The organism is Aquimarina sp. MMG015 (genome assembly GCF_018100855.1).
Classification (GTDB): Bacteria; Bacteroidota; Bacteroidia; order Flavobacteriales; family Flavobacteriaceae; genus Aquimarina; species Aquimarina latercula.
On record NZ_JAGJEB010000007.1, the window covers coordinates 288,358 to 346,028 of the forward strand.

General features: G+C 31.9%; 50 protein-coding genes (2 of these 50 only partly in view). 31 read left to right on the forward strand and 19 right to left on the reverse strand.

The window, feature by feature from the left end; translation table 11 throughout:
* The 6 genes from J8L88_RS15395 to J8L88_RS15420 form a co-directional block, all read left to right on the forward strand.
* Positions 1-119, forward strand: partial view of a hypothetical protein gene (locus J8L88_RS15395; protein ID WP_027392184.1) — the 3' end only. Its footprint begins 769 nt before the window's first position; only the last 119 of its 888 coding nucleotides appear in the window; the start codon falls outside the window, past its left edge; its stop codon occupies positions 117-119.
* Position 120: 1 nt separating this feature from the next.
* Positions 121-879, forward strand: coding sequence for a DUF4129 domain-containing protein (locus J8L88_RS15400; RefSeq protein WP_118385454.1), 759 nt, complete (start codon positions 121-123; stop codon positions 877-879).
* A 1-nt stretch (position 880) separates the two neighbouring features.
* Positions 881-2,095, forward strand: coding sequence for a DUF4350 domain-containing protein (locus tag J8L88_RS15405; protein WP_027392186.1), 1,215 nt, complete (start codon positions 881-883; stop codon positions 2,093-2,095).
* Between the two features lie 48 nt (positions 2,096-2,143).
* Entirely contained in the window at positions 2,144-3,220 is a 1,077-nt protein-coding gene (locus tag J8L88_RS15410) for a MoxR family ATPase (RefSeq protein ID WP_118385453.1), read from the forward strand.
* Positions 3,221-3,225: 5 nt separating this feature from the next.
* Positions 3,226-4,557, forward strand: a complete 1,332-nt coding sequence (locus tag J8L88_RS15415) for a DUF58 domain-containing protein (RefSeq protein ID WP_211061221.1) — start codon at positions 3,226-3,228, stop codon at positions 4,555-4,557.
* Positions 4,558-4,692: 135 nt separating this feature from the next.
* Positions 4,693-5,112: a DUF2141 domain-containing protein gene (locus J8L88_RS15420; RefSeq protein WP_027392189.1), complete on the forward strand. Its 420-nt coding sequence runs from the start codon at positions 4,693-4,695 to the stop codon at positions 5,110-5,112.
* Between the two features lie 86 nt (positions 5,113-5,198).
* Here the strand turns inward: J8L88_RS15420 and J8L88_RS15425 are convergent, their stop codons facing one another.
* A complete protein-coding gene (locus J8L88_RS15425) occupies positions 5,199-5,498 on the reverse strand; it encodes a hypothetical protein (RefSeq protein ID WP_091408518.1) in 300 nt (99 codons plus the stop codon).
* A gap of 163 nt (positions 5,499-5,661) precedes the next feature.
* Between J8L88_RS15425 and J8L88_RS15430 the strand changes: the two genes are divergently transcribed.
* Positions 5,662-6,612 carry a LysR family transcriptional regulator gene (locus tag J8L88_RS15430; RefSeq protein ID WP_027392191.1) on the forward strand — a complete coding sequence of 317 codons (951 nt, stop codon included), beginning with the start codon at positions 5,662-5,664 and terminating at the stop codon, positions 6,610-6,612.
* Between the two features lie 18 nt (positions 6,613-6,630).
* Here J8L88_RS15430 and J8L88_RS15435 read toward each other — a convergent pair whose 3' ends face one another.
* The 3 genes from J8L88_RS15435 to J8L88_RS15445 form a co-directional block, all read right to left on the reverse strand.
* The gene (locus tag J8L88_RS15435) at positions 6,631-6,828 is read right to left on the reverse strand and encodes a hypothetical protein (protein ID WP_027392192.1); all 198 of its coding nucleotides are present in this window, start codon (positions 6,826-6,828) and stop codon (positions 6,631-6,633) included.
* Positions 6,829-6,960: 132 nt separating this feature from the next.
* Positions 6,961-7,761, reverse strand: coding sequence for a TIGR00266 family protein (locus J8L88_RS15440; RefSeq protein ID WP_211061181.1), 801 nt, complete (start codon positions 7,759-7,761; stop codon positions 6,961-6,963).
* Positions 7,762-7,881: 120 nt separating this feature from the next.
* Entirely contained in the window at positions 7,882-8,340 is a 459-nt protein-coding gene (locus J8L88_RS15445) for a DUF4442 domain-containing protein (protein ID WP_211061222.1), read from the reverse strand.
* 155 nt (positions 8,341-8,495) lie between these two features.
* Here J8L88_RS15445 and J8L88_RS15450 point away from each other — a divergent pair, with 155 nt between their 5' ends.
* The 8 genes from J8L88_RS15450 (at position 8,496) to J8L88_RS15485 (ending at position 14,988) form a co-directional block, all read left to right on the forward strand.
* Positions 8,496-8,948 carry a DUF4870 domain-containing protein gene (locus J8L88_RS15450; protein ID WP_027392195.1) on the forward strand — a complete coding sequence of 151 codons (453 nt, stop codon included), beginning with the start codon at positions 8,496-8,498 and terminating at the stop codon, positions 8,946-8,948.
* A gap of 7 nt (positions 8,949-8,955) precedes the next feature.
* Positions 8,956-9,489 (forward strand): hypothetical protein, encoded by a 534-nt coding sequence (locus J8L88_RS15455; protein WP_027392196.1) that lies wholly within the window; start codon positions 8,956-8,958, stop codon positions 9,487-9,489.
* Between the two features lie 60 nt (positions 9,490-9,549).
* The gene (locus J8L88_RS15460) at positions 9,550-9,891 is read left to right on the forward strand and encodes a PadR family transcriptional regulator (RefSeq protein WP_027392197.1); all 342 of its coding nucleotides are present in this window, start codon (positions 9,550-9,552) and stop codon (positions 9,889-9,891) included.
* Positions 9,888-11,648: a PspC domain-containing protein gene (locus J8L88_RS15465; protein WP_027392198.1), complete on the forward strand. Its 1,761-nt coding sequence runs from the start codon at positions 9,888-9,890 to the stop codon at positions 11,646-11,648. The genes J8L88_RS15460 and J8L88_RS15465 overlap by 4 nt, the downstream gene beginning before the upstream one ends.
* Positions 11,649-11,694: 46 nt before the next feature.
* A complete protein-coding gene (locus J8L88_RS15470) occupies positions 11,695-12,414 on the forward strand; it encodes a head GIN domain-containing protein (RefSeq protein ID WP_118385448.1) in 720 nt (239 codons plus the stop codon).
* Positions 12,415-12,567: 153 nt separating this feature from the next.
* Positions 12,568-13,116: a hypothetical protein gene (locus J8L88_RS15475; protein WP_118385447.1), complete on the forward strand. Its 549-nt coding sequence runs from the start codon at positions 12,568-12,570 to the stop codon at positions 13,114-13,116.
* A gap of 20 nt (positions 13,117-13,136) precedes the next feature.
* Complete coding sequence (locus J8L88_RS15480) at positions 13,137-13,913, forward strand: DUF4440 domain-containing protein (RefSeq protein WP_158594422.1); 777 nt, start codon at positions 13,137-13,139, stop codon at positions 13,911-13,913.
* A gap of 217 nt (positions 13,914-14,130) precedes the next feature.
* Complete coding sequence (locus tag J8L88_RS15485) at positions 14,131-14,988, forward strand: GIN domain-containing protein (protein WP_162897313.1); 858 nt, start codon at positions 14,131-14,133, stop codon at positions 14,986-14,988.
* Positions 14,989-15,054: 66 nt separating this feature from the next.
* Here the strand turns inward: J8L88_RS15485 and trxB are convergent, their stop codons facing one another.
* Complete coding sequence (gene trxB, locus J8L88_RS15490; RefSeq protein WP_118385444.1) at positions 15,055-16,023, reverse strand: thioredoxin-disulfide reductase; 969 nt, start codon at positions 16,021-16,023, stop codon at positions 15,055-15,057.
* 171 nt (positions 16,024-16,194) lie between these two features.
* Between trxB and J8L88_RS15495 the strand changes: the two genes are divergently transcribed.
* From J8L88_RS15495 to J8L88_RS15550, 12 genes are all read left to right on the forward strand, one after another.
* Positions 16,195-16,815, forward strand: coding sequence for a trimeric intracellular cation channel family protein (locus tag J8L88_RS15495; RefSeq protein ID WP_211061182.1), 621 nt, complete (start codon positions 16,195-16,197; stop codon positions 16,813-16,815).
* An 11-nt stretch (positions 16,816-16,826) separates the two neighbouring features.
* Positions 16,827-17,135: a hypothetical protein gene (locus J8L88_RS15500; protein ID WP_233557527.1), complete on the forward strand. Its 309-nt coding sequence runs from the start codon at positions 16,827-16,829 to the stop codon at positions 17,133-17,135.
* A 274-nt stretch (positions 17,136-17,409) separates the two neighbouring features.
* Positions 17,410-18,603 (forward strand): enoyl-ACP reductase FabV, encoded by a 1,194-nt coding sequence (gene fabV, locus J8L88_RS15505; RefSeq protein ID WP_118385442.1) that lies wholly within the window; start codon positions 17,410-17,412, stop codon positions 18,601-18,603.
* A 278-nt stretch (positions 18,604-18,881) separates the two neighbouring features.
* Positions 18,882-20,771, forward strand: a complete 1,890-nt coding sequence (locus tag J8L88_RS15510) for an OstA-like protein (protein ID WP_247666491.1) — start codon at positions 18,882-18,884, stop codon at positions 20,769-20,771.
* Between the two features lie 83 nt (positions 20,772-20,854).
* Positions 20,855-22,063 carry an aspartate aminotransferase family protein gene (locus J8L88_RS15515; RefSeq protein ID WP_211061184.1) on the forward strand — a complete coding sequence of 403 codons (1,209 nt, stop codon included), beginning with the start codon at positions 20,855-20,857 and terminating at the stop codon, positions 22,061-22,063.
* 311 nt (positions 22,064-22,374) lie between these two features.
* Positions 22,375-23,772 (forward strand): tetratricopeptide repeat protein, encoded by a 1,398-nt coding sequence (locus J8L88_RS15520; RefSeq protein WP_118389803.1) that lies wholly within the window; start codon positions 22,375-22,377, stop codon positions 23,770-23,772.
* Positions 23,773-23,896: 124 nt separating this feature from the next.
* On the forward strand, positions 23,897-24,862 hold the full coding sequence (locus tag J8L88_RS15525; RefSeq protein WP_211061185.1) for a DUF368 domain-containing protein: 966 nt from the start codon (positions 23,897-23,899) through the stop codon (positions 24,860-24,862).
* A 5-nt stretch (positions 24,863-24,867) separates the two neighbouring features.
* Complete coding sequence (locus J8L88_RS15530) at positions 24,868-25,896, forward strand: DUF368 domain-containing protein (protein ID WP_027392209.1); 1,029 nt, start codon at positions 24,868-24,870, stop codon at positions 25,894-25,896.
* Positions 25,893-26,621: a shikimate dehydrogenase gene (locus tag J8L88_RS15535; protein WP_211061186.1), complete on the forward strand. Its 729-nt coding sequence runs from the start codon at positions 25,893-25,895 to the stop codon at positions 26,619-26,621. The genes J8L88_RS15530 and J8L88_RS15535 overlap by 4 nt, the downstream gene beginning before the upstream one ends.
* Before the next feature lie 139 nt (positions 26,622-26,760).
* On the forward strand, positions 26,761-28,791 hold the full coding sequence (locus J8L88_RS15540; RefSeq protein ID WP_211061187.1) for a DUF349 domain-containing protein: 2,031 nt from the start codon (positions 26,761-26,763) through the stop codon (positions 28,789-28,791).
* A gap of 3 nt (positions 28,792-28,794) precedes the next feature.
* Complete coding sequence (locus tag J8L88_RS15545; RefSeq protein ID WP_247666492.1) at positions 28,795-29,421, forward strand: class I SAM-dependent methyltransferase; 627 nt, start codon at positions 28,795-28,797, stop codon at positions 29,419-29,421.
* Positions 29,422-29,687: 266 nt separating this feature from the next.
* The gene (locus J8L88_RS15550; RefSeq protein ID WP_211061188.1) at positions 29,688-33,134 is read left to right on the forward strand and encodes a starch-binding protein; all 3,447 of its coding nucleotides are present in this window, start codon (positions 29,688-29,690) and stop codon (positions 33,132-33,134) included.
* A gap of 838 nt (positions 33,135-33,972) precedes the next feature.
* Here the strand turns inward: J8L88_RS15550 and J8L88_RS15555 are convergent.
* The 5 genes from J8L88_RS15555 to mazG all read right to left on the reverse strand — a co-directional run bounded on the left by J8L88_RS15555 (position 33,973) and on the right by mazG (position 43,045).
* Positions 33,973-34,866 carry a hypothetical protein gene (locus tag J8L88_RS15555; RefSeq protein WP_108803624.1) on the reverse strand — a complete coding sequence of 298 codons (894 nt, stop codon included), beginning with the start codon at positions 34,864-34,866 and terminating at the stop codon, positions 33,973-33,975.
* Positions 34,867-34,941: 75 nt separating this feature from the next.
* Positions 34,942-36,630 (reverse strand): SusD/RagB family nutrient-binding outer membrane lipoprotein, encoded by a 1,689-nt coding sequence (locus J8L88_RS15560; RefSeq protein ID WP_211061189.1) that lies wholly within the window; start codon positions 36,628-36,630, stop codon positions 34,942-34,944.
* A gap of 11 nt (positions 36,631-36,641) precedes the next feature.
* Entirely contained in the window at positions 36,642-39,788 is a 3,147-nt protein-coding gene (locus J8L88_RS15565; RefSeq protein ID WP_211061190.1) for a SusC/RagA family TonB-linked outer membrane protein, read from the reverse strand.
* Positions 39,789-40,533: 745 nt separating this feature from the next.
* Positions 40,534-42,045, reverse strand: coding sequence for a helix-turn-helix transcriptional regulator (locus tag J8L88_RS23785; RefSeq protein WP_211061191.1), 1,512 nt, complete (start codon positions 42,043-42,045; stop codon positions 40,534-40,536).
* 226 nt (positions 42,046-42,271) lie between these two features.
* A complete protein-coding gene (gene mazG, locus J8L88_RS15575; protein ID WP_211061192.1) occupies positions 42,272-43,045 on the reverse strand; it encodes a nucleoside triphosphate pyrophosphohydrolase in 774 nt (257 codons plus the stop codon).
* Positions 43,046-43,163: 118 nt separating this feature from the next.
* Here mazG and J8L88_RS15580 point away from each other — a divergent pair, with 118 nt between their 5' ends.
* Entirely contained in the window at positions 43,164-44,462 is a 1,299-nt protein-coding gene (locus J8L88_RS15580) for a glycosyltransferase (RefSeq protein ID WP_211061193.1), read from the forward strand.
* Here the strand turns inward: J8L88_RS15580 and J8L88_RS15585 are convergent, their stop codons facing one another.
* The 4 genes from J8L88_RS15585 to J8L88_RS15600 all read right to left on the reverse strand — a co-directional run bounded on the left by J8L88_RS15585 (position 44,463) and on the right by J8L88_RS15600 (position 49,073).
* Positions 44,463-45,407 carry a nitronate monooxygenase family protein gene (locus J8L88_RS15585; RefSeq protein ID WP_211061194.1) on the reverse strand — a complete coding sequence of 315 codons (945 nt, stop codon included), beginning with the start codon at positions 45,405-45,407 and terminating at the stop codon, positions 44,463-44,465. It abuts the gene before it with no gap.
* On the reverse strand, positions 45,407-47,026 hold the full coding sequence (locus J8L88_RS15590; protein WP_211061195.1) for a S8 family serine peptidase: 1,620 nt from the start codon (positions 47,024-47,026) through the stop codon (positions 45,407-45,409). Before J8L88_RS15590 ends, J8L88_RS15585 begins: the two co-directional genes overlap by 1 nt.
* Before the next feature lie 28 nt (positions 47,027-47,054).
* Entirely contained in the window at positions 47,055-48,242 is a 1,188-nt protein-coding gene (gene mnmA, locus J8L88_RS15595; RefSeq protein ID WP_211061196.1) for a tRNA 2-thiouridine(34) synthase MnmA, read from the reverse strand.
* Positions 48,243-48,386: 144 nt separating this feature from the next.
* On the reverse strand, positions 48,387-49,073 hold the full coding sequence (locus J8L88_RS15600) for a toxin-antitoxin system YwqK family antitoxin (RefSeq protein ID WP_211061197.1): 687 nt from the start codon (positions 49,071-49,073) through the stop codon (positions 48,387-48,389).
* Between the two features lie 256 nt (positions 49,074-49,329).
* Between J8L88_RS15600 and J8L88_RS15605 the strand changes: the two genes are divergently transcribed.
* On the forward strand, positions 49,330-50,322 hold the full coding sequence (locus J8L88_RS15605; protein WP_211061198.1) for a fasciclin domain-containing protein: 993 nt from the start codon (positions 49,330-49,332) through the stop codon (positions 50,320-50,322).
* A gap of 77 nt (positions 50,323-50,399) precedes the next feature.
* On the opposite strand, the gene yidC is transcribed toward J8L88_RS15605, so the two are convergent.
* The 5 genes from yidC to ruvX form a co-directional block, all read right to left on the reverse strand.
* Complete coding sequence (yidC, locus tag J8L88_RS15610) at positions 50,400-52,280, reverse strand: membrane protein insertase YidC (protein ID WP_211061199.1); 1,881 nt, start codon at positions 52,278-52,280, stop codon at positions 50,400-50,402.
* Between the two features lie 101 nt (positions 52,281-52,381).
* Positions 52,382-54,016, reverse strand: coding sequence for a CTP synthase (locus tag J8L88_RS15615; protein ID WP_027392225.1), 1,635 nt, complete (start codon positions 54,014-54,016; stop codon positions 52,382-52,384).
* 205 nt (positions 54,017-54,221) lie between these two features.
* Positions 54,222-54,641: a DUF5606 domain-containing protein gene (locus J8L88_RS15620; protein ID WP_027392226.1), complete on the reverse strand. Its 420-nt coding sequence runs from the start codon at positions 54,639-54,641 to the stop codon at positions 54,222-54,224.
* Between the two features lie 103 nt (positions 54,642-54,744).
* Positions 54,745-55,335 (reverse strand): peptide deformylase, encoded by a 591-nt coding sequence (def, locus tag J8L88_RS15625; protein ID WP_211061200.1) that lies wholly within the window; start codon positions 55,333-55,335, stop codon positions 54,745-54,747.
* A gap of 45 nt (positions 55,336-55,380) precedes the next feature.
* Entirely contained in the window at positions 55,381-55,791 is a 411-nt protein-coding gene (gene ruvX / locus J8L88_RS15630; RefSeq protein WP_027392228.1) for a Holliday junction resolvase RuvX, read from the reverse strand.
* Positions 55,792-55,916: 125 nt separating this feature from the next.
* Between ruvX and J8L88_RS15635 the strand changes: the two genes are divergently transcribed.
* Entirely contained in the window at positions 55,917-56,732 is an 816-nt protein-coding gene (locus J8L88_RS15635; protein ID WP_027392229.1) for a 2,3,4,5-tetrahydropyridine-2,6-dicarboxylate N-succinyltransferase, read from the forward strand.
* A 72-nt stretch (positions 56,733-56,804) separates the two neighbouring features.
* Positions 56,805-57,671, forward strand: partial view of a glycosyltransferase family 9 protein gene (locus J8L88_RS15640; RefSeq protein ID WP_211061201.1) — the 5' portion only. 198 nt of this gene lie beyond the right edge of the window; only the first 867 of its 1,065 coding nucleotides appear in the window; the start codon lies at positions 56,805-56,807; the stop codon falls past the right edge of the window.

Here is a 57,671-nt window from a genome sequence, read left to right on the forward strand (position 1 = left end):
ATATTATTATCTATCTCTTTACAGCAATTTCCACTGCTTTCATTTACTTTAATCTAAATGAAAGAAAACATCACACGGGAACATTAGAACAAATTGATTCTTTAGGTAAAACCGAATAATTTGAAACAACTAAGCTACTTTCTTCTTTTAATTTTAATTATACCTTTTTCTATTTCTGCTAAGATTCAGGACAGTATATCTGTAAAACAATCTGAAGAAATCGTATACGATTTAGACTCTAGTAAAGAAATTAGAGAGTTTAGTTCCGATAAAATTAAAGAGTATCGCAATGAAGAAGATTTTAACTACACCGAGTATGAAGAACCCGATAATATTTGGACACAATTTAAACGATGGGTTGGACAATTATGGGGTAAATTTCTTCAGTGGATATTTGGAGTAGGAGAAGTAACTGGTTTCTGGGCTGTTTTATTCAAACTTTTACCTTATTTAGTCATAATAGGTGTATTGTTTTTATTAGGATGGCTATTTATGAGAGTAAACCCAAGAGATATGCTTTTTGAAAAACAAGAGGCACCTCAAATCATACTTACAGAGGATGAAGATATCATCCAAAACCAAAATATAGAACAATTAATCCAACAAGCTTTGAAAGCTAATAACTATAGATTGGCTATCCGGTATTATTATTTATCTGTACTTAAACAATTATCCGAAAACGAATTCATAAACTGGGAGTCTCAAAAAACGAATACTGATTATTTAAAGGAACTAACTGATAATTCATTAAAAAATAAATTTCAGAATATCACAAGACTATATGACTTTATTTGGTACGGAAGTTTTGATATTAACCAAACATCGTTTGAACAAGCAGAACAAAAATTTAAATCGATTACTAATAGTATAAGATCCTAATTTGCTAACTAAAAAGACTAAAATATTCATTATTGTAATTATTGCCTTAATAGGTCTTCTTACCTTTTTAGAAGCAAGTGAACCAGAACCCATTAATTGGTTTCCTAGCTATGCTAAAACAGATAAAATTCCGCTAGGCACCTTCGTTTCTTACAATATGATTAAAGAAACTTTTGATAAGAGTACATTAAAAGATATTAATAAACCGCCTTATGAATTCTTATTAGACAATGATACGATTAGTGGAACATACTTTTTTGTAAATGGTTCTATAGATTTTGATAGCGCTGAATTGGATCGAATACTAAACTGGGTAGAAAAAGGAAATACGCTATTTGTATCTTCAAAATCTATTAGTAGTAAATTATTAGATACACTATCTATTGAATTAGATAACCTAGTATCCTTAGATGATATTTCTACGCAACCGATGGTCGAACTAGTAAATAAGAACTTAAAAGTAGAAAAACCATATCATTATGATCGCGACACCTACAATCCATATTTTAGTGAGATAGATACTACAAGCACTACGGTTCTTGGACTTACTCAATTATACAATGACACATTACAAATTAAAAACCCTAAGCTGAACTATATTAAGCAACCTTTTGGTCAAGGTGAGATACTACTACACTCTTTTCCAGAAGCTTTCGGAAACTACTTTATGTTAACTGATAACAATTATGAATATACCCAAAATTTATTGAGCTATATTGACTTTAAAAAAAATATTCTTTGGGACAATCATTACAAATCAGGAAAAACATTCTATAGCTCTCCTTTGTTTTTCTTATTACAAAATAGATACTTAAAATGGGCTTATTACATCTTACTGATTGGAGTGTTACTTTTTGTGATTTTTGAAGGAAAAAGAAAACAAAGAAGTATCCCGATTATAACACCTCTAAAAAATCAAACATTAGCTTTTACTAGAACGATTAGTGCAATGTATTTTGAGAAGGAAAAGCATAAAGAAATTGTAGAAAAACAAAATCTTCTTTTCTTAGATTATGTTCATCATGATTTAAGAATACCTACAAATACTTTGGATGAAAAAACTTTGTTAGACATTTCTGCAAGAAGTAATAATGATTTTGAAGATACCAAAGCATTGTTTACATACTTTGAGGAACTTAGTAGAAAAAGAATAATAACTAAAGAAGAATTAATTCGACTATATAATATGATTAGCGAATTTAAAAACAAATCATAACGGAAACGATATAAAACATACTCTTAAAAAGAGAAAAAACGAAATCATATGGAAAACGAAGAGTTACAAAATGATGCTCAAAAAGCTCCCGATAACACTACTCCTTCTGAGGCTACTCAAGAAAGTATTATTCCAACAGAAAAAACTTCAGAAAATATAAATTTTGAGAATCGTATTGATCTTAGCGAATTACAACAAGCAGTAGAAAGACTAAAATCAGAACTAGCTAAAGTTATTATCGGACAGCAGGATTTTATTGAATTACTAATTGTATCTCTATTATCCAATGGACATGTTCTTATAGAAGGGGTCCCTGGAATTGCCAAAACAGTAACCGCTAAGTTGTTTGCAAAAACCTTAGAAACCAACTTTAATAGAATTCAATTTACTCCAGATTTAATGCCAAGTGATGTATTAGGGACTTCTGTTTTAAACATGAAAACTAGTGATTTTGAATTCAAAAAAGGGCCAATATTTTCTAACATGGTTTTAATTGATGAGATCAACCGTGCTCCTGCAAAAACTCAGGCCGCTCTATTTGAAGTAATGGAAGAACGACAAGTTACTATAGATGGTATTAGGTATATAATGGAACCACCTTTTATGGTACTAGCAACACAGAATCCAATCGAGCAAGAAGGAACATATGCTTTACCAGAGGCGCAACTAGATCGTTTTTTGTTTAAAATCAAAGTGGATTATCCGTCGTTAGAAGAAGAAGTAAATATTCTAAAAACGCATCACGAAAGAAAGACATTAAAACCATTAGAACTAGTAAATTCTGTAATGACTCCTGAAAAACTTGCAGAATACAAGAAAAAAACACAAGAAGTTATTATCGAAGAAAAAATCATAGGATATATAGCAGAAATTGTTACTAAAACTAGAACACATCCTCATCTATACCTTGGAGGATCGCCACGTGCTTCTATTGCAGTAATGAATGCTTCCAAAGCTTTTGCTGCAATTAATGGTAGAGATTTTGTAACTCCAGAGGATATTAAAAAATCCTTGTACCCAGTTTTACGACACCGTATTATATTATCACCAGAACGTGAAATGGAGGGAATGACTACAGAAGATGTTATTGAAATGATTATCCAATCAGTAGAAATACCTCGTTAACTGTGATCAAATTTTACAAATCCTTATATCTAAGTTCACGAGTATTTTATATACTCGCTATACTATCGGTGCTTTTTTTAACATCTTATTGGTTCAATGTATTGTATCCAATAGCTTGGTTATTATTATGGGGATTAGTAGTTACCTTTTTATTTGATATTGTTATTTTATTTAATACAAAAAAAGGTATTGAAGCAAGTAGGTTGTTGCCTGAAAAATTTTCTAATAGTGATCTTAATGCAATACCTGTGCGAGTTAAAAGTAACTATGCGTTTACAACATTTACAGAAATAATAGATGAGATCCCTATCCAATTTCAAAAAAGAGACTTTCTAAAGACTGGAGTAATACCTCCAAAGTCAACTTTAGATTTTGAGTATTCATTAAGACCGGTTAAAAGAGGTGAATATGTTTTTGGCCATCTACATGTCTACACTATGACCAAAATCAATTTGGTCAAAAAAAGATATAGCTTTGACAAATCAGCTATGGTAAAGGTGTATCCATCCTTTATACAAATGAAGAAGTATGATTTTTTAGCTATTGACAACAAATTAACTCAATTTGGGCTTAAAAAAATAAGACGTATTGGCCACACAATGGAGTTTGAACAGATTAAAGAATATGTAATTGGCGATGATGTACGAACAATAAACTGGAAAGCAACTGCCAAGCATGGAAACCTAATGATCAATCAATTTCAGGATGAAAAATCACAACCAATATATTCTATAATTGATGAGAGTCGAGTAATGAAAATGCCTTTTAAAGAGTTAAGTTTATTAGATTATGCTGTAAATAGCACACTAGCTTTTTCTAATATCGCTCTCAAAAAGAATGATAAAGTAGGAATGCTTACTTTCTCTAATTCTGTCAATAATTTTTTACCTGCCAGCAGAAAGAAAACCTACATAAATAATGTGTCAGAAACATTATACAACGTTAAAACCCAGTTTTTAGATTCGGATTTTGGATTGTTATACACCCATGTAAAAAGACAAATTAATCATCGTAGCTTACTTTTATTATACACTAACTTTGAACATATTTCGGCATTAAAAAGACAACTCCCTTACTTACAAGCATTAGCAAAAAAACACTTATTGGTAGTTATTTTCTTTGAAAATACGGAATTACATCAATTGATACACCAGAATGCAGAAGATATCCAAGCTATCTATGATCAAACTATCGCACAACAATTTGCCTACGATAAAAAAATCATGGTAAAAGAACTACAAAGGCATGGCATCCAAACAGTTTTGACATCACCAGAAGACTTAACTGTAAACACCATTAATAAATATTTAGAGATCAAAGCTAGAGGGCTTTTATAATTCCTCAATCAAACACTATTTACATTTCATCCATTAAATTCTACAATTGGGTGATATACTTTATAAGAGTATTCAAGATTTATAGACTTTTGAATCATCAAAACGAAATAATAAAAATCAAAAAACTAAACTCTTATGAAAACTCTAGTATTATTTTTAGCAATGACTGCCATACACTTTGTAACTAATGCACAAGACACCAAAGGGATTACTATCACAGTAACAGTACCTAATGTATCGAGTTCTGATGGCGCCGTACTTTTTGGATTATATGATGAAGCTACTTTTATGAAAGCTGCTCCGATAAAATCAACAAAAGGCGAAATAAAAAATGGTGTAGCCACAATAACTTTTACAGATATTCCTACTGGAGAGTATGGTATCTCTTGTGTGCACGATGCCAATAATAATGAAAGAATGGATTTTGAAGAAAACGGAATGCCAAAAGAAAGTTATGGAGTATCTAACAACAATATGAGCTATGGACCACCAATGTGGAGTGATGCAAAATTTGAAGTAGGTAACGAAGATCTAGAATTAGAAATTAGGTTCTAATATAGATTAACATATTCATCAATCAAGAAAAAAGGGTTTTACTTTATAATATAAGTAAAACCCTTTTATATAACAACTACTAAATATTAATCTTCACAATTCGTTTCACTAGCATCCCTTAGTGCTTCTTCCAAATCAGCATCTTCAATAAGTGGACAATCGTCCAATGCACTCAAATATGCTATAGATGCAGCTTTTAAAGATTCACAATTTTCTACACTAGGGTCATTTCCATATCGCTCTAGTGCAGCACTATAATTTTCAATTGCATTAATGGCGATACAACCTCCTGTAAGATCTTCTAAAATTTCCTCTTCTGAACAAGAAGTTAATAACGCACCAATACTTAATCCCAATATCACTAAAGATTTACTTACTATTTTCATTTGTTAAATTTTTAATTATTATAAGTTTTATTGTTTAGTATGGTTAAATAGAGAGAGGTCAACATTTTCTTGAAAAAATTTCAATAGAAAAAACAAATTTTTAGTATATCATTAATAAGTTTTATCAATAGCTTTCCTATTTTTGTCATCCAAAATTAACAACATGACCATTACACAGCTACGATATGTATTAGCAGTTGCTGAACATCAAAATTTCACAAAAGCAGCAGAAAAAACGTTTGTTACTCAACCTACATTGAGTATGCAAATTCAAAAATTAGAAGAAGAACTAGCTATCCTAATATTTGACCGAAGTAAAAAGCCAATTGAGCTTACAGAAGTGGGTAAAAAACTAGTACAACAGGCTAGGAATATAGTTAATGAAAGTGAACGAATACAAGATATAGTTGATCAACAAAAAGGGTTTATTGGAGGAGAATTTAAATTAGGAGTTATACCAACGGTAATGCCTACTTTATTACCTATGTTCTTACATAATTTCATAAAAAAATATCCAAAAGTAAAACTAAAAATTGAGGAGCTAACAACTGAGGCTATTATGGAACGTTTGCAAGACGGACATCTTGATGCTGCAATTGCTGCAACTCCTTTACAGAATGAAAGTATTAAGGAGCGTGTGTTATACTATGAGCCTTTTGTTGGCTATATACCTCCTAGTCATCGATTAAATAAAAAGAATAAAATAGACATATCTGATCTAGATATAGACGACATGTTATTGTTAGAAGATGGGCATTGCTTTAGAGATGGAATTGTAAACTTATGCAAAACCCAAAAGAGCTATGACGAAGATCATTTTCAGTTAGAAAGCGGAAGTTTCGAAACATTGGTTAAACTATCTAATGAAGGATTAGGAATGACACTATTACCTTACCTACATACATTGGATATCAATGATAAGGAAAAAGGAAATCTACATTTTTTTAACGAACCTTCTCCAGCTCGAGAAGTAAGCCTTATTTTTCACAAAAGTGAGTTAAAAATGCAAATTATAGAAGCACTACACAGTACAATCGCTGGTGTAGTAAAAGGAGCAATTACTTTTCAGAATGTTCAGATTATAAGCCCTATATCAAAAATAAAAAGCGACTAAAAAGTCGCTTTTATAATTTTATGATTTTAAATAAATTAAACAAGGTTCTAACTCTGGTTTGTTAAGTGCCAAAGATTGAATCCAAAGTTTTAATTCTTCAATCTCGTGCGGTAGTAATCTGTTTAGTGCTTTAATTACTTCCTTTGTAAATAGATTTACATCAAAACTAACCTTTTTCAGTACAGTCTTGGTATAATCAAACATTGCTCTCGCCATAAATTAATAGGGGTTTAAATGTTAGGTTTAATACAAGTAATTGTAGGATAATACTTACAGTTTTTAAAGTTGTTACAACTAATATAGTCAAATAAAACTAAAAAACCGTCTTTTAACCCTTATTTAACTTTACTAAAAATTGTTATCGCCATCTAAAAGATCACCTAAACCACCTAAAATACTACCTTCTCCTCTACTTTTGCCTCCTCCTCTAGGAGCTAATGCTAGCACTCTATTTGCTAACCTACTAAATGGTAAAGATTGTATATAAACCACTCCTGGACCTGTTAAGTTTGCAAAAAACAATCCTTCGCCTCCAAAAATTGTATTCTTAATCCCCTTTACCATTTCTATATCATAGTTAACGCCTTTAGAAAAACCTATAATACAGCCAGTATCTATTTTCAATGTTTCTCCTACTTGTAATTCTTTTCGAGCAGTAGTGCCGCCTGCATGCACAAAAGCCATTCCATCTCCTTCTAGCTTTTGCATAATAAACCCTTCTCCTCCAAATAAGCCTCTTCCTAATTTTCTTGAAAACTCGATCCCAACAGAAACTCCCTTAGCTGCACAAAGAAATGCATCTTTCTGACAAACAAACTTACCACCATATTCTGTAAGATCTATAGGAATAATTTTTCCTGGATACGGAGAAGCAAAACTCACTTTCTTCTTCCCCACAACTTCATTATAAAAAGCAGTCATAAAAAGACTTTCGCCAGTAAGTAAGCGTTTTCCTGCTCCAAAAATCTTTCCCATAAACCCTTCATTTTTCTGGGAACCATCTCCAAAAATAGTATCCATCTTGATACCATCTTCCATCATCATAAAACTACCTGCCTCTGCAATCACTCCTTCTTGAGGATCTAGTTCTATTTCCACATATTGCATTTCTTCTCCATAGATGGCGTAGTCAATTTCGTGTGCTGTCATATTTAATTATTTATTTTATTGATTAATGAATAGTCTCAATATATAAGTTACAGATTAACACAAAGTGTTACAGAATTTAGTATCTAATAAATAAAAATTAATAACCTTTTACACTTAAACCTACTTGGTTTTTAATCTAATTGTCCATTCAAAATTAAATGTAGAGACTTCAATACCCTGTTTATTTGTCCCTATAGATTTCATCCATACAGTTTGTCCTTCTCCGGTTTCTATTGTTTTCTGAATCGCCTCTTTAATCAAATGCCCATCACTACATATAAATGTGATTCTACCAGTAGCTTTTTTTGTAAAAGTAGCATTATTATTTGCTACTAACATCGATATTTTTTTGCCGCTTTCCTTAATCTGACCAGAAACCATAGCACCTGTACTCATCTCTGCAGCCATACCCTGTACTGCCCAAAACATAGAATTAAAAGGGTTTTGATTCATCCATCTATGCTTAACGCTAACGGTACAACTAGACTCACTAATTTGTTTTACACGAACACCACAGAGCCAAGCAGAGGGTAACTTAAACATTGTGAAGGTGTTAATTTTTCCTGGTGTAATCTTCATAATAGGATATTTAATTGCTCTAAAATATTGAAAAAGAATGGACATACAAAATTGCTTTAAATCATAAAATTATGTTAAAATATGGTACTATGTTTTGCATAATACCTTCTTTTAACCATATATTTGTATAAGAAACTATTATATACTTTAAAAAAATGTCAACTAACAACCATAATAACATCGCAACATTTATGCACTTAGGGGTGTTCACTAAGTACTTTATTCCATTCGGAAATTTTATTGTTCCCATACTTCTATGGACTACCAATAAAGAAAAATCCGATTTTATAGATGAACACGGAAAAGAAGCAATCAATTTTCAGTTAAGTATTTTATTATACACTGTTATTTTAGGAATGATATCCTTTCCATTTTTTATGTTCAACATACTTGGAGATGCTTCTTTGTTCGATATTTTTAATCATAATGGATTAGATCTTCACTTTTCTAGTGATGGTGGATTTAGAACATTAATAGGCGCTTCTTTTGTAGGAGTTATTGCTTTAATTGGTTTCTTTTTAGAAATCATTTTTATCATCTCTGCTGCGATTAAAGGAAATAAAGGTGAGCGATATAAATATCCATTAACAATACGCTTTATAAAGTAATTTTAACATGAACTCATCAATCAATATAAAATATGTTTTAATTACAGCTATAGCTGTGGTATCCTCCTTCTTTTTTCATGAGTTGGCCCACTTCATCACTGGGAAACTTTTAGGATATGAAATGGGAATGACACTTAACTCTGCATTCCTGAAGGAAGGAGAATATCAATATAGTTGGCATCAACAATTAGTAAGTGCTGCAGGTCCATTATTTACAATAATTCAGGCTTTTGTCATTTTCTATTTTATAAAAAAAACAAATAATGAGTATTGGTATCCATTTTTATTCTTTGCTTTTTACTCTAGAGTATTAGCTATGATAATATCTATTTTTAATCCTAATGATGAAGCTAGAATTAGTGCTTGGTTAGGTCTAGGATATTGGATTTTACCATTATTAGTAAGTTTTACATTACTCATATTAGTAATTAAAACATCAAAAGAGCAGAGATACAATTTAAAATTTAACTTAATCAATTATCTTTTATCAACTGTATTTATTGCAGGGGTTGTATTCTCTGATCAATATTTATTTAAATAATAATCATCAATCAATTATTAATCAAAAAATGAACAGTTTAACTTTTTAAAAATCAGTTTTATGAAGATCGAAAACACAAAAGCGCAAATGCGCAAAGGTGTTCTGGAATATTGCATACTTTCAATTCTTAAGGACGATGATGCTTATGTGGCAGAGATTTTAGAGACCCTTAAAGATGCAAAGATGTTAGTTGTAGAAGGCACAATATATCCCCTACTAACCAGACTTAAAAATGCAGGCTTACTAAGCTATCGCTGGGAGGAGTCAACATCAGGACCACCACGTAAATATTATGGACTTACAGAAACAGGAAAACTTTTTCTTAAAGAATTAAACACTACTTGGGACGAATTACAAAATGCAGTAACCATAGTTACTAAACAAAAAAAGAAACAAAAATGAACAAGACAGTCAATATAAATTTAGCAGGCATATTTTTTCATATCGATGAAGACGCTTACTTAAAGCTGCAGCGCTATATTCAGGCGATAAAACGTTCGTTTACCGACTCTCAAGGTAGAGATGAAATTATCGCTGATATCGAAGCTAGAATAGCAGAACTTTTCAGTGAAAAAATAAAAGATGAAAGACAAGTAATAGGCATCAAAGAAGTTGATGAAGTAATCGAAGTAATGGGGCAACCCGAAGATTATAGATTGGATGAAGAAATTTTTGAAGATGAACCAAAATCATCATATCAAAGAACTACCAAGTCTAAACAATTATTCAGAGATACTTCTAACTCGTATGTAGGAGGTGTAAGTTCCGGGTTAAGTCATTACCTAGGTATAGATCCTATTTGGTTAAGAATCGCATGGATATTATTTACTGTATTCTCTAGTGGTGCATTTATTCTTATATATATAGCATTTTGGATTTTTGTACCAGAAGCAAAAAGTACTGCAGATTACCTAGCTATGAAAGGTGAGGCAGTAAATATCAGTAACATTGAAAAAAAAATCAAGGAAGGATTTAATGATGTTGCAGATAAAGTTAAAGACGTAGATTATCAAAAATATAGTGATAAAGTAAAAAGTGGATCTACTAGTTTCTTTGACGCCCTTGGAGATGTACTATTAGTAGTATTAAAAATATTCGTAAAATTTATAGGTGTATTACTTATAATAGTTGCAGGTATTACTTTAATAAGTCTTTTTATTAGCTTATTTACTGTTGGTACTTTTGGATTTATAGAAACACCATTTACTGAATATATTGATGTTGTCAATCATCCTAATATTCCTTTATGGTTGGTATCATTACTTACATTATTTGCAGTAGGTATTCCATTTTTCTTTTTATTCATTTTAGGATTAAAAATTGTAATCAATAATCTAAAATCAATAGGTACACCAGCCAAGTTAGCTCTTTTAGCTGTTTGGATTCTATCTGTAATAGGATTAACCGTAGTAGGGATTCGTCAAGCTACTCAAGAAGCTTATGATGCTGAAGTAATCGAAGATTCGAGAAACTTAAACATACAATCAAACGACACTTTAACTATAAAAATGGTTGGAAACAACAGATATGTAAGAGGTTTATATCACAGAAATGATTTTAAAATAAAAAGAGATGAAAATGATAATAAGGTGATTGTAATTCAGGATGTAGAAGTTTTGATTAAAGAAAACAGAGAGGATTCAACACCAAAATTAATTATTAGAAAAAATGCAGAAGGAAGTAGTTATGATGGAGCAAAAGAAAGAGCTGCTGCAATCAAGTATAATTATGACATAAAAGGGAACACCTTATTATTAGACGGGTATGCTATCACTGATTACACAAATAAGTACAATGATCAAGAAGTTGAAATCATAATTTCTATACCCGAAGGGATGACAATATATGCAGATGATAATACCTCTGGTTTTAATAACTCTTGGAAATATAACGATTATCTAACTATTGATGGTAAAGAAGGTAAATATCTAAAACTAATAGATGGAAAACTTAGTTGTCTAGACTGTCCAAAGGATGAATGGGAATACAATGAATGGGAAGAAGATGATAAGGATTCTGATGACGGAGTAAAAATTAATATCAACTCTGATGATGACAATGCAAATCTTAAGATTGACGAAGATGGAGTACAAATCAAAAGTGAAGAAGTAGATATAAAAATTGACGAGAACGGAATAAAAATCAAAACCGATAATTAGTAACAATCAAAAAACGAACAGTTTAACAAATTAAATCACTTAAATTATGACAACACTAGCTAAAATAATAGTAACCATATGCTTATCTGCATTATGTTGTTCTTGTAACATAGCCTTTAATGGAGTTAGAGGTCAGGGAGATGTAATTAAAAAAGAAAAGACCATTAACGAAAACTTTGATACTATCAAATCAAGTCGAGGTTTAGATGTAGTTTTAACGAATAAAAAAGATAGAAAAGTAATCATTGAAGCTAATGAAAATTTACATCAGCATATAGAGGTATATGTAGAAGGCGAGACACTATATATCACTTCTGACAAAAACATTTATCAAGCAGACGAGAAAACAGTATATGTATCATATGATAAACTAGGAAAAATATCTGCTACTAGTGGTTCTAAAGTAACATCTCAAGGAGCAGTTGTACAAAAAGACCTTGCAATTAGTGCAACAAGTGGTGCAGATATTGAACTAAAAGTAAAAGCGGAAACGCTTACTACATCTGTAACCAGTGGAGCAATGATGGATCTATCCGGAAAAGTAAACAACCATAATGCAAGCGCAACTAGTGGTGCTGATATTAGAGCTAGTGAATTATTAAGTTTAGTATCAGAAGCAAAAGCTACTAGTGGTGCAATGATTAGAATCCATGCTAAAGATCAATTTACAGGAAAAGCAACTAGTGGTGCTAATATTAATTACTATGGAGAACCTGGAAAAGTTGATGAAGTAGAAAATTCTGGAGGAAACGTAAAAAGAAATTAAACAAATATATAACCAATAAATTCAACCACAGACCAACCACCAACCAACCAAAAATCGAACCACCTGAAAAGCTTCCATTGTTGACAGACAAGTTATTTAGATATTTATGCTTTTTGGGTGGTTTTTTCTTTTCATCATTTTAAAAATCAAAAAATGATCACACAAAAAGTAATTCAGAACAAATTACCATTCATTATTCTTGTTACATCATTAGTTGGGCTTCATATCTTTTGGGAATATCATTATAATAATGGGGTAACGACACATCATCTATTAGCCCGAGAAGATTTACCTGGAATATCAAATTGGTGGGGATTATTATCAATCCCCTTACTAAGTTGGATTTTGATTTCCTTAAGTAAGTGGCTACATAATAAAAACTCAATTACCTACAGCTTATCAAAAATCGCAAAGGGTTTTATTGGAGGATTAGTTTTCGGAATATTAATAGCTTTATTATGGGAATTAAGGTTAGAAAACATTTTACAATATGCTATTTGGACGCCAATTATTCTAGCTTTTTTCATTCCAATATATCTTCCAGGAAATTTACTGGGTTTTATACTTGGACTTACCTATACTTTTGGAGGGATCTTACCAATAGGTATCGGTTTAGTTCTCATAATAATATCATTTATGATATGGACCATTTTTAGAAAATGGATCCCAATTATACTCCAAAAAATCAATCAAAAAAATTAATCAATCAAAAACGAACTATCATGTTAAAAACAATTTTAAGTAAAACTCATAAACTTTTATTTATAGCGTTAATTCCTTCACTTCTAACCGCACAAAATAATTCTTCATTAGAAGAAACAATTCTAGAGCTAGATAAAAAATTCTGGAAATCATATAACACTTGTGACATTACTACATTTAAAACTTTTTTTGTAGAAGATTTTGAGTTTTATCACGATAAAGGAGGGCTTACTTCTGGACTTACTAAAATGATGTCCAGTGTAGAAAATGGATTATGCAATCCAGAAAACCCAAGAGTTCGCAGAGAAGTTGTAGAAGGTAGTGTACAGGTATATCCTCTAAATAATTATGGTGCAATTATTACTGGAGAACACGTTTTTTATGTTTCAGAAAAAGATAAAAAAGAAAAACTTGTTGAAATAGCTAAATTCACTCACGTTTGGCAACATAAAAATGAACAATGGAAAATGACTAGAGTTCTTAGTTACGATCACCAACCAGCGCCACAAAATACAGACAAAAAAGAAATTTCCTTATCAGATAATATCTTAAATAAATATATAGGAACCTACCAAGCGCCACAAACGGGAACAGTAATTATTACCAAAGAAGAGCAACATTTAGAAGTAAATGCTGGCAAAATGAACGCAATAGTATACCCGCAAACAGAAAATTTATTTTTTCATAAACAAAGCCCTCTCACCTTTGAGTTTATACAAGACAAGAACAGTGTAGTCTCAAAAATGATTGTACGCGAAAATGGTAAAATAGTAGAAGAAGCGAAAAAAGTAAAATAATACCTTAAATAACATTGCCTTGTTAAACTTTTTTTTGCATTTGGTAGAAAAAAAAAGCCTCTAATCCCATAGAGGTTATTTTTTTGGTACGCCTTTTGGAATATGTCCATTTGTAAAATTATCTTTATAGTACAAATATGATTTGCACGGATAATTTTAGCAAATTAATTATACTGAAATGAAAAAATTAAAGTTTAAAAATAAAAACTTTCACACTATGAGAACTTGGATGCTTATTGCATTATTTATTATTAGCTTAGGAAATATACATGCTCAGAAAGAAAAAATAAAAGGGAACAAAATTGTTGTTACGGAGCAAAAATCGGTAGATGCCTTTCATACCATACAACTCAATGATAATTTTGAAGTAACATTACAAGAAGACAGTGATAATATAATATCTATTGAGGCAGATAGTAATTTACAGGAAGTAATCAATATAACTGTACAAGATAGCATCTTAAATATTAAGTCTGATAAAAGGATCAAACGCTCAAAAGCACTTAATATTAAAATCAGTTATGCTCAAGATTTAAAAAAGATAGTATCTTTTAATAAAGTACAACTTAAATCTACTTCTTTAATAAAAGCTTCAAACATAAGAATCGAAAGTAATGATGATTCTGAGATGTTTCTAAGTATTGAAGCTGATAAAACAAGTAGTATTACAAATGGCAAATCTAATGTTGATTTACATATAAATGCAAATGAAGCTTTTTATCAAGTAAATGATGACTCTGAACTTAAAGGTATCGTAGAAGCAGATAGCCTAAAAATAGACTTATATCAAAAAGGATATGCAAAATTAGAAGGGAAAGTAACTTCGATGCTATTAAGAGCCGATGGAAATACTGATTTCTATGGTGAAAAATTAATCACAGAAAAAACTTCAATAATTGCTGAAGGTTCTACCGATTGTTATTTAATAGCCAATGAAGAAATTACTATTGAAGCCAAGGATGATTCAGAGATTTACCTTCTTGGAGAACCAAAAATCAATATCCCTGTATTTACTAATGAAGCTATATTGTACAAGAAAAAAATAGATTATAGTCCTGGTTTACTAAAACTATAATAAAAAAACACCTGATATGTATTAAATACATATCAGGTGTTTTTTATCGTATCGATATACTATTATTTACGCAGAAACTTCTTCACTAGTTTCTATTGTAGCAAGATACCTTTCTGCATCCAATGCTGCCATACAACCAGTACCTGCAGCAGTAACCGCTTGTCTATATTCTTTATCCTGAACATCTCCAGAAGCAAATACTCCAGGAATATTCGTTTTTGTAGACTTACCTTCTGTAATAATATATCCAGTATCATCCATATCAATCTGATCTTTAAAAATATCAGTATTAGGTTTATGACCAATAGCTATAAACAATCCTGTTATTGAAATTTCAGACTTATCTCCAGTTTGATTGTTTACCATACGCAGACCATCTACTACCTGATCTCCTATCACCTCATCAACTTCTGTATTATAAAGCACTTTAAGATTTGGAGTATTATTTACACGATGTTGCATAGCTTTCGAAGCTCTCATATAATCTTTACGCACAAGCATCGTAACACTAGAGCAAATATTAGCCAAATAAGTAGCCTCTTCTGCTGCAGTATCACCAGCTCCTACAATAGCAACATCTTGTCCTTTATAAAAGAATCCATCACAAACTGCACAGGCAGAAACTCCACCTCCACGTAATTTCTGTTCGCTAGGCAAACCTAAATATTTAGCAGTGGCACCAGTAGATATTATTACAGCTTCTGCTTCGATCTCTTTCGTATTATCAACTGTAACTTTATGAATACCTCCTACTTCTTTACTAAATTCGACAGAAGTAACCATCCCTATTCGGACTTCAGTTCCAAAACGCTCGGCTTGTTGCTGTAATTGCACCATCATTGTAGGTCCATCGATTCCCTCAGGATATCCCGGAAAATTATCTACCTCAGTCGTAGTAGTTAACTGACCTCCTGGTTCCATACCAGTGTACATAATTGGTTTTAAATCTGCTCTGGCTGCATATATTGCTGCAGTATAACCTGCAGGTCCTGAACCTATAATAAGGCATTTTATTCTTTCTATAGTATCTGACATAATCTTTTCTATTTAACTGATGTAAAAGTAGCAATTTGATGATAAACCTTACACTAAAGTTATTAAGAATTGTTATTCATATATAGATATCCTAGATAATCATCAGAAAGATGAATCCGAAAAATCATAATTTCAATTAGATACCCTACTTTTATTCCAAAATAAAAGAAAATGACACTTTTCGATACTTTGGATATTTTAGGAACTATTGCTTTTGCTATTTCTGGAGCTTTAAGTGCGATGAATAGAAGATTCGATCTGTTTGGAATCTTTATTATTGCATTTGTCACCGCTATTGGTGGTGGAACTCTAAGGGATGTGTTAATTAGTGCAACACCTGTATCCTGGATGCAAAACACTGTAAACTTGTATTTAATTGGAGGAGTAACTATGCTCTCTATTATATTTAGAAATAAATTAAATTATTTAAAAAAATCCCTCTTCTTATTTGATACCATAGGATTAGGTATTTTCACAATCATCGGTGTAGAAACAGGGATACAGACCAATTTAGCTCCTATTATTTCTATAGCTTTAGGAGCCATGACAGGATGTTTTGGAGGTGTTATCAGAGATATACTATGTAATGAAATACCGGTGATTTTTAGAAAGGAAATTTATGCAACTGCATCTATTGCCGGAGGAATATGTTTTATGATTTTATATACACTGAACACTCCAATTAATCTTATATATATAATTACAACCTTATTAATTATTATTATTCGACTAATTGTAGTAAAATACCAAGTTGCATTACCAATGTTTACGGTAAAAAACCATAAAAGCTAATATCATTAAAAATGAAGACGCATTTTGATTTAGATGATTTAGAATTTATACGATTATTCAAAGAAGGCACTCTGAACCCTTCTTTATTCAATCATGAAGCACACCTAAGACTAGCTTGGATATACATAAGTTTTAGTGATGCAGATACAGCCTGTAAAAAAATTTCTAATCATATTTTATCATATGTGACTAAATTAAATGCAACCGATAAGTTTAATAGAACATTGACGATTGCAGCAGTTAACATTGTAAACCACTACATACAAAAATCTAAATCGAATAATTTTAAAGGATTCATTACGGAATTTCCCGATTTATAGAACAACTTTAAAGAATTAGTAAATGCTCATTATAGTTTCGATATTTTCAACTCTAAAGAGGATAAAATGAATTATTTACCACCTGATTCACTACCTTTTTCGTAAATATTAACACATATTTTTCAACTATGTATCAATATACATTTTTAAAAATACTTTCATGGATTTTACTGGATAGTTATTGAATTTCAAAAATTATTCAATCTCCTGTTCTTTTACTTGGAAATCGACTCTTTTTAGGCTATGTTCGTACACTCAGAAAAGACATTACACAATGATTATCGAACCAAGAACTCGCGGTTTTATCTGCTTGACAGCACATCCTAAAGGATGTGAACAAAATGTACTAAATCAAATCAATTATATTAAATCTAAAGGATCTATTGAAGGTCCAAAAAATGTACTAGTTATAGGAGCATCTACCGGGTTTGGTCTTGCTTCAAGAATTACTAGTGCTTTTGGTTCTAACGCTGCTACAATAGGAGTTTTTTTAGAAAAACCACCTAAAACAAATAGACCAGCCTCTCCAGGATGGTATAATACTGCTGCATTCGAGACACAAGCGCATGAAGCCGGATTATATGCCAAAAGTATTAATGGAGATGCATTTTCTAATGAGATAAAAGAGCAAACCATCGCTCTTATCAAGAAAGATCTAGGCCAAATTGATTTAGTAATTTATAGTTTAGCTTCTCCTGTAAGAGTACATCCAGAAACTGGAGTAAAACATAAATCCTCTTTAAAACCTATTGGAGATTCTTACACAAATAAAACTGTAGATTTCCATACCGGAAATATATCTCAAGTATCCATAGAACCTGCTACTGAAGAAGACATAGAAAATACAGTGACAGTTATGGGGGGAGAAGATTGGAAGTTCTGGATTGATGCTTTGCAAAAAGAAAATTTATTAGCTCCAGAAGCTAAAACAATTGCCTATTCTTATATTGGTCCTAAGTTAACTGAACCTGTATATAGAAAAGGAACTATTGGTCGAGCCAAAGATCATTTAGAAGCAACAGCATTTGATATTACTGATTCTCTTGCTGATATAAACGGAAAAGCATATGTTTCTGTAAATAAAGCGCTAGTAACACAAGCTAGTTCAGCTATTCCTGTTATTCCTCTATACATTTCTTTATTATACAAAATAATGAAAGAAAATAATGTTCATGAAGGATGTATAGAGCAAATGCAACGTTTGTTTGCAGATCGATTATATAACAACAATGAAATCGCTACCGATGACAAAGGCAGAATACGAGTCGATGATTGGGAAATGCGCGAAGATATTCAAGCAAAGATAAAAGAGCTTTGGGATAGTGCCACCACAGAAACGTTATCAACTATTGGTGATTTAGAAGGATACAGTAATGATTTCTTTAACTTATTTGGGTTTAAAGTAGCTGGAATCGATTATACCAAAGATGTAAATGAAGTTGTTGAAATTCCAGGATTACAATCTTAATTTAACTTTATTCTTAGTAAAGTATAGATCCCTTGTTACGTGCGGTAATAAGGGATTTTTCGTTTATAGTATTAAAAGGCTAATAACTTCTGTTTTGCGAAAATCCTTTTCTCTAAATTATACTCTAGTTAAACTTAATAACCATTAGCAGAAAATTATAATGATTCATTGATTTTAGATCAAAAATGCAACAAAACTTCATTGCTTAAGTATTTATGCATGAACCGATACAATCATTACATACAATTTTCGTTATTTTGCAGACAAATTACAGATACTTGAAAAACACATTTTTCTATATAGCTTTTATATTGCTTTTTTGCACTATCTCGTTTGCTCAAGAAGGTAAAAAAATCAAGGTTCAATCAGATCGTACCATTAAAAACGAAGAACGTTTTCCCGGTGCAACGATTCTTGCCAAAGTAAAAAAACAAGTTTATATTGAACACGAAGGCATTGAAATTTGGTGTGATCAAGCCGTTCATTATGGAGAAGATAAGTTTGTAAGAGCTTTTGGCAATGTAAAAATGAAACAAGGAGATACGCTTACTATGACAAGCGCTTATGCTGAATATAATGGTAATAGTAAATTTGCATATGCGAGAGAAAAAGTCTTTTTAGAAACCCCATCGAATACATTAACAACAGATACACTATTTTTTGATCGATTACGTCAGCAAGCTTATTACAGAAGTGGAGGAACAGTAAAAGATTCTTCTAATACCCTTACTAGTAAAATAGGAAGGTATTTTATGGACAGAAAACAATATTCATTTAATACAAAAGTAAAAATTGTTAACCCAGAAAATACGGTAGATTCTGATCGTTTGGATTATTATACAGATAACGGTCATGCATATTTATACGGACCATCTACAGTAAAAGGAGAAGAAAGTACACTCTATTGTGAGCGCGGTTTTTATGATACTAAAGTAAAGACTGGATATGCGATAAAAAATGCTCGTATTGATTATGATAATCGAACTGTTTTTGGTGATAGTATATTTTATAATAGTGCCATCCAATTTGCATCAGCCACGAATAACATTAAAGTATTAGACACTGCCAATAATTCGATTATTACAGGCCATTATGCAGAAGTTTTTAAGGACAAAGATTCTGTTTTTATCACAAAAAGAGCATTAGCATCCACCCTACAGGAAAAAGACTCGATTTATATTCACAGTGACACGTTAATGGTTACAGGGAAACCAGAACGTAGAATTATGAATGGTTTTTATGATGTTCGAATTTTTAAAAGTAATATGAGTGGTAAGAGTGATTCTATTAATGTAGATCAAACCACTGGATATACTAAAATGGTAGGTAAACCTATTATTTGGTCTCAGCGAAATCAAATGACCGGTGATACTATAAAGATTATATCAAATACTGAAACTGAAAAACTTGATTCACTTGTTGTGTATCAAAATGCATTTTTAGTCCAAGAAGACACCCTAAAAGCTGGGTATAATCAGGTGAAAGGTCAAACGTTATATGGATTATTTAAAGACAATGAAATTTATCAAGTAGATATTGATAAGAATACAGAAACTATATTTTATCAAAGAGAAAGTGAAGGAGAACTTAAACTGATTGGTATTAATAAAGTATTATCGAGCTCGATAAAATTACTACTAGAACAACGAGAAATTGTAGATGTCTACTATTATCAAAATGTAGACGGAACATTGTATAGAGAAATTGATTTGCCTGAAAATGCTAGGGAACTATCTGGTTTTAAATGGAGAGGAGAAGAACAAATACTTAGTAAGAAGGATCTTTTTAGAGGAGAAACACCTCCCAAGTTGACGAAAATAACAGGGATACCACTTCCTGTAGAAGATGATGACTTCTTTGATGAAGAAACTATAAAGCGTCTAGAAGAAAACAAATCCGAAGGTTCTCGACTATTAGAGCAAAAACTTGAAGACGCAGAATTAAAGGAAACTAATGAAGAGTTGGATGAAATTCTAAAACCCAAGAAAAAGACTAAGGAAAACACAAAAGCCAAAAAGAAAAATGATACAACTTCTAAAAAAGAATTACCAAAAAAGGTAGCTTTTGTGGACCATGATCTTAATCGTACGGCAAGACAACGAGATAGCATTACAGTAACAACGTTAAAAAACAAAAAGACTTTAGATAGTATTCAAGAAAAGAAATAAACAAGATTCTTTTTAAATCTTTTCTTTTTTTTAAACATTAAAATAAGCTATCGAAAACTTCATATTGACTTAACTTTACGAATGTGAAAAAAGATTTCTTTACTTATCAAGCGCAAACTACTCCACATCCTTTGGCAATGGAAATTTCGCATGCAGAAGGAAGTTATATTTTTTCGACTGAAAACAAAAAGTATTTAGATTTTGTTGCTGGTGTATCGGCTTGTAGTCTTGGGCACAAACATCCTAGAGTTGTGAATGCTATAAAAGAACAACTTGACAAGTATTTACATGTAATGGTTTATGGAGAATATATTCAAAAATCTGCGGTAGAACTTACCAAGTTACTAGCTTCTCTTCTACCCGATCCTTTAGAAAAAACATATTTAACTAACTCAGGAACAGAAGCAATAGAAGGATCCTTAAAACTAGCACGCAGAACTACTGGCAGAAGTGAAATCATTGCTGCTAAATTAGCCTATCATGGTAACACCATGGGATCAATGAGTGTTATGGGTTTTGAAGAACGAAAACAAGCTTTTAGACCACTTATTCCAGATATTTCGTTTATTAATTTCAACAAGGAAGCTGATATACAAAATATTACAAAAAAAACTGCTTGTGTCATTCTAGAAACCATACAAGGAGGAGCTGGATTCATTGAGCCTATTAATGATTATCTTAAAAAAGTTAGAAAACGCTGTAGTAAAGTTGGCGCTTTGCTAATTCTAGATGAAATTCAACCTGGATTTGGTCGTACCGGAAAACTGTTTGGATTTCAAAATTATGATATCATTCCGGATATAATTGTTATGGGAAAAGGAATGGGTGGTGGATTACCAATAGGAGCTTTCACAGCTTCTTCTTCAATGATGGATCAATTACAAGACAATCCAAAACTTGGTCATATTACCACATTTGGAGGCAATCCTGTCATCGCGGCTGCCGCTTTGGCAACTTTGCGGGAAATTACAGAAAGTGACTTAATGGCAGCAACATTAAAAAAAGAAAAATTATTTAGATCACTTTTAGTACACCCTTTGATAAAAGAAATAAGAGGTATCGGGTTAATGTTAGCTTTAATAACACCTTCTGCCGAAATAACAAATGAAATTATTTTAAGATGTCAAGATAAAGGGTTAATACTTTTTTGGCTTCTTTTTGAACCAAAAGCAGTACGTATTACGCCTCCTTTAACGATCTCGGAAGAAGAAATTAGTATCGGTTGCCAAATAATCATCGACATATTGGATGAACTTGTAAATCATAAAAACTCAAACATCGATATTGATTAATTCATATAAATTCCTTATATTTAGTAAGCTATCTTACCATATCACACATCCAGTAGCATCCAAAGGCTTTTATTTTTTAAAACTGTAATCCATTCATTTATAAATGGTACGCATTTTGTTAATTAGTTTGTTAACAAACAAATGATTTCCGAAGCAGTATTATACCAATTCATTTGTAATTTTAATACAGAGGAAATCAATAATGCCTATATAAATTAAGTAAGGTGTTTTGTATTACTCTTAATTGTTGGGGAAAACAAAAAAGATTTACAACGCATTTATGATTTATTCGGCATCTTTAATCAACGTGTATGAAATTTAACCACGAAGAATTCGAAGAAAATAATTTCTCAATTACTCGATATGAGTCTATGCTGAGATCTAATGATGTTAAATTTTTTGATTCTGATGAATTCGAATCAATAATTCATCATTATCTAGAGAATGGAAAAATTGCTAAAGCCAAAAAAGCGATTTCTCTAGGACTTTCTCAACATCCTTCTTCTGTTAATCTAAAACTATTACAAGTTGAAATTCTTGTTTTTGAAGATCGTTTAGATAAAGCTGATAATCTTCTGGCACAGCTTCATGCATTGGAACCTGAAAATGAAGAAATATATATCCAAAAAGCCAATATACTTTCTAAACAAAATGATCACTTAAAAGCAATCGAATTACTAAGCACTGCGCTGCAGTATACTGCTGATGAAGCAGATGTATATTCTCTTATAGGTATGGAGTATTTGTTTATGGATGATTTTGAAAATGCAAAAGTAAACTTCATGCGATGTCTAGAATCAGATAATCAAGATTACTCGGCACTATATAATATAATTTACTGTTTTGATTTTCTTGAACAACATGAAGAAGCAATAAATTATCTCAATATGTTTTTAGATAAAAATCCATATTGTGAAGTTGCCTGGCATCAAGTCGGCAAACAGTATTTTGACCTTAAAGAATATGAAAAAGCTCTTGCTGCATTTGATTTTGCTATTATTAGTGATGAATATTTTATAGGTGCTTATTTAGAAAAAGGAAAGGTTTTAGAAAAATTAAAACGCTACAATGAAGCTATAGAAAATTATCGGATTACTTTAGAATTAGACGACCCGACTTCTTTTGCTCTACTCAGAATTGGTAAATGTTTCGAAAAATTAGGTAGCGATGATTTAGCAATTCAACATTTTTCTAAAACAGTGCATGAAGATCCACTTTTGGACAAAGGATGGATTGCAATCACTGATTTCTATATGAGAAAACGCAATTATCAAAAAGCGTTGTATTATACCAATAAAGCGATTAGCATAGATGCAGAAAATGTTTTATACTGGAAACGTTATGCTAAAATTAATAATCGCTTAGCTTTCTTTGAAGAAGCAGAAAGAGGATACCGAAAGGCTTTAGAACTTGGAAACTACGAGTTAGAAACTTGGCTTAATCGTTCGGATATTTTAAAATTTATCGGAGAGTCTGATGCCGCTATTCAAAATATGCAGCAGGCTATTGAATTTTATCCAGAAAATGCAGAAATACAATATAGGCTAGCAGGTTTATATTACGAGAAACAAGAATTTAGCAAAGGTGAATTTCATCTTAGAAAAGCACTGGAATTAGATATTGAGTTCACTATTGTTTTGGAAGAATTATTTGAACACGTATTTAATCTTACATTAGTTCAGAATATTATTTCTGAATACAAAAGGTAATCAAGCTGTTTTTTTGTGGAATTTATAAATCAAATAGATTACTTCAATTTCCTTTAAGTAACAACAAAATTTACAACAAAAAATACATACATTTGTTTGTATAACAAATGCTAAATCAAAAAGAATGCAACGAAGTCTTAAGGACTATCTGGTAGTTTCAGCTAAAGGAATTGCCATGGGAGCTGCGGATGTAGTTCCTGGAGTTTCGGGAGGAACAATAGCTTTCATTTCGGGTATATATGAAGAGTTGATTTCTACAATCAATAATCTAGACCTTAATTTTTTTAAGGCATGGAAAAATGAAGGGTTTGTTGCTTCTTGGAAAAAATACAATCTTTCTTTTTTATTAGCATTATTTTCAGGTATCGCAATAAGTATTCTGTCATTAGCAAAAATTCTTAAATGGTTATTGCATAATGAACCGCTATTATTATGGTCATTTTTCTTTGGATTGGTATTGGCGAGTATACTTTATATTGGAAAACAAATAACAATCTGGAGTCCTAAGGTTCTTATAAGCATACTATTAGCCGCAGTTATCTCCTATTTTATAACAATTGCAGAACCAATTGCATCACCAGAAAGTCTATGGTACTTACTATTTTGTGGTTTTATAGCTATAATAGCGATGATTTTACCAGGAGTTTCCGGAGCATTCATTCTTTTAATTTTAGGAGCTTATGAAACATTCATTGGTATATTAAATCAATTTAGAGAAGGGTTGACTTCCTTAGATTTTAATCTATTATGGCAAGCATTTTATAAAATATTGATCATAGCTGTTGGAGCAATAGCTGGTTTAAAGCTTTTTTCTAAAATATTAAACTGGATGTTTAATAACCATAAGAATATGACATTAGCTTTACTTACAGGGTTTATGATAGGTTCTTTAAACAAATTATGGCCTTGGAAAAAAGTACTTTCATGGAGAACGAACTCAGAAGGTATTGAAGTTCCTTTTCTAGAAAAAAGTATACTACCTTCTAGTTTTGATGGCGATCCTAGAATTATTTGGGTACTTCTTTTTATTATAATAGGGTTTCTATTAATTCTTGCACTAGAGCGACTCGCAACTAAAAAAGGAGATTAATATCTATGGCTCAAAACACCAGAACGTTTAGCGATAAGTTTTTTCTAGTCATTAAAGGTTTGGCTATGGGAGCCGCTAATAAAGTACCTGGTGTTTCTGGAGGAGTTGTAGCTTTTGTTGCTGGTTTTTATGAAGAATTCATTTATTCACTTCAAAAAATAAACCTAAAAGCATTTAAACTATTTATCAATTTTAGATTCAAAAGTTTTTGGAGATATATAAACGGTCGGTTTTTAGCACTATTGATCTCAGGAATGTTAATTAGCTACTTTAGTGTTTCTAAAATTCTTGATTATCTAATTATCCATTATGAACTGTACGTTTGGGCAGCATTTTTTGGAATGATTATAGGATCAATATACTACATAACCAAAAATTTTGATGAGTGGAATAAACGCAATATATGTTTTATTATCATAGGTACTATAGTCGGAATAAGTATTAGTTTACTTGAACCTGCAAAGGAAAATGACAACTTATTCTTTGTCTTTTTTTGTGGTATCGTAGGAGTTTCTGGTATGACACTACCTGGATTATCAGGTTCTTTTATCTTAATCTTATTTGGTAATTATGTGTTATTATTAGTAGATGCTGTAAATGCTTTATATGACACTATAGCTGATTTAATACGATGGGATTTATCTTTTATGGAAAATGCTAAAAGGTTACGATTGCTCCAAGTTCTTGTAGTATTTAGTTTAGGCTCTATAACTGGCCTAGTTACATTATCGCACTTTTTAGGATATGTATTAAAGCATTACAAAAATGCAACTTTTGCTGCTATTATTGGTTTTATAACCGGTTCTTTAGGAGTTGTTTGGCCATGGAAACATAAAATGTATAAAAAAAATGATCTAGGAGAAATATTGATCGATGCACAAGGAAATCCTATACTGGACAACTACGATCGCTACCTTCCAGATCTTACAATAATACCAACCTATGCTGCTTTCTTTTTTATTTTAGTGGGTATAGGGATTGTCCTTTGGTTGGAATGGTATGGCGAGAAAACATTAAAAACCAAACCAACATGAACACATACGGATTATTAGGTAGAGATATCGGTTATTCATTTTCTAGAAACTATTTTTCTAACAAATTCGCAAACGAAAATCTGGATTGTTCTTATCAAAATTTTGATATCAAAACGATCGATGATTTAAGAACTATAATACAAGATTCAGATATCAAAGGAATGAATGTAACCATACCTTATAAAGAAGAAGTAATCCCCTTCTTAGATTCATTGGATCCTACTGCCAAAGAAATTGGTGCTGTAAATGTAATTAAGTTTAACAAAGACGGAAAACTAACAGGTTATAACAGTGACTATTACGGTTTTACAGAATCTTTAAAGCCATTATTAAATAAAAAGATTAAAAAAGCTCTAATCCTAGGAACCGGAGGAGCATCGAAAGCAATTGCTTTTGCATTAAATAAATTAAATATAAAACACAACTTTGTATCTCGAAACCCTGATTTCAAAGAATTGAGCTACAATGATCTAGATGAAGATATTATTAGAGAATTTAAATTAATTATAAATTGTACTCCATTGGGGACACACCCTAATGTAGAAAGTCACCCAAACATTCCTTTTGAATATTTAAGCGAACATCATGTTTTATACGATCTTATTTACAATCCAGAAGAAACCACCTTTATGAAAAAAGGAAAAGAATATGGAGCGAAAACTAGTAATGGTTTACGTATGCTAATACTCCAAGCCGAGAAATCTTGGGAGATCTGGAATCAATAATTTTTCATTTCCTATATCAGAATTATTATATATTTCCTACAAATGTAATTCCTAAAACAGCTCATTTGCTTTGAGTTTATATAAGATGTTAGTATCTTAGTCAATCGTTAAGCTCAGACAAACAAAAACATTTTATATAATGTCCACACACGATAACCTGCCAGAAGCAGATGGAAACGAAGAGAACAATACAAAGGCTATAGAAGAAAAAACTGTCGCAGAAGTTACTGAATCACAGTCAACTCAAGACGATCAATCTGAAAAAGCTACGGTAAAAGAAAAGACTGCTACAGAAGAACTACCTGTAGAAGAACCATCTACCGAAGAAATTACAGCTACTGAAGAAATAAAAAAAGAAGAGGTTATCTCTGATTCTGAAAATGAGATCCAAAATGAGATGGATCAGGCAGTAGCAAAAGATAGTGAGGATGAAAGCAAGTTAGAGCGACACGATATAGAAAAGAAAGACTATCATGCAATGAGCAAAGATGAGCTCATATCTGAATTACGCCACCTGATTAAAAGCGAAAAGATCCAGGCAATAAAGGAGCATGTGGAGGAAATTAAAACTGAATTTAATGCTAAGTTTAATGAGGAAGTAGAGCAGAAAAAAGATGAATTTTTAGCAGATGGTGGCAATATAATTGACTTCTACTACTCAACACCATTAAAAAAAGAGTTTAATTCTGTTTATTTTGATTATAAAGAAAAAAGAAATGCATATTACCAAAATTTAAAGAAAGATCTACAAGTTAATCTTCAAAAAAGATTGGACATAATTGAAGAATTAAAAGGGCTATTAAATGTAGAAGAAAACATTAATACTACATATAACCACTTTAAGGAAATAAAAGAAAGATGGCATAATGCGGGTCCTATTCCAAGAGATAAGTATAATACAGTTTGGAACACATACCATCATCACACAGAGAACTTTTATGATTTTCTTCATCTAAACAGAGATTTTAGAGATCTGGATTTCAAACATAATTTAGAGCAAAAACTTAAGATTATTGAGCGTGCCACAGAATTAGCTCAGGAAACTGATGTAAATAGGGCATTTAGAGAATTGCAAATTCTGCATAAAATGTGGAAAGAAGATTTGGGCCCAGTAGCTAAAGAATATAGAGAACCTATATGGGAAAAATTTAGTGCTCTTACTAAAAAGATACACGAAAACCGTCAAGATTTCTTTAAAATACAAGATAAAGTTTACGAAAAAAACCTAGAAGTAAAACAAGAAATTATTTCTAAGATCATCAACGTAGCTTCTGATCATCCAAAAAATCATGGCGGATGGCAACAAAAAATCAAAGAAATAGAGGCTCTAAGGGAAGAATTCTTTCAAGCTGGAAAAGTACCTTCTAATTCTAATGAAGAAACTTGGAGTCAATTTAAAAGTGCGGTAAGAGATTTTAACAGAAATAAAAATGCATTCTATAAAAGTCTTAAGAAAGATCAGTTCGAAAACCTAAATAAGAAAATGGAACTCATCAAAATCGCTGAAGATAATAAGGATAGTGATGATTTTTCTATAACTACACCGCTAATGAAAAAAATTCAAGCGGATTGGAAAAAAATAGGTCACGTTCCTAGAAAAGACAGCGATAGAATATGGAAACGATTTAAAGATGCCTGTAATTCTTATTTTGATCGAATCCACGCTGAAAAAAATGAAGCTAATAAAGAAGAAGTTGCTTCTTATGAGAAAAAATTAGCGCACATAGAAGCACTTAAAGAACTAAAATTATCTGGTGATCCCGAAACTGATCTTACTACAATCAAAGAAAACATTAACGTTTGGAAGAGCCTAGGTAGAGTTCCTTACAAAAAGAAAAACATAGAATCTGATTATAATAAGGTCTTAGACACCTTTTTTGAACAACTAAATCTTAGTAGACAGCAAACTGAGATGATTAAGTATGAAAACAAACTTAGTTCTCTTGCCAATCAATCAGATGATAGAGCACTTAGAAATGAGCAAAACTTCATTCGTAAAAAAATAGATGAAGTTCATGGTGAAATTCGCCAATTAGAAAATAATCTACAATTTTTTAAACACGCAGATGATAACAACCCTCTGGTAATAGAGGTAAAGAAAAACATTGGAAAACATAAAGACAGTTTACAAGTCTGGAAAAACAAGCTTAAAAAAATTAAAGAATTATAATCTATGAATTGTGCTCTTTGTGGATCAGAAACCGTAGAATTTTCTGTTACCGAAAAAAGAGGCTATTATCAGTGTACTCATTGTGATGGGATTGGAATGTATCCATCATATTTTCTATCTAGTATAGATGAAAAAAACAGGTATGATACTCATAACAATGATGTGACGGACGTTGGTTATCAAAATTTTGTGTCCCCCATAGTGAATTCCATTAGAGATGAATATAAAAAAGAACATAATGGTCTGGATTTTGGAAGCGGTAGTGGTCCTGTGATCACTTCGATGTTAAGAAATATAGGATACAATATCACTACATATGATCCATTTTTTGATCCAAATCCAAAAGCATTAGACCAAACCTATGATTACATTGCATGTTGTGAAGTAATGGAACACTTTTATAATCCAAATCAAGAGTTCAAATTATTACACTCCTTATTACAAGAAAAAGGAAGTTTATATTGTAAAACCTATCTTTATAACCGATCTATTGATTTTAATTCTTGGTGGTATAAAAATGATCCGACCCACGTATTCTTCTACACACAAAAAACTTTAAATTGGATTAAAACCAACTATCATTTTAATGATCTATCAGTTTCCGATAAATTAATATGTTTCAAAAAATAAGTTTTTAAAACATGTTTTAAAATTATTGGCACAGGGTGTTAGTATATAACCACTTCTAAATCTTATCAACACGAAAACGTTTGAGTAAAAAAACAATCAAATTAATACTCAATTATTCCTTAAATTAGTAAATCATCATTTTTTAAACTAAAAAAGTATCACTTCTTTAATAAAAACCACCTAATCAAATCAATATGATAATATAAATCACAACTTCTGAAAGAAGTATAAAATTTCACACAAACACAATTCAAACACTAAAACTTATGAAAAACTCACTACCTAAACTTCTAGGCATAATATGTCTATGGAGTCTATTTCTCAATTCTAATATTCTAACAGCACAGACTGATTTTAGAGAAGAAACAATTTATTTTTTAATGACCTCTAGATTTTTCGATGGAGATTCTAGTAATAATGCAGCTACAGAATGGTCTTCGTACAATCCTGATCCAACAATAAATCCAACAATTACGGATCCAGAGGATGTAACTTGGAAAGGAGATTTTAAAGGGTTAATCCAAAAACTAGATTATATTAAAGATCTCGGGTTTACCGCTATTTGGATAACGCCGATTGTACACAACAGAAGCCCTTTAGATTATCACGGGTATCACGCATGGGATTTTACGAAAGTAGACCCTCGATTAGAGTCTCCCGGAGCTACCTTTCAAGATTTAATAAATGAAATTCATGCTCGTGATATGAAGATTGTTCTAGATGTTGTAACCAATCACGCCGGTCGTTTTGGTATAAAGGATGTCGCTGAGATAAAATATAATACAGATCCAACAAAACCTTGGTACGCTCCGGATAATCCTAATTGGGAATATGACGGTTTAACTCCTAATCCAGAAGATGGTTTAATATGGAGTAGAGCGAATTTAGAAAAAATGCCTCCACCATATAATCAAGATCTGTCCGCTTACAATTTCCCTGGCAAAGAAAGCTATGTTGATACATCTGATCCGGATTGGTACCATCATTCTGGAAATGGTTTTGCGCAAGGATTTGATGATATAGAAAATTTACAAAACAGAGCACTAGCTGGTGATACGCCTGATCTTAATACAGGTAGTCAAGTGGTTAGAGATTATCTTGTAAATGCCTATGCCACGTATATAAATATGGGAGTAGATGCTTTTCGTTGGGATACCGTTAAACATATGAGTAGAGAGGATATTATTTATTTTTACGATGCGTTTAAAGCTATCAACCCCGATCTATTTATTTTTGGAGAAGTAGCACAAAAACGTCACGAACTACATCCTGTTGATGAAACTAACCCACATTATTATACTTGGAGAGGAGAAGTTAATAATTCAGAACCTTTAGATCTTGCTGTAATAGATTTTTTCGGAGAAGCCACTTTTCACGGTACTTTTGAAGAAGGACAATCTTTTCCAACAGTAAAAGCAGCTGCAAGATATGATAATCTATATAGCGACCCTTCTACCTTAGTTACTTGGTTAGACAATCATGATTTTGGCCCAAATAATGACTGGAATAGACGTTATGGTGGATCTGATGAGAATTTAGCTGCTTGCATGAATTTCATGTTCACTTGGAGAGGAATCCCGACCGTATATTACGGAACAGAAATGCGATTTAAAGCCGGAGAGTTTAATGATATTCATGACGCATCTGGAATCGAAAAATCCATCAATGAAACCGGTAGAGCATACTATGGAGATGTTATTGATCAAGCTTCTAATCATCAGATATACCAACATATTAAAAAACTAAATGCTATTAGAAAAGCTGTTCCCGCTTTACAAAAAGGAAGTTGGGATTGGAAAGAAGCTCCCGGAAATGCTGTATCCTATCGAAGAATATATCAAAATAGTGAAGTTGCGGTAGGGTTAGCAAAAGATGGAGATGCATCATTCTCTATTTCAGGAATGACAAATGGTTTATATAGAGATGCAGTTACTGGTCGTGAAATTGCAGCACAAAATGGGATATTAAACTTTACAGTAACTTCTGGATCAGCAGGAATTTATGTGTTAAATGGACCTGGACTTATTGGAGGTTGCGGAGGTGGTTTTTTCGAAAATTGCGTTAATGGCCCTAGCAATCCTGTTGTTATTATTAATCCTAATATTACAAATTCTGAAGATCCTATTCAGGTTACTCTTGAAGGTGTAGGTGGTGCTGGAGCTCCTTATGCTATTTATTACACTACTGATGGTTCTAATCCTAATGTTTCTAGCATTGCTTATAATAGTTCATTTACTATTACCGAATCGACTACTATAAAAGCAGTTACTTTTGATAAAGATGGTACTGCTTCTGATATTATTACACAAAACTATCGAATTGGCCCCATAGAAGGATTACACGTTTATTTAAAAAAACCATCTTCTTGGTCTCAAGTAAATGTACATTATTGGAATGAATCGCCAGACGTTTTGCCTCCAAGCAATTGGCCAGGACCTCAGATGAATCGAATAGACAACTCTGAATGGTATGAATATATTTTCGAAGGAGTACAAAGCACTAACCTATTATTTAATGATAATGGTAGTGCTAAAACAGATGATTTAAGTAGAAATAAAGATGGTTGGTATGATAATGGTATATGGTACGATACGGATCCAAGAATTACAGGAAATACTCCTCCAATAATATCCATGTCTCCTGAAGGTGGATCTTTTAATATTGGAGAAACCGTAAGTATATCATTAAGCGCTACAGATAATAATCCACAAGGAATAGAAATCTATTATACTTTAAATGGTGATGAACCTTCTATTTCTTCAGATAAGTATACTGCCCCATTAAGTATTACATCTGACACAACTATACGCGCTATTGCATACGATGTAGAAGGACTATCTTCTCAAATTATCAGTAATTCATTTACTTTTTCAGATAATACATCTGATTCAATGACAATATATTTTAAAGGTTCATTATCTAATCCAACTATTTACTACTGGAATACAACTCCAATTGACGCAACAGTTCCTTGGCCTGGTGTAACAATGAATAATATTGGTAATGAATGGTATTCTTTAAAACTTGAAGGAATTAATTGTTCTAATATAATTTTCAGTAATAATGGAATATCGCAAACACAAGATCTACAAAGATGCGGAGATGGATGGTATTACAATGGAACTTGGTATGATAGTAACCCTGAAGTAAGTCAAGACTTAACAGTGTACTTTAAATCAGACTCATATACATCTCCAACTATTTATTTTTGGAATGCTACTCCTTCTAACTCAACAACTGGTTGGCCAGGAGAACCTATGACATTAGCGACAGATGGTTGGTACCGATATACATTACCAAATACTTCTTGCTCTAATTTTATTTTTAGTAATAATGGGGTTTCTCAAACACCAGATCTAAATCGTTGTCAAAATGGGTGGTATTATAATGGAACCTGGCACGATCAAAATCCAGATGCAATAAGGTTGAATGATACTAATATTAAAGATGAAACATTAGATAAGAATATTAAAATATTTCCTAATCCTATAACCGAAAACTCTGTATTACAATTAGAAATACTAAAGAATAGAAGTGACGTAAGGATAGAACTTATTAATTTATATGGAGCTTCTCAAACTATTATTAATACAAAAGTAAGCTTAGGAAAGCACCAATATAAACTGGCAGAAAAATCTCTAGCAAGTGGTATTTATTTTTGTAAAATAACTATTGACGGTAAGTCTTCTACTAGAAAAATTTTAAAACAATAAAATTTCAAGAAAAATTCTTTTAAAATTAATTACCCGTTTAAAACAATATTTAAACGGGTAATTTTTTGGGATATAAAAAGGATATACACAATCTTCGGTCTTATTTCCCTAAGAGATTAAAACTGCCCAGAAAATTATTTTGAATCAGATTATTGTTCATTCCACTCCGTAGATTTCGTCTGATTATATTTCCAGGCAGTTTTGAAAAATATAAAAACTCAACAATTAACTCCCATATCCTGGATTTTGTATTAAATTCGGATTCGCACCTCTTTCTCTTTAAGGAACTTGCATTACCAAAAAGTTATCATCATAATTCAATGCTCCAACAGCAGTTAGTAATTATATTACATATCAAGTTTTATGCTCGAATAACTAACCTCAAACATAAAAGAAGGCAAGAGTATATTGAAGGCTAACTCAATAATAATATCACCTATAAAAATAAACTACACGATTATTATCGGTAATCTCTTGCCTATTTTTATGATCGTATTAAAAGGGTAGCGATAGAGTTCAAAAAAAACAATTAAACACCATACAGATTTATTTTAATTGATAAACTCCCTTCATCTCTTAATAGCTATTCTTGCTAAAAAACAAAACACTCTTTACATTACCTATGAACAAATTATTTACAAAGAATTTTTAGTTTATCATTATCGAATGCACTACGTTACTTATCATTTCTCTTATACATCAGTATTAGCTAAAAATAATTTGATCTAAAAACCATTTTATTTTTTTATTGTTGGATCAAGTTACTATCAAAGACTACATTATCTCTATAGTAACTTGATCCACTTATTTTACAATAAACTACAACAAATCAATCTCATTAATTAGGCACAAGCTCTAAGGTATATGTGATACCAGGCAGTCCACAACAGGAACCACTTGTGTAAGCTAATTCTAACGTAATGATACCGGTAACTGGATCCAAATTAGTACCATTTCCTTGATCAAAATCAACTTGACCTGGAAAAGATGTTGACTGCGTTGCAACAGTTATTGTCCCACACACATCTGTAAATTGAAGTCCAATTGGAGTAGCAGCTCCAAAAATACCTGCAGTACCATCATTTAAAACATATGTTCCAGCAGATGGTTGAGTAATTGTAACTTGTTGCGGGCTTATGAAATTAGCAGGTATCGAAAGGTTTGATGCTACAACAGTCGACGTATAATTACCTTCCAACATTGTCGGACAAGATACCGGATAACTAATAACGGTTGTAAACAATACAGTTGTTTGAATATTACTACCAGTATTACTTGTACCATCTTCGTTTAATATATTTAGCACTGTTCCATCCGGCATAGTAAATCTAGTAGTAATAAACAAGACATCTCCAAGCTTAATATCTGATGAATTATTTATTTCTGCAAAGGCACCGACAATATCATCTGTGCTCATCGTAACATCCATAGGCAAAGTAACATCACTAAACAAAACCGAATAATAAACAGGCCCCGCTATTGTCTGGTATACAGCTACAATATCAGCCGATGCCGGATTTCCTTGCGCAATTTCTGCACTAAATTCTAAATTTACTGGTTCATTATTATTGATTTTTACAAGGTCTATTATGCTCTCCCCTGTCGCTGACTTTTGCATATTTGGCACAGCACCATCGTTTAATGGAACAAAAGAAGTACCTCCATCATTTTCACAGGAACTTATTAATCCTGCTATTATTAATATAAATGTTATTATTTTTATTTTTTTCATCTGTTAAAATTTAGAGTTTATTAATCGTCAGATGGAATTCACCAATATGTTGGTTCATTTCCAAATCTTATTTTATTAATTATCCCAAAATATTTTAAAAGTCGTTGGGTCCTTTTGTTCTGGTGCATTTTGATTAAGGTTTAGCTCTCTTTGCGGCCAGAAAAAAGAAACCTGAAAATTATTATTAAGTACTGTTAAATTATCAACCAACGGAAAACCATCACCATTATCTAATTGATACTCTGGTGAAGATCCATTAGGGTCTGCCAGCACAGGATAATCAGTTCTTCTATAATCATTATATTGATCCATCGGATCTCCAAAGGTCGCCACCCATTTTTGAGTCATAATAATTTCAAGTTGCTTATCCATACTTGCACCAGCAAATTCTGTATCTATATTATCCATAAAAGTTGTTACTGCTGCAGATCCTGCCAGTACTGGTACTGTTTGTGAAGTACCAGTTCCTGCAACAACCTGATCAACTTTAGCAAAGCTAGCTGTCATTGCTTCTCTTAATTTCACCCCGGAGTCGCCTGTTATTAAACCAACATGCATAAGTTCTGCTTGTATATAAAGAAATTCATCATAGGTAAGAATTCTTTTAGGAGCAACACCAGTACCACTATTTATTGTCCTAGCAAATCCTGCTCCATCATCATATCTTCCTCCACAAGGAAAAATCCCTGGAAAAGTTGCATCATTTTGTACTGCTCCATCTCTATCTGGTCCTATACTACCAAAACGAATACTAAAAAACCCAGTTGATGAATCCCAATAATCTGCATTAGGGTCACCAGTAACACTATCACCCTGATCTCTCGGAAATTGACCTGGTAACAATTGATTAACAAAATAATATGGTAGTCTAGGATCTGGATTTCCTGTATGAATATTAGGATTTACTCCTATTAAAATTTCATAAAACCATGGACTTGCATATTTCGTTACTTGTGCACCTCCGTAAGCATCTAAGAAAAGCCTATTACGCTCATCTGATGGAGCCTGTGCCGCAGTATGATTAAATTGAAAATCATCGGCATTGGACGACATAAAATTGTCTTCTGCCACTAATGCATTAAAATCTGTCTGATTGAATAAAGAAGAAAGACGTATTTGGTTATACAGCTTTAGCTTTAAAGTATTAGCAAACTTAATCCACTGAGCATTAGACCCTCCATAAAATAAATCATCTGTACTAGGAGCTACTCCTTCTCCAGTTTGAATGTTTGCTTTTCCGGCGTCGATTAAGTCTAAAACGCTTTGGTATATTACCTCTTGGTCATCAAAAGAAGGACTTACCGTACCCTGTTCTAATATAGTAGCTTCAGAAAAAGGCACATCTCCCCAAAGGTCTACAGCCACCGACATAAGATACGCCTTTAATATTTCTGCATATCCAACATACACCAAATCTCCCGTTTCTGTTGCCTGTGAAATTAATGTCTCGATATCTGTGAGTCCTAGGTACACATTATTCCAGTCATTATTCATTAAAAGATTATCAGCTTTAGTACCGTATTGATCTTGCTCCTCTCTAGCAGTAAATTGATGTGTATATACCTGAAGTATATCTGCACTAAAGAACTGAAAGTCCGCAACTGAACCTATATTTACTTCAATACCGGTTAACAATTGATTGATGGGCGCTACGGTAGGATTATCCGTATCCGTGTCGACATCCAAGTAATCACTACAGCTCAAGATCATCAACGAACATGAGATAGCGATAAAAAATTTCCATTTATATAATATATTTTTCATTACGTTTTTTTTTAAAAGGATACATTAAGCTTAAAACCATATCGTTTTGATGTGGGCGCAGACGAGTTCTCAATTCCTTGAATCCTGGAAGAACCAAAACTTGTTACTTCTGGATCAAAGTTGGTATACTTTGGAACGTTTGGTGCAAAATACCAAAGGTTATTACCTAAAAGACTTAAACTTACTCTTCCGAATGGAGTAGTTTTCAAAAACTTTTTGGGTAAATCATAAGTTAAACTTAATTCTCTCAACCTATATACGGTTCCATCATAAACCGAACCTTCTGCTACTGTATTGATCCCAAATGTGTTTCCTCCTGCTGGTGAGAAATACAATTCATTCGTATCTATTTGCGTAGTATTAGGTATTTTATTACCATTAGCATCCAAAATGGGATTACCCTGATTGTCACCATAAAAACCTGGTATAATAAAAGTACGCTCTCTATTTTCAGTATCTTTTGTAACTCCTCTACCTAATAATGAATTAATACTTATCGACTGGATATCTCCTCCTTCTTTCCAATCTACCTGTGCTCTTAAGGATAAATTCTTATAAGAAATCGTATTAATAAAGCTCATTCTAAAATCTGGATTAGGATCTCCTACAATTCCATTTTCTAAGTCCTGAACGATTCCACCTCCTGATTGATTAATAAGGAAATTACCTTCATCATCTCTGGCAAATCGAGATCCATAAAACACCCCAAACGGTTGACCAACGATCGCATGAGCTACTTGATTAGGATCTAATTGAATTCTTTCCAATCCATCAACTAATTCTGTAACCTCATTTTCATTTTTGGTAAATGTTGTAAATAAATCCCATTTAAAGTTTTCTGTTCTTATCGGAACCAGTGTAAGTCCAATTTCTATCCCTGTATTCTGCATTTCTCCAATGTTAGTATTAAAGGTTGTAAATCCACTAGAAGAAGGAACACTTACGGGAGAAATTAAATCTGTAGTGGTTTTTTTATACCAACTAAAGTCAATAATTGCTCTTTGATTAAAGAATTCGAGATCAGTCCCAATTTCTATCTCATCCGTAAATTCAGGAGTAATATCCTGATCACCTAACGATGTATTATTACCAATAACCGGAATTCCACTGAAAGGATTTCCTGAAGCAAATGTTCTATTTAAAAATTCTGCACTTGCATCATTACCCACAGAAGCATACCCAACTCTTAACTTACCAAATGTCAACACTTGGCTATCAAAATTAAAGGCATCAGTAAATATTAAAGATAAACTCGCTGAAGGGTAGAAATAAGATTGATTACTTTTAGGTAAAGTAGAACTCCAATCGTTTCGCCCTGTTGCATTTAGAAATAAGTAATTTTTGTATGACAAACTTATATCACCGAATACACCTATATTACGTGATCTTGCAGATGAATCTTGTAAGTTAGACACATTAATATTATTCGCTATTGTAAATATTCCTGGAGATTTAAAATTAGTCCCTAAATAAGCCACTCTTTGGGTTGTATTTTGCAATACATTATTTCCTAAAATAGCAGTAAGGTTTATATCTTCAGTTAGATCATAATTAAAATTAACTAGTAACGTCGACTCTAAATCTTCATTGATAAAATCATCGGTTGTAATAGATCCCAGACCATTATTAGCTCTTGAGCCCAAATCCCTTATTTGTTTTCTTTTTAAGTTATACTTGTTGAAACCAACACGATATGTTACAGATATATTATCATTAAAATCATATCCTAAATTTACATTAGCAACTATTCTATCTGTATCCGTAATAATCTGGTCGTGTTTCCATGACCATAGCGGATGATCCCATCCATTATTAGGTGTAACTGATGCTCCTGTAACAGGGTTTTCAAAAGGTATTGAAGTATCCCAAGCTCTACCCAACCATAATGTTCTTGCAAAAGAAGAGGCAGAACCAGCGAATTGATTGTTACCAAAAAAACCTCCTATCTGTTCGGTTTCTGAATAACTTAATGAAGCTCCTACCCTAACACCATTACGAAGTTTAAAATTACCTCCAGCTGCTACTGATGTTCTGTCATATGTATTAAAGGGTATATATCCATCTTGATTCAAATCAGAAACAGTCACACTAAAGTTTCCGTCTTCACCGGTATACGATAGATTGATAGAATTGTCAAAAACAGTTCCTGTTTTAAAAAGATTTTTAACATTATCAGGTTGTGCTTCATAAGGAACTGTAGGACCGATCTCAGGAAATGCAGCTAAAATATTTGGCCAAGTAGGAATAGTTGCCAAGGAATCAAATCTAGGCCCCCAGGAACCATTAGCATTTAGATAACTAAAATTCACTCCATTACCATAGGTATTCTGATACTCTGGCAAATTTGCAATATTTTCAAAATAAGTACCTGAAGATAATGATACTGATAGTTTATTATTAGTTGAACCTTTGGTCGCTCCTGTTTTGGTTGTAACCACAATAACACCTCCTGTAGCTCTTGAACCATATAGTGCTGCCGCAGCCGTACTTTTTAATACTGTAATAGATGCGATATTATTAGGATCCAAAGAAGATAATCCGGATTCATACCCTCCACCGCCAGTAGTCTGACTAGATGTTGTTACCTGTGAGTTATCATATGCAACTCCATCTACAATTATCAATGGCTGACTTGCTCCTCCTAAAGTAGTAGCTCCACGTATATTGATCTGATTAGATGCTCCTGCAACTCCCGTAGATAGATTAACATTAACTCCTGGTACTTTACCAGTTAATGATCGAATCAAATCTGGTTCGGAATTTTCAAGAACGTCATCTGTTTGAACCGTACTCACTGCATAACCTAATTTTTTGGAATTTCTTGTAATACCAAAAGCTGTTACAACTACCTCTTCCAGTTGCGCTGCATCCTTTACCAAAGCCACATTAATTGTATTATTGTCAGCTATTACTATTTCTTGAGTTGAAAATCCTACATAACTAAAAACCAATATAGCTCCTCGATTCCCGGTGATTGCATAATTACCGTCAAAATCGGTTTGTGTTCCGTTTGTTGTATTCTTGACTACAATATTCACTCCAGGTAACGGAACCCCCAAATCATCCGCTACTGTACCGGAAATTGTTTTTTGTTGTGCTAATGAAATGCTTGACAAGAAAAAAGCAAGCACCAGCAACTTGTATTGATGTACTTTCATAAATTAAAATTTTCAATAGTTATTTTAAAAGAAATAATGCAATCATAAAAGGAAGGCAAGAATATCTTGATGGCTAACTCAAATACTACATTTCATAAAACTTGAACAAAGCTTATATGGAAATTGCCTATCCTTTTTATGATTACAGTACAAAAGAAGTAATAGAAATCATAAAGTCGGGTAACCCTTATCAAGGTTTACCTTTACCGAATAAACTTTACTTTTTCCGAAGAAAGTTTACTCTAAATATTAGGAAAATTAAGCAATAAGAGATTTTACATACTTGAATGTATTAATACGATTGTATTTCTTGAAGGATTTATTAAGCACAACCTAGTTATTGAAACCAAACACATAAACTATATCTATACTATTAAAAATATTGCGTTTTTTTAACTTAAAACTTATTGGTTAATTCAAAAAAAAAGGATTCGTATACTTATTAAACTAAATAAGTATTTTACAACATTATAGTATACATATAGGAAAGAATCTGAAGTGTACTATTATTTAACGTATACCATTATTGTCATTCAATAGAAGAAATAATTACCTCTTTTTAATTCAATAGACAAACTTTCGGTGATACTATACGAGGCAAAGAGATTTTACATATTCAAAGGGAATAATATGATTGTATTTCTTGAAGGATTTATTAAACATAGCTTTGTAATTAAAACCAATCTCAATAAAAGAAATAGTTATATCTCTTTAATTCTATAGACAAATTTTCTGTAATTCTATATTAGGCAACGAGAGATTTAACATACTCAGAAGGAGTAATATTATTATATTTCTTGAAGGATTTATTAAATGTAACTTTATTATTAAAACCTACTTCATAAGCGATATCAATAATATTAAATTTTTTATGCTTTTCACCTTTTAAAAGCTCTTTTGCTTCTTCGATTCTATATTTATTAATTAACTCAAAAAAGTTTAAATTAAAATGTTCATTTATTATCTGAGAAGTATTATGCCTCGTTGTGTCCATTAACTCTGAGAGCCCTTGAAGGGTTATATTATTTTGTTTATAGATTTTTTCTTCGTTTAATAAATACAGTAATTTTTCTTTTAATTCTGCAGATAAGCTTTCCGTAAGTCCAGATTTTACATACTTAGTAACAGGTAATTTATTTTGTGGCTTAGTCTTAATCACCTTTAGGCTTCCGAAAATACTAGGTTGAACAAAAGCAGTATAACTTACATACAATACTAATAACGCCATTAATCCAACCTGCATATTGAATAGAAAACCACTGTAAATTTTAGAAATAATTAAAAATGCATAAATACTATATGTGACTATATATACAGAACAAAAAATTACAATATTTCTTTGCCAAACAGATTCAAAACGTAAAACTGATCTCTTGTTTCTAATTGACTTAATATAAATTTTTAAAACCAATCCGCCATAAATCATAAGTGACATCAATTTCACAATAGTGATTAAAGCACCATGCGGAACGGTACCATTTAACATCATTTTTAATTTTTCTTCTGCTGATAAAAAATATACTGGCAACAACAAGAATACAATTAATAATACAGTAGGAACTAAATGTAAAAGATCTATAGTTTTAAAAACATATTTATTAATAACTCTTTTAAAATAAAAATAAATTAAAGGACCATATAAAAATGAAAAAGAAGTAGATATGTACAAACTATGTGAAAAATAATATTGATAATTTGTCAATAGCGCGCAGATATGTAGAATAAAAAAGGAATGTAGTAATACAAAAAAACTCATTAAAAGATTCGCCACTTTGTCCGAACGCTTTCTAAGATTTAGAACTATCGCAACAAAAAAACCAATGAAACCGACATACAAACAAAAAATCGACCACAAATCAACTTTTTTGAGATACTTATTTGCTAATAGCTGATAAGGTTCAGAGTCACTTATATTATTAAAGAAACTATGACCTGCAAAAGAAATATCCAAACTTGCTTTCACATACCTATCAATATATTGTACGGCAAGCTCCGGTTCTCTCATTTCGGAATAGGTAAAAGCCAACTTCTGAAATACAGATAAAGAATCCGTTTGTTTTTCTTCTAATGCATTAAGATATCTATCAATTACAGATTGATATTGCTCTTTAGTATCATACCTATCTTGAGTGTAGGACAAAGTATTCTCCTTATCTATTATTCCATTGCTACCAAAACCATATATGGTTGAAGAAATGGAAAATAAAACAAAGATACCTAGTAAAGATATTTTTATATATTTTTTTGAGTTAGCCACACAATTATTACTAAATAATTATTGATTCTAATTTACGACAACTTTTTCTTAATTTTTTCACAATAGAGCGTCTCCCGATAATATCTTACTAAAAAACTCAATAAAATCAACAGTTTTGAAACTAAAATTTATTTTAAAAAATATGGTATTACCGTAAATAACTTACAAAATATCAATAAAATTATAATTTTTATTATCCGAAAAATGGAAAAAAAGCATCATTATATTATATTTTTTTCGCTTCTTCCCAAAACACATCCATTTCGGCAAGTGTCATGTCCTGTAAACTCTTACTTTTTTCTTTTGCTTTTTTTTCCAAATACTGAAACCGTTTTATAAACTTTTTATTGGTTCGTTCTAACGCGTCCTCTGGATTAATATTTAAGAAACGAGCATAATTGATCATCGAGAATAATACATCGCCAAACTCAGACTCTATCTTATCAGCATCTTGTTTTTCAATTTCGTCTTGAAGTTCTCCTAATTCTTCCTCTAGTTTTTCGAAAACCTGTTGTGGCTCTTCCCAATCGAAACCAACTCCTGCAACCTTATCCTGTATACGACTTGCTTTGACTAAAGCAGGTAAAGACTTAGGAACACCTTCCAAAACACTATTCTTACCTTCTTTAAGTTTTAAATTCTCCCAATTTCGTTTTACATCTTCTTCATCAGTTACTTCTACATCACCATAAATATGAGGATGACGACTAATTAATTTTTCACATATTTCATTGGTTACATCTGCAATATCAAAATCTTTAGTTTCACTTCCTATTTTAGCATAAAAAACTATATGTAATAGTAAATCTCCAAGCTCTTTTTTAACCTCATTTAAATTATTATCTAATATCGCATCACCTAGTTCATAAGTTTCTTCAATAGTAAGATGCCTAAGTGACTGTAATGTCTGTTTTTTATCCCATGGACATTGCTCTCGCAATTCATCCATTATAGTAAGCAACCTATCAAAAGCTTTTAATTGATTTTCCCTAGAGTTCATTGTATAGTTTTATTTCAAAAATAAGGATAATATCATGCTCCTTATAATTTAAGAATAAAAGTAATTTTTTATAAAAAAACTATAGATTTGAAGTTCTATTAACAGTAATACAATTTATATGCACTCTATTAAAATTCTTTTTGCTTGTATACCCGCTGACGGGCATTTTAATCCAATGACCCAATTAGCAGTGCATCTAAAGAAAAAAGGACATGATGTAAGATGGTATACAGGAAAAGTTTATGAAAAAAAATTAGAGCAGATGGGAATCCCTTATATTCCTTTTAAAAAATCCAAAGAAATCAAAGTATCAGAATTAGATCAAGCATATCCAGAACGCAAAAAACTAAAAGGAATATCTCATATAAAATTTGATATTATAAATCTTTTCATAAATAGAATGAAAGATTACTACTTAGATATCAAGGAAGTATCTTCATCATTCTCTTTCGAAATATTAGTATTCGACAATACATTTCCTGGTACCATTATAAAAGATAAATTAAATATTCCAGTTGTTGGTATTGGGGTTGTTCCATTAGCACTATCCGCACCAGATATTCCTCAATACGGTTTAGGACATCAGCCTGCTACTAATTTTTTGAGTAAACGAAAACAAAACTTTATAAAGTTAATGGCAGAAAAATTACTATTTAGAGATACTAAAGAAGCATACAATGAACTATTAGAAAATTTGAATCTACCCAAAGAAGAACATAATATTTTTGACATCTCACCATTAAACTCTTCTATCTTCTTACAAAATGGAATACCGGAGATGGATTACCCAAGATACACTATACCTAAAACGATACAATATGTTGGAGCTTTAGATACTTGGTCAATCAATCATCATAATAGGAAAACTAAAGATTGGAAAAAAATATTAGATCCCAGTAAAAAAACCATTCTAATTTCTCAGGGCACAGTAGAAAAAAACAATAAAAAACTTATTATCCCATCATTAGAAGCTTTTAAAAATACTAACTATAATATTTTAGTAGCTACCGCACATAATGAAACTAAATTATTACAAAAGAAATATCCCCATAAAAACATCCATATAGAAGATTTTATACCTTTTGATGAAATAATGCCATTAACAAATATTTTTATTACCAATGGCGGATACGGGAGCAGCATGATTAGTATTAAGCATGGAGTACCAATGATTACTGCAGGTATTAATGAAGGTAAAAATGAGATTTGTGCACGTATTGATTATTGCGGATTAGGTATCGATCTAAAAACGGAAAGACCAAGGATTATCTCTATACAAAATGCTGCAAACAAAATATTAGAGGCTGATATTTATTACAATAACATAAAGCTTATACAAAAAAAATTAAATTCTTATGATACTTTAAATATTTGTGAGAAATACATTACGGATTTAGTATTTTCCAAAGTCAAGTAATCAAAACTGAATTTCATTCATTGATTTCTGTATTTCTTTAAAACCAGAGACTAGATCTCTCACTATTTCAACAACTGGTTTGATATCATTAATCAAACCTGACACCTGTCCTATTTCAAGTTCTCCTTCTACCAAATCTCCTTCGAACATTCCTTTTTTTGCTCTTGCACGCCCTAATAATGTTTTTAACTCTTCTAATGATGTTCCTTTATCATACAATGCTGCAACATCATTATAAAATTTATTTTTCAACATTCTTACTGGAGCTAACTCCTTTAATGTAAGGTGTGTATCACCTTCCTTAGCATCAACCACCATTTGTTTAAAGCTCTGATGAGAAGAAGCTTCTTCACTTGCTACAAACCTACTACCTACTTGAACTCCATCGGCTCCTAATGCCATCACAGCAAACATAGAAGAACCTGTGGCGATGCCTCCAGCTGCAATTAAAGGAATTTTAATCTTCTCTTTGACCATAGGAATTAAAGTTAAAGTAGTGGTCTCATCTCTTCCATTATGACCTCCTGCTTCGAAACCTTCCGCTACAACAGCATCTACTCCAGCATCTTGTGCTTTTAAAGCAAATTTCAAGCTACTTACCACGTGTACTACAGTAATACCTTTTTCTTTAAGGTAAGAGGTATATGTTTTAGGATTACCTGCAGATGTAAATACTATTTTAACTTTCTCTTCAATTATAATTTCTATAATTTCTTGAAGATTTGGATACAACATTGGAACATTTACGCCAAAGGGTTTATCCGTTGCTTTTTTACATTTTTGAATATGTTCTCTTAACACATCTGGGTACATAGAACCTGCCCCAATAAGTCCCAAACCTCCAGAATTGCTAACTGCACTTGCAAGCTTCCATCCACTTGCCCAAATCATCCCACCTTGAACAATGGGATATTTAATTTTAAAAAGTTCTTTAACCTTGTTCATTAGTTTTTAGATATCTTCATTGTATGACGCGAGGTACCCGAAATTAATTCTATTAAATACAGACCGCTTGACAGATTATTTAACTCAATAAATTTTCCACTTTTCAAATTTTCTGATTTTATTAATTTACCCTCAGCAGTAAAAATCCGAATTTTAACAGACTCCACAGTTGTAAAATCAAAAAACAATCTATCCTTTACAGGATTTGGATATATTCTAAAATCATCTGTTAAATTTTCATCAACTGATAAATTTTCTACTATAGTCCTAAAATTTGGAATTCCATACCCCAATTGAGTATTAGGATTGTCATATAATGATGCTGATTCCCTTACTAATTGCATGATTTCTGCATTTGTCATAGATGGGAACGCCTGCCATAAACAAGTTACCGCTCCTGCTATAATTGGAGCGCTAAAAGAAGTACCACTTCTACTAGCCACAGAATTATCCGATATTAAAACTGCAGCAGCTAATCCTCTTGCCACTACATCTGGTTTAACACGATTATCAGCTGTAGGACCTCTTGAACTAAATGAAGCATAATTACCAGCCCCATCAACAGCTCCAACGGTAAGCACACCTTCAGAATCACCAGGAGCAGTTATAATACCCCAACTACTATTTCCCGAATTACCAGCAGAAGAAACTAATAACATTCCTTTTTGGAAAGCCATATTTGCTCCTCTAGAAATGAAAGTAGTCTTTCCATCCATGTCAGACAGACTATACTCATAAGCCGGATTACTAAAACCATTGGAATATCCTAAGGAAGTATTAATTACATCTACTCCTAAACTATCTGCTCTTTCTGCTGCCTCTACCCATAATGATTCTTCTTTAGGTCCTTCAGTTACTATATCTTCTGTAATAAATAAATGATATTTTGCGTCTGGAGCTGTTCCCACAAACTCTCCATCTATAAAACCCGCAATATCACTAAAAGTTTGCGTTCCATGCGTATTTCCAGAAAAAGAGAATTCATCATCATCTCGTCTTACAAAATCATATCCTGTTAATAATCTACCTTCGTCTCTAATACGTTTAAACCCTTCCATGGTATCAACATTAAGAAAACCAGAATCCATAACAGCTATAATCATTCCTGAACCCGTATAATCTAATTCATGTAAGTAATCCGCATTCAATTGCTGAATTTGTTGAGCAGCACTACCATACTCAAATGTAGTTTTAACTTCAAATTTATAATCATCATTAGAAAGATCACGTTTTTTATGAATAATTGATCTACCTGTATCTAAAGAATTATCAGCATAATCAATATTAATTACAAAATTAAGGTTTAACAGATCATTAATATCGGATTGAGCACCTCTAACAAAAATACAATTAAACCATTTAGACTTAGCAAGTACCGTAATTCCTTCTATACTTTTAACTTTTGATATATATCCTTCATTTACAGGAACATCTTTCTCATCTATTACAACATTATGAAGGTTTTTTCTATCTATAGACTCTTGCGTAAGAATGGATAAAGGATTTGCTATACTATTAGCTACATCTTCCTTATCTTTAAAATACACCCAGGCATCTTCAGTCTGTGCAATTCCCCATTGAGTAATACAAAAAAGTAAAAGGATAATTATTTTTCTCATAGCATTGACGTTTAAAAATCTTTACAATTTACGAAATTACTCCAGATCCAACTAATTCTTCATCAATATACCAAGCAACAAATTGTCCCTCTGTAATTGCACTCTGAGGGTTTTCAAAAACAATATACATACCAGAATCTACTTGATGCAAAATTGCCTTATCCAGTGGTTGTCGATAGCGTATTCTTGCCATTACATCTAATTCTTGATCTATTTGTAATTTAAGATCCGGTCTTACCCAGTGTAATTCTTCATTACTAATAAAAAGAGCCCTCCTATATAAACCAGGATGTGCTTTACCTTGTCCGGTATAAATCACATTAATCTTCACATCAGTTTCAATAACAAATAATGGTTCTGGAGTACCTCCTACCGCTAAACCTTTTCGTTGCCCTTTTGTATAATAATGCGCCCCTTGATGTTTCCCAACTACTTTCCCATCAGCGATATCATATTCATATTTTAAAGAAAGAAACTCTAATTCTTCTTTTTTAGAATTAAAATTCGGAGCTGTTCTATTATACATTTCTTCTGATGAAGAAATCTCAATAATATCTCCTTGTTTTGGTTGTAATTTTTGTTGAAGGAATTCTGGAAGTCTTACTTTTCCTATAAAACACAATCCTTGAGAATCTTTCTTATCAGCAGTAATAAGATTCTGTTCTTTTGCAATCTCTCTCACTTCAGGTTTTAGTAATTCACCAACCGGAAAAAGAGTTTTTGACAATTGATCCTGTGATAATTGGCATAAAAAATAAGATTGATCTTTATTAGGATCTTTTCCTGCCAATAAGCGATGCACCTCTTTTCCTTCTTTTATTATTGTATCTTTTCTGCAATAATGTCCAGTTGCAACATAATCCGCACCTAGCGACATTGCTATTTTTAAAAAAACATCAAACTTAATCTCTCGGTTACATAGTACATCTGGATTCGGTGTTCTTCCTCTTTCATACTCGTTGAACATATAATCCACGATACGTTCCTTATACTCTTCACTAAGATCAACTGTTTGAAAAGGAATACCTAATTTTTCGGCTACAAGTAAAGCATCATTACTATCATCTAACCATGGGCATTCATCCGAAATAGTAACAGAATCATCATGCCAATTTTTCATAAAAAGACCTATCACTTCATATCCTTGTTCCTTTAAAAGATATGCTGCTACACTTGAATCTACTCCTCCCGATAAACCTACAATAACCCTTTTCATTACCAACGTTTTCTATACTTAATATCTTCAAAAAATTGAAGAAATATTTATTTTAAAAATTATCTGCAAAAATAACAAATAAAAAAAGCAATGCTTGTGCATTGCCTTAAGGTTTTATCTATCTATCAATTCTAAAAATCGATACTAAGAACCTGTTTTTCCAATAGGGAATGTTTTCTGTTCTAATAATTTTCCATTTTCATAATAATTCCACACTCCATCTTTACGGTCTCTTTTGTAAGCACCTTCTATTTTAACTTTTCCCTTTACATCATAGTACTTCGTAATTCCGTGCAATTGATCATCTACATAAGTAAACTCCTTAATTAAAACACCTTTCTGAGAATATACTATTCGTTTACCCTGCTTTTTACCATTAGTATAAATTATTTTTTCGGTTAGCTGACCATTTTCAAAATATGTTTTCTGTTCTCCATCTAATTTTCCAGCATTATATTTTTCAGTCATCATTATTTTAGAGGATCCCTTATGATAATAGGTCCATACTCCAACTCTTTGTTTACCAAGCATTTTTCCTTTACTAATTACCTTTCCTTTAGCTGTAAAATATTTTACTTGCACACTATCGGTGTCAGAAGCAAAAACTTTAATAGCCGTTGGCATTGTTCCACTATTTGGCTTATAAAACTTAAACTCTCCTACTTCTTTTCCGTGATCAAAAGTCCCTTCATAACGAAGTTGATCACTATTCTCATATTTCTTCTGCCATTTTCCATGTCTCTTACCGTCTGCATCAAAAGAATTAAACTTCTGAGCATATCCTATAGCAGTGATATAAACAAAAACGAAAAACAAAAATCTATTTCGCATGGTTTTATTTCATTTTTAGTAATTTAATAACCCAAAAAACGTACCAATATTCATCAAAAATATAATCAAAAGAAAATATTTTATTTTTTTTATGTAAAAAAATCCTACAAAAAAAACATTAAAACTTCTAAAAAAACAACTAACTAATATCAAAACCACACCTTGTTAACTTTTGTTTAACAAATTATTGAAAATATATGAAATAAATACTCCGTTAGCTTATCTGAACAAATTTTAACTTTTAAAACTCAAAAAAATGAAAATTATTTCAAAAGTCACCAATGCTATTGTAATAACAGCATTAATTTTAACAGCTTCATCTTGTGGCGATGATGATGATGGTAATGTTATCATACCCACAGATGATAATATAGTTGCTATCGCAACTGCAGACTCAGATTTATCTTTATTGGTAACGGCTCTTGCTGCTGCAGATGGAGATTTAGTATCTGTACTTAATGGTAGTGGACCATTTACTGTTTTAGCTCCAACAGATACAGCTATCCAAGCCTTTCTAACTGCAAACAATTATGCAGATATTAGCGCTGTGCCAACAGATGAATTACAACAAATCTTATTAAATCACGTAATTCCTGGAGAAGTTAGTTCCACTACGCTTACTAACAATGTAGCCGGTTATACTGAAACTTCCTCAACTGCTGGCCCTAATGGATCTACTATTAGCATGTACTACAATACAACAAATGGAGTAGTTTTTAATGGAGGTGCTACTGTAAGCACACCGGACATCGCGGCATCTAACGGTATTATCCATAAAATAGACGCAGTAATTGGTTTACCTGATGTAACCACTTTTGCTACAGCAGATCCAAATTTTTCAAGATTAGTAGAAGCCTTAACCGCTTATAGTTTTGACTATGTTACTACACTACAAGGAGAGGGCCCTTTTACAGTTTTTGCACCAAATAATACTGCTTTTGATGCTCTACTAGATGTCAATAACGACTGGACTGTTCCTGGAGATATTGATGAAACAGTATTAACAGATGCTTTAAATCTTCATGTCGTACCTAGTACCAATATTAGAGAAGCTGATTTAGTAGATGGTAATCTTACAACATTATCCAAAGAAATTACAGTTGATGCTACGGCTAAAACAATCAGACTTGATGGAAATGATGCTGCTAGTGCAAGTGCAATTATTTTTACAGACGTACAAGCTACTAATGGAGTTATACATGTAATAGATGAAGTTTTATTGGATCTACCTTCAATAAATCCTAATTAAATAATCACTAAGTGAACTTAATAAAAAACCTCGTTTCAAATTAGAAACGAGGTTTTTTATTACTCTAAAAACTATTTTTATTTTTTAGCTTTTTGTTGTTCCGCTTGCTCCATTAATTCTTTCATCTTCTTCTGGAACTTACCTTGTTTTTTAGGTTTTTTCTTGTTCTCTTGAATCTTAGCATGAATTTTATCTTCGTCTATAATCACATTCTTAATAACTAACATAATACCAATAGTAATCAAGTTAGAAATAAAATAATATAGAGAAAGTCCACTTGCATAGTTATTAAAGAAAATCAACATCATTAAAGGAGACAAATACATAATAAACTTCATATTAGGCATCCCAGGTTGTTGTTGCTGCATCGTTTGCCCAGTTGTCATCATCATATAAATAAATATAGCAATAGAAGCTAATATTGGAAATAAACTAATATGATCACCATAAAATGGTATTTCGAATGGTAATTTTGCAATAGTGTCATAACTTGATAAATCATCAGCCCACAAGAAACTCTTCTGTCTTAAATCAAAGGCACTCGGAAAGAAGTTGAACAACGCATAAAACACAGGAATCTGCATAAGCGCTGGTAGACAGCCACTCATAGGACTCGCCCCAGCCTTACTATATAAAGCCATAGTTTCCTGCTGCTTTTTCATAGCATTATCCTTATACTTCTCATTAATCTCTGTAATCTCAGGCTTTAATATTTTCATTTTCGCTTGAGAAACATAGGATTTATATGTTACTGGAGACAATACAATTCTCACCACGATTGTCATTACTACTATAGCTATACCATATGGTAGAAAACCACTTAAAAACCCAAAAAATGGAATAAATATATATCTATTTATCACTCCAAAAATCCCCCATCCTAGCGGCACAATCTCGTCTAAGTTACGATCATAAGAACTTAAAATCTTATAATCCGTAGGACCATAATACCAGTTCATATTATAGTTTAACTCACCACCTTTAAGTTCTAGAGGCATAGAAGCTGCAAACTCTTTTGTAACTTTAATGTCTTTATCATCTAATTCACTAGTATTAGCAACATTTTTCGAAGCAAATGTTGCTGTTTTAAAAGGAGTATCTGTTAATAAAACAGAAGTAAAGAAATGTTGTTTAAATCCTACCCAAGTTACTTCTTCTTCAGTGTCCTCTGCAAAATCTCCTTGTCCAGTATAATCATCTTTCCCTCCATCATACTCATAAAGAATCTCCGTATATCGATTTTCGTAAGAAGCACTTTTAGCTTGTCTTATAGCCTGTAATTTCCAATCTAAATTAACTACCTGACTTGAATTAAACACCTGTTGTAATCCTTGTGATTTAATTGAAAAATCCAACATATAATCATTAGGTTTCAATTCATAACGGTATTCTAAAAACTTAGAATCAGAAACTTTAAGTTTCATGGACAAAACAGTATTATCCCCATTTTTAGTAACAGTTGGTTCAAAAAACAGGTCCTTCGTATTTAAAATTCTATTATCCGTTGTTCCGAAATTAAGATTAAATGAAGCGTTTTTGCCATCTTTAATTAGATATAAAGGAACGGAATCATACGTTTTGAAGTTTTTTAATAATGCTTCTTGAATATAACCTCCTCGATTATTAATCTTTAAAGTTAAAACTTCATTTTCAATTTTAGTAACATTTTCTTTTGCAGAAGGCAAACTAGCAGAATACGCAAATGCACCTAATTGAGATTTAGCAGCAACTACCGCAAGGGAATCTTGTGGATTCGCCACAATAGCTTCACTTTCTTTTACAAAATCTGTCGTCTTATTATCTTCAGTTTTTTCTTGAGCTTCAACTTGTTCTTGTTCAGCCTTTTGAGCCTCAATCTCTTCTGGTGTTGGTTTATTAACCCAAAACATCCACGCAAAAATTCCAAATATCAGTACAAATCCAATTACTGTATTAAGGTCAAACTTTTTTTCTTCCATTGATATGTGTATAAAAAAACCTCTATCCTTTTAGGTTAAAAAAGAGGCTTTCTAAAATTATATTACTTTTCTTTTGTCAATTATCTAGCCAGTTAGAGATACTATGACACTTTGACATCTTTATTACAGTTAGAATATGCCACTGCTGCTTTTACAAAAGCTACAAAAAGCGGATGAGGATTAGCTACTGTACTTTTATATTCTGGATGATACTGCACACCTACAAACCAAGGGTGTTCAGGAATTTCCACAATTTCTACTAAACCTGTTTTAGGATTTATTCCTGTTGTTTTAAGCCCTGCTTTTTCTAATTGTTCTTTGTATTGATCATTATATTCATAACGATGACGATGACGTTCGGTAATTAAAGGTTTTCCATAGGCTTCGGACACTTTGCTATCGTCAACTAATTCACAATCCCAAGCACCAAGCCTCATAGTTCCCCCCATATCTGTGATATTCTTTTGTTCTTCCATCAAACTAATCACTGGATACGCTGTGTTTTCATCTACCTCTACTGAGCATGCGTCTTTTAATCCTAAAACATTACGTGAATACTCTATAACTGCCATTTGCATTCCTAAACAAATACCGAAAAAAGGCAATTTGTTTTCTCTTGCATATTGTACTGCTTTTATCTTTCCTTCTATTCCTCTTTCTCCAAAACCTGGAGCAACTAATATACCATCAAGATGCGCAATTTTAGTAGCTATAGTCTTATCATCTATATATTCAGAATGTATACTTTCTACATTTATTTTTACCTCGTTTTCTGCACCAGCATGAATAAAAGCTTCTAAAATAGATTTATAAGAATCTTGTAATTCTACATATTTACCTATTAAACCTATTGTTACTTCACACTTAGGATTCTTATGTCGTTTTAGAAAATCATTCCATTTATCCAAATTAGGAACATTATCGTCTCTAAGTACAAGTTGTTTTAATACCACAGCATCTAACCCCTCTTCCAACATCAAATTAGGAACATCGTAAATAGTAGATGCATCAATCGACTGAATAACCGCCTCTTGCCTTACATTACAGAACAATGCCAGCTTTCTCCTCAGATCTTCTGACAACTCATGTTCTGTTCTACACACCAAAATATCTGCTTTTATACCGCTTTCCATTAATGTTTTCACACTATGTTGTGTAGGCTTAGTTTTTAATTCTCCAGCGGCAGAAAGGTATGGTATTAATGTAAGATGAATCACTAAAGCATTCGTATCTCCTAATTCCCATTTTAACTGCCTAACAGCTTCAATATATGGTAAGGACTCAATATCACCAACTGTTCCACCTATTTCAGTAATTACAATATCATAATCCCCGCTCTTGCCAAGAATTTGAATTCTTTCTTTTATTTCGTTCGTTATATGAGGTACTACCTGAACAGTTTTACCAAGGAATTCTCCTCGACGTTCTTTCTCAATAACACTCTGATATATTCTTCCGGTAGTTACGTTATTCGCCTGAGAAGTTGGTGTATTTAAAAAGCGTTCATAATGTCCTAAATCCAGATCGGTTTCTGCACCATCATCGGTTACATAGCATTCTCCATGTTCATATGGGTTCAATGTTCCAGGATCAACATTGATATACGGATCTAATTTCTGAATTGTAACTCTGTATCCTCTAGCCTGTAGCAATTTTGCCAATGAAGCTGCTATAATCCCTTTTCCTAAAGAAGAAGAAACGCCTCCAGTTACAAAAACATATTTGGTATTAGCCATGTAAACTTAACTATTTGTTCGGTTGTGTTTAAATTTTGCGCAAAAATACAAAGAAGAACCCAAACTAGGTATCGAAAATAAAGCAATATTTCTGCAACTTATCCATAATTCTTTAACAGTGTAAAAAACTGATAATGAATTATTAAAACTCTAAAACAAAAAACCCATCTAAATGAGATGGGTTTTTTGTTTATCTAAAAACTTTTTATTCTTCTTCATCAGAAGTTACTTCTTCTGGCTCTTCAAAATCAGTAATTCCTTTAGCTTGTAAAATATTATACCACTGTATCACTTTTTTCATATCACTTACATATACTCTGTCTTCATCATAATCAGGTAATACTTCGCTAAAATAAGCTTCTAACTTATTCTTAGACTCTTTGTGACTAATTGCTTTTTCTCCATTCTCTTTTTCCTGGATTCTTTTAAAAATTTCTCTTAAAGGAACTTCTTCTGTAAAAGTATAGATTGCAATTTCACTAAGAATACTAACGTTATTTTGAATACTAACAGAAAGTTTTTTTCCATCCGCTAATGATTCAGCCACAAAACCACTTCTGGTCTGCGCCTTTAATTCATATAAACCTGGTTTTCCAGAAATTGATAATATTTTGTCTAAGCTCATAAATTTATCTTCAAAGTTGGCAAATATCAGTAGTTCATTTTTAAAAATCAAACATTAACCAACATAAATTGTATTGTAATTCTATGTAAATTCTAAAAATCGATTAACGTCCTTTTTTAGCTAAAGGGAACTTCATTCTATAATCAGCACTAATCTTTCCTTTAGATATATTAGTAAGTTTTCCTTTAATTAAACGTTTTTTAAGACTTGATAATTTATCTGTGAACAAAACTCCTTCAATATGATCATACTCATGCTGGATCACTCTAGCAGCTAGACCACTATATGTTTCTGTATGTTGCACAAAATTTTCATCTAAATAATTAATCTTGATCGTTTCTTTTCTAAAGACATCTTCTCTAACCTCTGGAATGCTTAAACATCCTTCTGTAAAAGCCCATTCATCTCCAGTTTCTTCTATAATTTCAGCATTTATAAAAACTTTTTTGAACCCTGTTAATGTTTTTCTCTCTTCTTCAGAAAGTTCTTCATCATCCGCAAAAGGTTCTGCATCTACTAAAAATAAACGTATTGGAAGTCCAATTTGTGGAGCCGCAAGACCTACTCCATGAGCATTGTACATCGTTTCGAACATGTTTTCGAGCAATTCCCAAAACTTAGGATAATCCTTAGAAATCTCCTTTGCTTTTTTCTTTAATACTGGATCGCCGTACGCTACAATGGGTAAAATCATATTATTAATATTCTCTGTTTTTATTCTCTATTTTTAAATTTACCTTTACAAATTATAAAGGTAATCCTGAAGGATGATGGTAGCACTAATCTGATCTACCAATGCCTTATCTCTTCGTTTCTTTTTAGATATTCCACTGGCAATCATTGTATCAAAAGCCATTTTAGAAGTAAATCGCTCATCTATTCTTTTCACAGGAATATCAGGTAACATTTTTGACAACTTCTCCAAAAACGGCTGTATCAATTTCTCACTTTCAGAAGGATCTCCGTGTAAGCGTTTTGGTTCTCCCACTACAAATAACTCTACATCTTCGGCTGAAACATATTCTTGTAACCAATTCAATAAATCCTTAGTATCTACAGTAGTCAATCCAGAGGCTATAATCTTTGACTCGTCTGTAACAGCAATTCCACATCGCTTTCCTCCATAATCTATTGCTAAAATCCTTGCCATATTATATTTTGTGCAAAAGTATGACATTATTATAAAATAGTTCTAATTATTAAGAGTATCCTAAAATATTCAATGAGCATATGATTTTCGAATGAAGCTGTTATCTTTACGAAAATTTTTAATAAATGAACCAACTAAAGGAAACCATAGAAAAAGCTTGGGATAATAGAGAGCTTTTAAAAGAGTCAAACACTCAGGATGCTATAAGAAAAGTAGTCGACTTATTAGATGCTGGTGAACTTCGCGTAGCAGAACCAACTAAAGATGGATGGCAAGTAAACGAATGGGTGAAAAAAGGAGTTGTGCTCTATTTTCCTATTCAGAAAATGGAAACACTTGAAGCTGGTATTTTTGAATACCACGATAAAATTCCATTAAAAAAAGGGTATAAAGAAAAAGGAATTAGAGTCGTTCCTAATGCCGTAGCTCGTCATGGAGCTTATATTTCTCCAGGAACCATACTAATGCCTAGTTACGTAAACATTGGTGCATATGTAGATGAAGGTACCATGGTAGATACTTGGGCAACGGTAGGTAGTTGTGCTCAGATTGGAAAAAATGTTCATCTAAGTGGTGGTGTTGGAATTGGTGGTGTCTTAGAACCACTTCAAGCGGCTCCTGTTATCATAGAAGATAATGCATTTATCGGATCTAGATGCATCGTAGTAGAAGGAGTACGCGTAGAAACTGAAGCTGTACTTGGTGCCAATGTGGTATTAACTGCATCTACCAAAATTATTGATGTAACTGGTGATACACCTGTAGAAAGAAAAGGAGTCGTACCTGCAAGATCAGTAGTTATACCAGGAAGTTATACTAAAAAGTTTGCTGCAGGAGAATATAATGTTCCTTGTGCCTTAATTATTGGTAAGCGTAAAGAAAGTACTAATAAAAAGACTTCCCTAAATGATGCCTTGAGAGAGCACGATGTAGCTGTATAATTAGAAATAAATATGTATACTTGTGAGCTTGTCTTTTAGGCAAGCTCATTCTTTTAATCAATAGTTAGGTAAATGAAAATATTAGTCATTCAGCAAAAAATGATCGGTGATGTACTTACAAGTACAATTATTTGTGAGGCACTAACTAAAGAGTACCCAAATGCAACGATTGACTATTTAGTAAATTCTAATACAAAACCAGTAACTCTAGAAAACCCTTTTTTCAACACAATTATTGAATTTAAAAATGAATATCGCGATAGTAAAAAAGCATTTTATTCATTTCTAAAAGAAATCAAAAAGGCAAAATATGATTTGGTTATAGATGCATACGGAAAATTAGAAAGCAATCTTATTTCTTTCTTTTCGAAATCCCCAAAAAAAATATCTTTTTATAAATGGTACACTAAATTTATTTATTCTGAAGTAGTACATAGAAAATCAGACCCTATTACTAATGCTTCTATTGCAATAGAAAATCGACTTCGGTTGGTATATCCTGAAGACAGACTTACTTCCAACATAATTCGTCCTAAAATATTTTTGACAAAAAAAGAACAGGAAACTTCTAAAGCATATCTAACTACCAACGGAATTTCTTCAGAGACACCGCTGATAATGATAAGTGTTGTAGGTAGCGAAATTAGAAAAACACTACCTTTCGAATACATGGCCAAAGTTATTGATGAAATTGTGACAACAACCTCAGCCAATATTCTTTTTAACTATATACCTAGTCAAGAAAAAGATGCCAAGACTATTTATGATTTAACAACAAAAAGCACACAACAACATATTCATTTTAATGTATTCGGAAAAAGCTTACGTGAATTTATAGCTATATTATCTCATTGCGATGTTTTAATTGGAAACGAAGGCGGAGCTGTAAATATGGCAAAAGCTCTAGACAAACCAACTTTTACTATTTTTTCGCCTTGG

Bases quoted from the DNA above. Each gene is read 5' to 3' on its own strand.
- J8L88_RS15485 (WP_162897313.1), top strand. From the start codon at position 14,131: ATGAGAACTTGGATGCTTATTGCATTATTTATTATTAGCTTAGGAAAT.
- J8L88_RS15435 (WP_027392192.1), bottom strand. From the start codon at position 6,828: ATGGCGAGAGCAATGTTTGATTATACCAAGACTGTACTGAAAAAGGTT.
- J8L88_RS15550 (WP_211061188.1), top strand. From the start codon at position 29,688: ATGAAAAACTCACTACCTAAACTTCTAGGCATAATATGTCTATGGAGT.
- J8L88_RS15540 (WP_211061187.1), top strand. From the start codon at position 26,761: ATGTCCACACACGATAACCTGCCAGAAGCAGATGGAAACGAAGAGAAC.
- J8L88_RS15530 (WP_027392209.1), top strand. From the start codon at position 24,868: ATGGCTCAAAACACCAGAACGTTTAGCGATAAGTTTTTTCTAGTCATT.
- J8L88_RS15470 (WP_118385448.1), top strand. From the start codon at position 11,695: ATGACAACACTAGCTAAAATAATAGTAACCATATGCTTATCTGCATTA.
- J8L88_RS15500 (WP_233557527.1), top strand. From the start codon at position 16,827: ATGAAGACGCATTTTGATTTAGATGATTTAGAATTTATACGATTATTC.
- J8L88_RS15565 (WP_211061190.1), bottom strand. From the start codon at position 39,788: ATGAAAGTACATCAATACAAGTTGCTGGTGCTTGCTTTTTTCTTGTCA.
- mazG (WP_211061192.1), bottom strand. From the start codon at position 43,045: ATGAACTCTAGGGAAAATCAATTAAAAGCTTTTGATAGGTTGCTTACT.
- mnmA (WP_211061196.1), bottom strand. From the start codon at position 48,242: ATGAAAAGGGTTATTGTAGGTTTATCGGGAGGAGTAGATTCAAGTGTA.
- J8L88_RS15465 (WP_027392198.1), top strand. From the start codon at position 9,888: ATGAACAAGACAGTCAATATAAATTTAGCAGGCATATTTTTTCATATC.
- J8L88_RS15635 (WP_027392229.1), top strand. From the start codon at position 55,917: ATGAACCAACTAAAGGAAACCATAGAAAAAGCTTGGGATAATAGAGAG.
- trxB (WP_118385444.1), bottom strand. From the start codon at position 16,023: ATGTCAGATACTATAGAAAGAATAAAATGCCTTATTATAGGTTCAGGA.
- J8L88_RS15605 (WP_211061198.1), top strand. From the start codon at position 49,330: ATGAAAATTATTTCAAAAGTCACCAATGCTATTGTAATAACAGCATTA.
- J8L88_RS15545 (WP_247666492.1), top strand. From the start codon at position 28,795: ATGAATTGTGCTCTTTGTGGATCAGAAACCGTAGAATTTTCTGTTACC.
- ruvX (WP_027392228.1), bottom strand. From the start codon at position 55,791: ATGGCAAGGATTTTAGCAATAGATTATGGAGGAAAGCGATGTGGAATT.
- J8L88_RS15585 (WP_211061194.1), bottom strand. From the start codon at position 45,407: ATGAACAAGGTTAAAGAACTTTTTAAAATTAAATATCCCATTGTTCAA.
- J8L88_RS15520 (WP_118389803.1), top strand. From the start codon at position 22,375: ATGAAATTTAACCACGAAGAATTCGAAGAAAATAATTTCTCAATTACT.
- J8L88_RS15525 (WP_211061185.1), top strand. From the start codon at position 23,897: ATGCAACGAAGTCTTAAGGACTATCTGGTAGTTTCAGCTAAAGGAATT.
- J8L88_RS15600 (WP_211061197.1), bottom strand. From the start codon at position 49,073: ATGCGAAATAGATTTTTGTTTTTCGTTTTTGTTTATATCACTGCTATA.
- J8L88_RS15620 (WP_027392226.1), bottom strand. From the start codon at position 54,641: ATGAGCTTAGACAAAATATTATCAATTTCTGGAAAACCAGGTTTATAT.
- J8L88_RS15450 (WP_027392195.1), top strand. From the start codon at position 8,496: ATGTCAACTAACAACCATAATAACATCGCAACATTTATGCACTTAGGG.
- yidC (WP_211061199.1), bottom strand. From the start codon at position 52,280: ATGGAAGAAAAAAAGTTTGACCTTAATACAGTAATTGGATTTGTACTG.
- J8L88_RS15475 (WP_118385447.1), top strand. From the start codon at position 12,568: ATGATCACACAAAAAGTAATTCAGAACAAATTACCATTCATTATTCTT.
- J8L88_RS15495 (WP_211061182.1), top strand. From the start codon at position 16,195: ATGACACTTTTCGATACTTTGGATATTTTAGGAACTATTGCTTTTGCT.
- J8L88_RS15560 (WP_211061189.1), bottom strand. From the start codon at position 36,630: ATGAAAAATATATTATATAAATGGAAATTTTTTATCGCTATCTCATGT.
- J8L88_RS15440 (WP_211061181.1), bottom strand. From the start codon at position 7,761: ATGACAGCACACGAAATTGACTACGCCATCTATGGAGAAGAAATGCAA.
- fabV (WP_118385442.1), top strand. From the start codon at position 17,410: ATGATTATCGAACCAAGAACTCGCGGTTTTATCTGCTTGACAGCACAT.
- J8L88_RS15425 (WP_091408518.1), bottom strand. From the start codon at position 5,498: ATGAAAATAGTAAGTAAATCTTTAGTGATATTGGGATTAAGTATTGGT.
- J8L88_RS15410 (WP_118385453.1), top strand. From the start codon at position 2,144: ATGGAAAACGAAGAGTTACAAAATGATGCTCAAAAAGCTCCCGATAAC.
- J8L88_RS15535 (WP_211061186.1), top strand. From the start codon at position 25,893: ATGAACACATACGGATTATTAGGTAGAGATATCGGTTATTCATTTTCT.
- J8L88_RS15615 (WP_027392225.1), bottom strand. From the start codon at position 54,016: ATGGCTAATACCAAATATGTTTTTGTAACTGGAGGCGTTTCTTCTTCT.
- J8L88_RS15555 (WP_108803624.1), bottom strand. From the start codon at position 34,866: ATGAAAAAAATAAAAATAATAACATTTATATTAATAATAGCAGGATTA.
- J8L88_RS15590 (WP_211061195.1), bottom strand. From the start codon at position 47,026: ATGAGAAAAATAATTATCCTTTTACTTTTTTGTATTACTCAATGGGGA.
- J8L88_RS15445 (WP_211061222.1), bottom strand. From the start codon at position 8,340: ATGAAGATTACACCAGGAAAAATTAACACCTTCACAATGTTTAAGTTA.
- J8L88_RS15430 (WP_027392191.1), top strand. From the start codon at position 5,662: ATGACCATTACACAGCTACGATATGTATTAGCAGTTGCTGAACATCAA.
- J8L88_RS15580 (WP_211061193.1), top strand. From the start codon at position 43,164: ATGCACTCTATTAAAATTCTTTTTGCTTGTATACCCGCTGACGGGCAT.
- J8L88_RS15460 (WP_027392197.1), top strand. From the start codon at position 9,550: ATGAAGATCGAAAACACAAAAGCGCAAATGCGCAAAGGTGTTCTGGAA.
- J8L88_RS15420 (WP_027392189.1), top strand. From the start codon at position 4,693: ATGAAAACTCTAGTATTATTTTTAGCAATGACTGCCATACACTTTGTA.
- J8L88_RS15455 (WP_027392196.1), top strand. From the start codon at position 8,956: ATGAACTCATCAATCAATATAAAATATGTTTTAATTACAGCTATAGCT.
- J8L88_RS15480 (WP_158594422.1), top strand. From the start codon at position 13,137: ATGTTAAAAACAATTTTAAGTAAAACTCATAAACTTTTATTTATAGCG.
- def (WP_211061200.1), bottom strand. From the start codon at position 55,335: ATGATTTTACCCATTGTAGCGTACGGCGATCCAGTATTAAAGAAAAAA.